Annotated in this window: 51 protein-coding genes; 17 read left to right on the top strand and 34 right to left on the bottom strand. The window is 62.9% G+C overall.

Going from position 1 to position 46,009, the window contains the following annotated elements:
• Positions 1-145 precede the first annotated feature (145 nt).
• The 3 genes from ACTJLC_RS29110 to ACTJLC_RS29100 all read right to left on the bottom strand — a co-directional run bounded on the left by ACTJLC_RS29110 (position 146) and on the right by ACTJLC_RS29100 (position 2,183).
• Entirely contained in the window at positions 146-433 is a 288-nt protein-coding gene (locus tag ACTJLC_RS29110; RefSeq protein ID WP_440846007.1) for a hypothetical protein, read from the bottom strand.
• Positions 430-924: a lysozyme gene (locus tag ACTJLC_RS29105; RefSeq protein WP_310136314.1), complete on the bottom strand. Its 495-nt coding sequence runs from the start codon at positions 922-924 to the stop codon at positions 430-432. The genes ACTJLC_RS29110 and ACTJLC_RS29105 overlap by 4 nt, the downstream gene beginning before the upstream one ends.
• 359 nt (positions 925-1,283) lie before the next feature.
• The gene (locus ACTJLC_RS29100; protein ID WP_310136313.1) at positions 1,284-2,183 is read right to left on the bottom strand and encodes an SDR family oxidoreductase; all 900 of its coding nucleotides are present in this window, start codon (positions 2,181-2,183) and stop codon (positions 1,284-1,286) included.
• Positions 2,184-2,283: 100 nt separating this feature from the next.
• On the opposite strand from ACTJLC_RS29100, the gene ACTJLC_RS29095 reads away from it, so the two are divergent.
• Entirely contained in the window at positions 2,284-3,174 is an 891-nt protein-coding gene (locus ACTJLC_RS29095) for a helix-turn-helix transcriptional regulator (protein ID WP_310136310.1), read from the top strand.
• Here the strand turns inward: ACTJLC_RS29095 and ACTJLC_RS29090 are convergent.
• On the bottom strand, positions 3,171-3,785 hold the full coding sequence (locus ACTJLC_RS29090) for a dioxygenase family protein (protein ID WP_310136307.1): 615 nt from the start codon (positions 3,783-3,785) through the stop codon (positions 3,171-3,173). The genes ACTJLC_RS29095 and ACTJLC_RS29090 overlap by 4 nt on opposite strands.
• Before the next feature lie 315 nt (positions 3,786-4,100).
• Here ACTJLC_RS29090 and ACTJLC_RS29085 point away from each other — a divergent pair, with 315 nt between their 5' ends.
• Genes ACTJLC_RS29085 through ACTJLC_RS29075 form a run of 3 tightly spaced genes read left to right on the top strand, consistent with a single transcriptional unit; the run spans position 4,101 to position 8,273 of the window.
• Positions 4,101-6,485 (top strand): ferritin-like domain-containing protein, encoded by a 2,385-nt coding sequence (locus ACTJLC_RS29085; RefSeq protein ID WP_440846004.1) that lies wholly within the window; start codon positions 4,101-4,103, stop codon positions 6,483-6,485.
• A 13-nt stretch (positions 6,486-6,498) separates the two neighbouring features.
• Positions 6,499-7,452, top strand: a complete 954-nt coding sequence (gene bufB, locus ACTJLC_RS29080) for an MNIO family bufferin maturase (protein ID WP_310136301.1) — start codon at positions 6,499-6,501, stop codon at positions 7,450-7,452.
• The gene (locus tag ACTJLC_RS29075; protein WP_310136299.1) at positions 7,449-8,273 is read left to right on the top strand and encodes a DNA-binding domain-containing protein; all 825 of its coding nucleotides are present in this window, start codon (positions 7,449-7,451) and stop codon (positions 8,271-8,273) included. Before bufB ends, ACTJLC_RS29075 begins: the two co-directional genes overlap by 4 nt.
• 173 nt (positions 8,274-8,446) lie before the next feature.
• Here ACTJLC_RS29075 and ACTJLC_RS29070 read toward each other — a convergent pair whose 3' ends face one another.
• From ACTJLC_RS29070 to ACTJLC_RS29050, 5 genes are read right to left on the bottom strand one after another with little or no spacing between them, the layout of a single operon-like run.
• Positions 8,447-9,241 (bottom strand): CTP synthase C-terminal region-related (seleno)protein, encoded by a 795-nt coding sequence (locus ACTJLC_RS29070; RefSeq protein ID WP_310136297.1) that lies wholly within the window; start codon positions 9,239-9,241, stop codon positions 8,447-8,449.
• Positions 9,216-9,668, bottom strand: a complete 453-nt coding sequence (locus ACTJLC_RS29065; protein WP_310136296.1) for a GNAT family N-acetyltransferase — start codon at positions 9,666-9,668, stop codon at positions 9,216-9,218. Before ACTJLC_RS29065 ends, ACTJLC_RS29070 begins: the two co-directional genes overlap by 26 nt.
• A complete protein-coding gene (locus ACTJLC_RS29060) occupies positions 9,665-10,093 on the bottom strand; it encodes a VOC family protein (protein ID WP_154872404.1) in 429 nt (142 codons plus the stop codon). Before ACTJLC_RS29060 ends, ACTJLC_RS29065 begins: the two co-directional genes overlap by 4 nt.
• On the bottom strand, positions 10,090-10,593 hold the full coding sequence (locus tag ACTJLC_RS29055) for a helix-turn-helix transcriptional regulator (protein WP_440846000.1): 504 nt from the start codon (positions 10,591-10,593) through the stop codon (positions 10,090-10,092). Before ACTJLC_RS29055 ends, ACTJLC_RS29060 begins: the two co-directional genes overlap by 4 nt.
• Positions 10,580-10,966, bottom strand: a complete 387-nt coding sequence (locus ACTJLC_RS29050; protein ID WP_159442572.1) for a lysozyme inhibitor LprI family protein — start codon at positions 10,964-10,966, stop codon at positions 10,580-10,582. Before ACTJLC_RS29050 ends, ACTJLC_RS29055 begins: the two co-directional genes overlap by 14 nt.
• A 162-nt stretch (positions 10,967-11,128) precedes the next feature.
• Between ACTJLC_RS29050 and ACTJLC_RS29045 the strand changes: the two genes are divergently transcribed.
• Positions 11,129-11,614, top strand: a complete 486-nt coding sequence (locus ACTJLC_RS29045; protein WP_073429720.1) for a GNAT family N-acetyltransferase — start codon at positions 11,129-11,131, stop codon at positions 11,612-11,614.
• A 58-nt stretch (positions 11,615-11,672) separates the two neighbouring features.
• Positions 11,673-12,002 carry a low molecular weight protein tyrosine phosphatase family protein gene (locus tag ACTJLC_RS29040; protein ID WP_143326530.1) on the top strand — a complete coding sequence of 110 codons (330 nt, stop codon included), beginning with the start codon at positions 11,673-11,675 and terminating at the stop codon, positions 12,000-12,002.
• 21 nt (positions 12,003-12,023) lie between these two features.
• On the opposite strand, the gene ACTJLC_RS29035 is transcribed toward ACTJLC_RS29040, so the two are convergent.
• The 3 genes from ACTJLC_RS29035 to pdxR form a co-directional block, all read right to left on the bottom strand.
• Complete coding sequence (locus ACTJLC_RS29035; RefSeq protein ID WP_310136097.1) at positions 12,024-12,602, bottom strand: flavin reductase family protein; 579 nt, start codon at positions 12,600-12,602, stop codon at positions 12,024-12,026.
• A gap of 170 nt (positions 12,603-12,772) precedes the next feature.
• Positions 12,773-13,105, bottom strand: a complete 333-nt coding sequence (locus ACTJLC_RS29030) for a hypothetical protein (protein WP_073429740.1) — start codon at positions 13,103-13,105, stop codon at positions 12,773-12,775.
• A 222-nt stretch (positions 13,106-13,327) separates the two neighbouring features.
• A complete protein-coding gene (pdxR, locus tag ACTJLC_RS29025) occupies positions 13,328-14,800 on the bottom strand; it encodes a MocR-like pyridoxine biosynthesis transcription factor PdxR (protein ID WP_310136096.1) in 1,473 nt (490 codons plus the stop codon).
• Between the two features lie 101 nt (positions 14,801-14,901).
• Between pdxR and ACTJLC_RS29020 the strand changes: the two genes are divergently transcribed.
• Positions 14,902-15,627, top strand: coding sequence for a GNAT family N-acetyltransferase (locus ACTJLC_RS29020; RefSeq protein WP_310136094.1), 726 nt, complete (start codon positions 14,902-14,904; stop codon positions 15,625-15,627).
• Positions 15,628-15,735: 108 nt separating this feature from the next.
• Here the strand turns inward: ACTJLC_RS29020 and ACTJLC_RS29015 are convergent, their stop codons facing one another.
• Positions 15,736-16,269: a GNAT family N-acetyltransferase gene (locus tag ACTJLC_RS29015; RefSeq protein ID WP_440845995.1), complete on the bottom strand. Its 534-nt coding sequence runs from the start codon at positions 16,267-16,269 to the stop codon at positions 15,736-15,738.
• Positions 16,270-16,515: 246 nt separating this feature from the next.
• On the opposite strand from ACTJLC_RS29015, the gene ACTJLC_RS29010 reads away from it, so the two are divergent.
• Together ACTJLC_RS29010 and ACTJLC_RS29005 are read left to right on the top strand one after the other, a co-directional pair.
• Entirely contained in the window at positions 16,516-17,094 is a 579-nt protein-coding gene (locus ACTJLC_RS29010) for a DUF4337 domain-containing protein (RefSeq protein ID WP_083081954.1), read from the top strand.
• A 71-nt stretch (positions 17,095-17,165) separates the two neighbouring features.
• Entirely contained in the window at positions 17,166-17,783 is a 618-nt protein-coding gene (locus tag ACTJLC_RS29005; protein WP_083081953.1) for a LysE family translocator, read from the top strand.
• 13 nt (positions 17,784-17,796) lie between these two features.
• Here the strand turns inward: ACTJLC_RS29005 and ACTJLC_RS29000 are convergent, their stop codons facing one another.
• From ACTJLC_RS29000 to ACTJLC_RS28975, 6 genes are all read right to left on the bottom strand, one after another.
• Complete coding sequence (locus ACTJLC_RS29000; protein ID WP_310136093.1) at positions 17,797-19,071, bottom strand: RNA polymerase sigma factor; 1,275 nt, start codon at positions 19,069-19,071, stop codon at positions 17,797-17,799.
• Positions 19,072-19,075: 4 nt separating this feature from the next.
• Entirely contained in the window at positions 19,076-19,483 is a 408-nt protein-coding gene (locus ACTJLC_RS28995; protein WP_310136091.1) for a VOC family protein, read from the bottom strand.
• 96 nt (positions 19,484-19,579) lie between these two features.
• Positions 19,580-19,993: a YciI family protein gene (locus tag ACTJLC_RS28990; protein ID WP_083081949.1), complete on the bottom strand. Its 414-nt coding sequence runs from the start codon at positions 19,991-19,993 to the stop codon at positions 19,580-19,582.
• Positions 19,994-20,140: 147 nt separating this feature from the next.
• Positions 20,141-20,494, bottom strand: coding sequence for a YciI family protein (locus tag ACTJLC_RS28985; protein WP_083081947.1), 354 nt, complete (start codon positions 20,492-20,494; stop codon positions 20,141-20,143).
• Positions 20,495-20,800: 306 nt separating this feature from the next.
• Positions 20,801-21,274: a hypothetical protein gene (locus ACTJLC_RS28980; RefSeq protein ID WP_073429710.1), complete on the bottom strand. Its 474-nt coding sequence runs from the start codon at positions 21,272-21,274 to the stop codon at positions 20,801-20,803.
• 819 nt (positions 21,275-22,093) lie between these two features.
• Positions 22,094-22,366: a DUF1488 domain-containing protein gene (locus ACTJLC_RS28975; protein ID WP_083083025.1), complete on the bottom strand. Its 273-nt coding sequence runs from the start codon at positions 22,364-22,366 to the stop codon at positions 22,094-22,096.
• A 442-nt stretch (positions 22,367-22,808) separates the two neighbouring features.
• Between ACTJLC_RS28975 and ACTJLC_RS28970 the strand changes: the two genes are divergently transcribed.
• Complete coding sequence (locus ACTJLC_RS28970) at positions 22,809-23,282, top strand: N-acetyltransferase family protein (protein WP_440845990.1); 474 nt, start codon at positions 22,809-22,811, stop codon at positions 23,280-23,282.
• A gap of 48 nt (positions 23,283-23,330) precedes the next feature.
• Complete coding sequence (locus ACTJLC_RS28965; RefSeq protein WP_310136087.1) at positions 23,331-23,681, top strand: DOPA 4,5-dioxygenase family protein; 351 nt, start codon at positions 23,331-23,333, stop codon at positions 23,679-23,681.
• Between the two features lie 55 nt (positions 23,682-23,736).
• On the opposite strand, the gene ACTJLC_RS28960 is transcribed toward ACTJLC_RS28965, so the two are convergent.
• The 6 genes from ACTJLC_RS28960 to ACTJLC_RS28935 form a co-directional block, all read right to left on the bottom strand.
• The gene (locus tag ACTJLC_RS28960) at positions 23,737-24,048 is read right to left on the bottom strand and encodes a high-potential iron-sulfur protein (protein WP_310136086.1); all 312 of its coding nucleotides are present in this window, start codon (positions 24,046-24,048) and stop codon (positions 23,737-23,739) included.
• A gap of 108 nt (positions 24,049-24,156) precedes the next feature.
• On the bottom strand, positions 24,157-24,957 hold the full coding sequence (locus tag ACTJLC_RS28955; RefSeq protein WP_310136085.1) for an ROK family protein: 801 nt from the start codon (positions 24,955-24,957) through the stop codon (positions 24,157-24,159).
• A 40-nt stretch (positions 24,958-24,997) separates the two neighbouring features.
• Positions 24,998-26,605 carry a glucose-6-phosphate dehydrogenase gene (gene zwf / locus ACTJLC_RS28950; protein ID WP_114164025.1) on the bottom strand — a complete coding sequence of 536 codons (1,608 nt, stop codon included), beginning with the start codon at positions 26,603-26,605 and terminating at the stop codon, positions 24,998-25,000.
• Between the two features lie 78 nt (positions 26,606-26,683).
• Entirely contained in the window at positions 26,684-29,503 is a 2,820-nt protein-coding gene (locus ACTJLC_RS28945) for an MGH1-like glycoside hydrolase domain-containing protein (protein WP_310136084.1), read from the bottom strand.
• A 71-nt stretch (positions 29,504-29,574) separates the two neighbouring features.
• Complete coding sequence (locus tag ACTJLC_RS28940; RefSeq protein ID WP_310136082.1) at positions 29,575-31,575, bottom strand: amylo-alpha-1,6-glucosidase; 2,001 nt, start codon at positions 31,573-31,575, stop codon at positions 29,575-29,577.
• Positions 31,576-31,725: 150 nt separating this feature from the next.
• A complete protein-coding gene (locus ACTJLC_RS28935) occupies positions 31,726-32,025 on the bottom strand; it encodes a hypothetical protein (RefSeq protein WP_310136081.1) in 300 nt (99 codons plus the stop codon).
• A 148-nt stretch (positions 32,026-32,173) separates the two neighbouring features.
• Here ACTJLC_RS28935 and ACTJLC_RS28930 point away from each other — a divergent pair, with 148 nt between their 5' ends.
• Complete coding sequence (locus tag ACTJLC_RS28930) at positions 32,174-34,306, top strand: phosphocholine-specific phospholipase C (protein ID WP_114164028.1); 2,133 nt, start codon at positions 32,174-32,176, stop codon at positions 34,304-34,306.
• A 33-nt stretch (positions 34,307-34,339) separates the two neighbouring features.
• Here the strand turns inward: ACTJLC_RS28930 and ACTJLC_RS28925 are convergent, their stop codons facing one another.
• Positions 34,340-35,455, bottom strand: coding sequence for a succinylglutamate desuccinylase/aspartoacylase family protein (locus tag ACTJLC_RS28925; RefSeq protein WP_114164029.1), 1,116 nt, complete (start codon positions 35,453-35,455; stop codon positions 34,340-34,342).
• 45 nt (positions 35,456-35,500) lie between these two features.
• Positions 35,501-36,268, bottom strand: a complete 768-nt coding sequence (locus tag ACTJLC_RS28920; RefSeq protein WP_310136080.1) for a transporter substrate-binding domain-containing protein — start codon at positions 36,266-36,268, stop codon at positions 35,501-35,503.
• Positions 36,269-36,387: 119 nt separating this feature from the next.
• On the opposite strand from ACTJLC_RS28920, the gene ACTJLC_RS28915 reads away from it, so the two are divergent.
• Entirely contained in the window at positions 36,388-37,308 is a 921-nt protein-coding gene (locus tag ACTJLC_RS28915; RefSeq protein WP_073429698.1) for a LysR substrate-binding domain-containing protein, read from the top strand.
• A gap of 32 nt (positions 37,309-37,340) precedes the next feature.
• Here the strand turns inward: ACTJLC_RS28915 and ACTJLC_RS28910 are convergent, their stop codons facing one another.
• The 3 genes from ACTJLC_RS28910 to ACTJLC_RS28900 all read right to left on the bottom strand — a co-directional run bounded on the left by ACTJLC_RS28910 (position 37,341) and on the right by ACTJLC_RS28900 (position 39,430).
• Entirely contained in the window at positions 37,341-37,757 is a 417-nt protein-coding gene (locus ACTJLC_RS28910) for a rubredoxin (protein WP_310136077.1), read from the bottom strand.
• Positions 37,758-37,815: 58 nt separating this feature from the next.
• Positions 37,816-38,016, bottom strand: a complete 201-nt coding sequence (locus ACTJLC_RS28905) for a hypothetical protein (protein WP_310136074.1) — start codon at positions 38,014-38,016, stop codon at positions 37,816-37,818.
• Between the two features lie 175 nt (positions 38,017-38,191).
• Complete coding sequence (locus ACTJLC_RS28900; RefSeq protein WP_310136072.1) at positions 38,192-39,430, bottom strand: aromatic ring-hydroxylating dioxygenase subunit alpha; 1,239 nt, start codon at positions 39,428-39,430, stop codon at positions 38,192-38,194.
• Between the two features lie 290 nt (positions 39,431-39,720).
• Here ACTJLC_RS28900 and ACTJLC_RS28895 point away from each other — a divergent pair, with 290 nt between their 5' ends.
• From ACTJLC_RS28895 to ACTJLC_RS28880, 4 genes are all read left to right on the top strand, one after another.
• On the top strand, positions 39,721-40,785 hold the full coding sequence (locus ACTJLC_RS28895; protein ID WP_310136069.1) for a DMT family transporter: 1,065 nt from the start codon (positions 39,721-39,723) through the stop codon (positions 40,783-40,785).
• Positions 40,786-40,961: 176 nt separating this feature from the next.
• Positions 40,962-41,165, top strand: coding sequence for a DUF3562 domain-containing protein (locus ACTJLC_RS28890; RefSeq protein WP_073429693.1), 204 nt, complete (start codon positions 40,962-40,964; stop codon positions 41,163-41,165).
• A gap of 147 nt (positions 41,166-41,312) precedes the next feature.
• On the top strand, positions 41,313-42,416 hold the full coding sequence (locus ACTJLC_RS28885) for an NAD(P)/FAD-dependent oxidoreductase (RefSeq protein ID WP_310136067.1): 1,104 nt from the start codon (positions 41,313-41,315) through the stop codon (positions 42,414-42,416).
• Between the two features lie 324 nt (positions 42,417-42,740).
• Complete coding sequence (locus ACTJLC_RS28880; protein WP_310136065.1) at positions 42,741-43,202, top strand: GNAT family N-acetyltransferase; 462 nt, start codon at positions 42,741-42,743, stop codon at positions 43,200-43,202.
• A gap of 95 nt (positions 43,203-43,297) precedes the next feature.
• On the opposite strand, the gene ACTJLC_RS28875 is transcribed toward ACTJLC_RS28880, so the two are convergent.
• The 4 genes from ACTJLC_RS28875 to ACTJLC_RS28860 form a co-directional block, all read right to left on the bottom strand.
• A complete protein-coding gene (locus ACTJLC_RS28875) occupies positions 43,298-43,816 on the bottom strand; it encodes an Imm50 family immunity protein (RefSeq protein WP_310136064.1) in 519 nt (172 codons plus the stop codon).
• A 223-nt stretch (positions 43,817-44,039) separates the two neighbouring features.
• Positions 44,040-44,321, bottom strand: a complete 282-nt coding sequence (locus ACTJLC_RS28870) for a hypothetical protein (RefSeq protein ID WP_310311839.1) — start codon at positions 44,319-44,321, stop codon at positions 44,040-44,042.
• 485 nt (positions 44,322-44,806) lie between these two features.
• Positions 44,807-44,929, bottom strand: coding sequence for a polymorphic toxin type 37 domain-containing protein (locus ACTJLC_RS28865; protein WP_440846009.1), 123 nt, complete (start codon positions 44,927-44,929; stop codon positions 44,807-44,809).
• An 856-nt stretch (positions 44,930-45,785) separates the two neighbouring features.
• A partial coding sequence (locus ACTJLC_RS28860; protein WP_440845982.1) for a hypothetical protein occupies positions 45,786-46,009 on the bottom strand: 224 nt, incomplete at its 5' end.

Here is a 46,009-nt window from a genome sequence, read left to right as displayed (position 1 = left end):
GGCGTTTGGTATGCCGATCGAATCGACGCTTACCGTCTATGCCAACGCTGACGACCTTCAGGCCCGACGTTTCTGAGTGTTGTTCTGTCATAAGGTGTCCACTGAAAATCAGTGGACATAGCCTGCACGCTCAGATCGCTGAGTGCTAGACGCCCATTTCTGCGCGCTTACTCTTCTTCTCCAGACGCGCTTTGCAGCTTGGCGATTTCGCGGATTTCTCGTCAACAACGTCTTGCAGTTTCTGTTCAGCGATCACCTTGTCGCGCCATGCACAAAAGTTCAGGCTCGTCTGGTTTGCGTCACAGTTCGCCAACATACCTTGCACCTCGCTCGCCGGCAGTCCGCTCTGCCGCGAGATAACGTCAGCGGGATCAGGCGTGCCAGCAAATGCGGAAGAGCACGCGAATGCCAGAGCCACGAAAGCAACTCTCATCGCGCCCCCTGAGCGAATGGCGCAGCCTCTTCACGGCGGCGGTTGACAAGCCCGTTTACGCGGCGCGGCGGCAGACGGCGTCCTCGTGTATCGCGCGGGTGCACATAGACGCAGAGCGCCATGTTGCTTGCAACCAGCCTATCGTTGCCACTATTGGCAGCAACACACGTATCACGCGATCCGGTTTCCCCTGAGTTATAGGCAAAGCTCACCAATGCATCGAACTGCGCCTGCGTGAGTTCGCGGTCTCGCACATTGCGGCGAACGATCTGCTCCGTGAGCCGAACCTTTGTGGCAAGTTGCGCATTGACCTGCGCGACTGACACCGGACGTTGGAGTTCTTCCGGGGTGCAGAACCCAAGGTGAGCAAGTGTGCCAACTCCATAGGTGCAGTTGTTCGCCACATCGTTGTAATAGCTCGTCACGGCACCTTCCCGACGGCGCAAGTCCGCCCAGCCGGTAGAGCTGAGACGCAATGATTCATTCGGCATCGTTTCCTCGCGGAGACCAAGTCGACGAGACTCTATCATTCGTCAGCGGAGAAAGGGTTGCTGACTATGACTTGTCAGTACTAACAGGCAATCGGCTACTGCGGGAGTCGGCCATTACTGCAGTCAGGATGCACCGCGGGAGGTTGCCGAGCTGATCGTGACGTTCCTGAAGACCGACTGACGCGTGGCGTCCCGAGCCGAAATGGTTGCCATGCGCGCCAAGTCATCGCGTCATGAGAGTGAAGTCGTTGCCCCGCCCTAGACTGATCGGAATTGGCTGTGAGAGATAGACGTCGATAGCGTCATGTGCGCGGCGAGTGGGTATGAGCGAGCGCACGCTGGCGCGTGTGCCACGGAGGTTACGTCAACACCTCGACGTAACGCGCTTCGTTGAGATCGGAGATGAGCGTCGGGCCTGTCGGTTGCCAGCCCAAACGCGCTTGTGTCTGCGCACTCGACGCCGGCATATCGAGCGCCGCGAACATCGCCATCCATCCGAAGTGCGCCTGCACTTGCTCGCGCGCGATCGACACGACCGGCATCTTGAGGCCGCGCCCTAACGCCTCGGCAATCTCGCGGGCGCTCACGCCTTCTTCGCCGACCGCGTGATAGCGCGCACCGCGTTCTCCCTTCTCGATCGCGAGCCGGTACAGCCGCACGACGTCCGACAGATGTCCCGCGGGCCAGCGGTTACGGCCCTCCTCCACGTAGGCGCACAAGCCTTTCTCGCGCACGATCTGGATGAGCGGCGTGATGAGGCCCTGGCGGAACGGGTTATGCACTTGCGGCAGGCGCATCACCGAGACGTTGACGCCTGCCTCCAGCAGCGCATTGCTGGCCAGCTCGCTGGCGAGGCGCGGATTCGGGTGCGCGGTGTTGAACACGTCCTCGGTCGCGGGTTGACCGTCGCCGCGGCTGCCAGCGCCCGTGCCCGAGGTGACGAGCAGCGGACGATCGGAGCCGGCCAGCGCCGAGCCGAGAGCCTCGATCGCGCGCTTGTCCTTCGCGCAGTTGTCCACGAAGCGCGAGAAGTCGTGGTCGAACGCGAGGTGGATGACGGCGTCCGCCTTCGCGGCGCCGCTGCGCAGGCTGTCGGTGTCTTCAAGCGTGCCGCGATGAACTTCGGCGCCCGCCGCGCTCAGCGCTTGCGCGCCTGCATCGGATCGTGTCATGCCGATCACCTGATGACCGGCTTCGATGAGTTCGGGCACCAGAGCCGAGCCGATGAAGCCCGTTGCGCCCGTCAGAAAGATACGCATCGTGAAGTCTCCTTGGGTTAATCACCCAGGCACTATGCGATCATCCGCTTTCCTGTTGAAGTAGTGACTTTATCCCGGTAAAACGACTAACAGGCTCAGCATGTCAGTGAACGCCGCCCAAACGCTCGGGGACTTTCTGCGCAGCCGTCGCACGCGGCTCGATCCGGCCAGCTTCGGCTTCTCGGGCCGCAGGCGCACGCCCGGACTGCGCCGCGAAGAAGTGGCTCAGCGCGCCAACATCAGTTCCACCTGGTACACCTGGCTCGAACAGGGCCGCGGCGGCGCGCCTTCGGCGGTGGTGCTGGAGCGCATCTGCGCAGCGCTGATGCTGACGGATGCCGAGCGCGAACACCTCTTCATGCTGGGCCTCGGGCGGCCGCCGGAAGTGCGCTACCGGTCCGTCGATGGCGTGAACCCGCGGTTGCAGCGCGTGCTCGATTCGCTCGACGCCAGCCCGTCGATCGTCAAGACCGCGACCTGGGACGTGGTGGCGTGGAATCAAGCCGCGGCCGTCGTGCTCACCGACTACAGCACCCTGCCGGCCGGCCAGCGCAACATCTTGCGCTTTCTGTTCGGCGACCCGGCCGTTCGCGCGAAACAGCACGACTGGGAGAGCGTCGCGCGCTTCGTCGTGGGGACATTCCGCGCGGACGTGGCGCGCGCGGGGCTCGCTTCCGAAGTGGGCGATCTCGTGGACGATCTGCGCCGCGCCAACCCCGACTTCGACCGCATGTGGCGCGAAAACCAGGTGCTGAGCCATGGGGACGGCGAGAACGTGAAGCGCCTGCTGCATCCCACGCTAGGGTCCATCGAGATGGAGTATTCGCTGTTCGCTGTCGATGGTCGGCCGGACCTCAGCATGCTCGTGTACACGCCGCTGGACGCGCTCACCGCGGAGCGCATCCGCGCCGCCGCTGCGCAACGTCGATCGATGGCAGCGCAGAAAGCCTCGACTCTCAACGCGCCGCGGCTTCACGACGGCTTGCGCTAAGTGAAGGCGAGCACGAAATCGAACCGGGCCGACTTTCGCTCGCCGTCGTCGTCGATCGTCATCAGCAGCCGGCCATCGAACAAGGAATCGCGAGCATTGCGCCGCTCGCCGGGAAAGTACAGTTGGGTGGTGAGCATCGGCCCGTTGGGTGGCTGCACCGTCACATGGAAGTGTCGTGTGCGTCCCGGATAGAGCCCCGGCACGATGGTCTCGAGGCGGTAGCGTCCCTCGTTGTCGGCGAATTGATGGCCGCGCAGCCGGAACCCGTCGACGTCGTACTCCCCGGCGTCGTTCGCGTGCCAGAAATCGAGCAACGCCCCGGGCACCGCCCTGCATCGTGTCGACCACACCCGTCCGGTCAGGACGATCTTTGTTCCATTGATGCCGGGTTCGAGCAGCGATACACGTTGCGGCGAGTGCGGCAGGAAGAACGGACCTGCCGTCTGCCGCCGGGTCGGTTCCTGTCCGTCGGTGCAGGCGGGTGTCGCTGACACTTCCTCGGCCCGGCCACGGTTTGCCTTTCCGAGGGCCAACAGCAGCAACGTGGACGGCACCGTAGCCGACCTGCGAAGAAAATCGCGCCGTCCGTGGCTCACGCTTCGTGCCCGCATCGTGATCGCTCCTTGCTTCCCGCTCGATCGGCATGCTGCGCTGCGCACGCTGCCGAACCGACGAACTTCCGCGCTGGCTGCGTTGCATCCAACGAGGCACAGCATCCTGTGCCAACCATGGTAGGCCGAAACTTCAGGTCGGCGTGCAAATACATTCTTGCCAACAGAATCCGCGATAGACGGGCACAAACACGTCAGGCGCATTCAACCGATTGATGCAATGCACTAGCGTCTGCGCGAGGCCGTGATAATCGCCTCCCGGTACAGCCACCTATCAATATTGATAGCTACATTTTTATCCCTGTAACGAGTGGAATGGAAATGGCCGTGAGTGTGCGGCTTGGCTCCAAGATCATTCAATCCAACACCGGTAACCAGCCTTTATGGTGGGCAAATGCACGGGGATTTCCATCGCCAACGGGATCGGTGCGCTCAGCACTATCGGCTTCGAACGACAGTCAGCGATGTCACCCGCTACGACTTCACCTGGCGGGCGCAAACCAGTCAGACCATCGCGCAGCTGCTACGAGTACGTGGCGGCCCCGTGTCCCTCCCCCATGTGACGGTCAACACGTCGACGAAGAAATCTTCGTGACCGCCCGATCAGGAAAAACGAACATGTCCGAGCACGATTCCAGGAACGCAGGTCTTCCCGTCCGCCCCCTCACCGAGGCAGAGCAACGCCTGGTGCGCCATATCGACGAGCATTGGGATCGCGCCCGCGCATTGACGGAATTGCGCGACGGGTTGCAGACCGCCGTCGAGATCGAACTGGCAACGGTGCCGCTCTATCTCTTCGCCTATTACTCGATCAACCGTACCCCTCAAGGATTTCCGGCAACCGATCTGTCCCGCTTCGCCGATCAGGCGGGGGGCATCATGATGAGCGTGGCTGTCGAGGAAATGCTTCACTTGTCCTTGTCGTCCAACATGCTGTTTTCGCTCGGCGTGCAGCCCCAGCTCTATTTGCGCTCGCCCTCGCCGTATCCGACCGACCTGCCCGGTCATGCGAGGCTCGGGCCGGACAGCAAGCCGATGGCCCTTCCGCTGGCCAAGTTCTCGTCCGAGCAGTTATGGCAGTTCCTCGAAATCGAATACCCCGCAGCGGCGGACGCCCCGCCTGAGCTCAATAATTGGCAGACGATCGGCCAGATATATTCGTTTCTGCGCTGCATCATCAGCTCGCGCCACATCACCGACGACGACTTCAAGGCGGGCCGCGCGCCCGCCCAGATCCAGCCGTCCAACTATTCGCCCAACAACATCGACTCGGTGTATCCGACTGCCGGCTTCAATTACGGCTGCCCGGTACCGGCGCCGGTCAACGGCTCGGCGGCCGCCACGGCCGCCTATGCGAGCCGCGGCGATAGCCATGCGAGCCGCAGCGCGCTGATGACGATTGCCTCGCGCGAAAACGCCATGCAGGCGATCCAGACGATCGACGCGGAAGGCGAGGGCTTCGGCCCTCACAAGTTCGACGATCTGTCACACCACGAACTCTCGCATTACTACAAATTCCTGACGCTGCAATCGCAACTGGCCGGCTACGATCCCAAGGACGAGAAGTTGCGGAACATGCCGCCCCCGCCGCCCGCGGCGGCACGTCAGTTCAGCCGGGATGAATTGGCGAGAATCATGTTCGATTTTCCCGACAACCCGGTTGCCGCCGCCTACCCGCCCGGACGCCGCGAACTCGCCGACATCGTCAGCGGCCTGTACCAGTACATGCTGATCATGACCGAGAGCATCTTCCTCATCGAACCGAGTCAGCAAAAGCTGTATTTCAACCAGACGCTGCACCGATCGATGATCTGGATCCTCGACAAGATGATCCAGGCCATGCGGAAAGTCTCGTTGTACGGCACCGATGGCTACCCGAGTACCCTCCAATTGGCGCCCACTTTCGAAAACATCAATCTGGGCCCGCGTCACCAGGCCTTCGCTACCCTGGTCGCCATGTGCAACGGCATGAACGCCAAATACGGCAGCGAGTCCTGGTACAGCAGCGACGCGCAATATTTCGTCGAGATGATCCCTTCCTTGCCGGAGGTGAGCGGCCTATGGCAGACGCCGCCCGATCAACCGACATTGGGCAAGCCTGGCTGCGACGTCAGTCAATATCAGGGCATTCCGATGTTCACGGAGCTGCCGCCCGCGCCCGGCGTACTACTGGCTGGCGAGGTGCGGCACGCATGCATGGGACTGAACCAATGCAAGGGACAAGGCCGCAGCCGCGATAACGAATGCGCCGGCCAAGGCTATTGCTCTACCGCGCTGGAATTCAACTTCGCTGACCCGGCCTCGCCGCTGATATCGGATCACACCTGCCGCGTGCAGAACGCTTGCGCCGGTCAAGGTGGTTGCGGCCTGTATGGCACGGGACACGAGCAGGAAGCGCCGGGCGCGAATGCCTGCGCCACGCAAGGCTGCTGCGCCACGCCGATCAACGCCGAGCGCTTCAGCACCGACGGCCGCAACCGCGGCAAAAGCGTTTGGCTGCGTGCGCGCGAAGTGTTCGCCGAGCAAACCTGGCCGGAACTGCGCAAAAAGAACCCGTCGCTGCCGGCCCAGCCGCCTGAGCCGCCGCATGCGGAATTGTTCCAGTACGGTCCGACCATCGAGTGGATCCAGGAATATAGCGGTCATGGCATGACGGCTTGCGGGGCTAGCGGCATGAGCGGCGCGGGTAGCTGCAGCTAAGGAATGCCAGGACATGACTGAACTTCGAGGGGACGCAGCCGGACATCGGCTGGGGTTTGGCGTCGGGCTGCGCAATCAGCATTTCGATCATATTTTGGCAACGCGGCCGCCGGTGGATTGGTTCGAAGCCGTCTCGGAGAATTTCATGGATTCGGGAGGACGGCCGCGCGCCGTCCTGCGCCGGATCGCCGAACATTATCCGGTCGCGCTGCACGGCGTTTCGCTATCGATCGGCAGCACCGACCCGCTCGATCGTGACTATCTGACCCGCTTGCGGCGGCTAGCCGACGAGGTATCGGCCCGCTGGGTCAGCGACCATTTGTGCTGGACCGGCGCGCTGGGGGTCAACAGCCACGACCTCCTGCCGCTGCCGCTGAACGAAAGGACGCTGGAGCATGTGAGCGCCCGGGTCGCCCAGGCGCAGGAGTTACTGGGACGGCCGTTGGTGTTGGAAAATCCCAGCACCTATGTCCGCTTCCGCCAGTCGACGCTGAACGAGCCGGCCTTTTTGCGCGAGCTAAGCCGCGTGACGGGTTGCTGGCTGCTGCTGGATGTCAACAATGTTTATGTCAGTTGCTTCAATGCCGGCACCGATCCATTGGATTACCTGAATCAGTTCCCATTCGATCGCGTCGTGCAATTGCATCTGGCCGGACATCAGCATTGCGGCACCCATATCGTCGACACTCACGACCGTCCGGTTTCCGCGGCGGTGTGGCAACTGTTCCGCCTGGCTTGGCAGCGCAGCGAACAAGCCGCGACCTTGCTCGAATGGGATGGCGATGTGCCTGCCTTCGAGCGCGTGCACGCCGAGTTGATGCGGGCGCGACAGATCATCGATGGCGACGCGCCCGCCGAAGTCGAAGCCGCCCCGCGGCCGCGGCTGGACAGCGCCGAGGCGGTGTCCACGCCAGTCGCGTTCCTGGTGCCCGAGATCATGAGCAACAGCGTCGTGTGCCCGTCATGAGCGTCGACCAAGATCGGCTGGACTCGCTGCAACGCTGGATGATCGAGGCACTGATCGCGCCGGATGGCGTCGACGCCGACACCATCGCCGCCACCTTGTTGCCGGGGCCGAAGCTGTCCGCCTCGGCTTGCCTGGCCATCTATCAGCGCAGCTATATCCTGCGGTTGCGAAAATGCCTGGAAGAGCAGTTCCCCGCCAGCTACCACGCGTTGGGGGCGGCTCTTTTCGCCGATTTCGCCGACGAATATCTGCGGGCCTGCCCGTCCGACAGCTACACGCTGCACGAACTCGGCCGGCGTTTTCCGGAATGGCTCGAGGACAATCGCCCGGATCGGGACCAGCCGCCGGAACAACGCGAGTCCTGGATCGATTTCATGGTGGACCTGGCCAGTTACGAGCGCGATCTGTATCGCCTGTTCGACGCACAGGGCCACGAGGGACGGCCCTGGCCCGATGTGTCAGCCGACGACGGCGCACTGGTCCTCCAGCCTTGCCTGGCGCTGGTCGCGTACCGCTATCCTGCGGCCTGGTATTACCACGAGGTTCGCGCCGGGCGTTCGCCACAGTTACCGGTTGCCATGCGCTCCTACGCGGTGATCCTGCGCCGCGATTTTCTGACGCACACTTATCCGGTCACTCGCCTGCACTATGAATTCCTGTCGCTCGTGAGACGGACTCGGGATCTGCCGGCGTCGGTGGAAGCGATTGCCGCCGAGGCTGGGTATTCCGTTGACGTGGTGTGGCGATCCTGGCGCCATGAGGTGCGCCGGCCTTGGATCGAAGCGGGGTTCTTTGTCGAGAGAGCGGTGATCGGGGGCTAGCCAGGGTGTTGAGGTTGACCTCGTGGCGGGGTCGTTCTGGACGAAGACCGAGATTCTGATCGATCCACGCGACCGGCATATGCAACGCAGAGCGATCGAATGGCACTGTCAGAAAGGCACCGTACATTCAACCATCGAACCATACCAACACAAAGACACAAGAACCGCCGAAACTACCGACCTGCCTCACCCGCACACGCTCCCACAAACGCATCGACGAGTGGCACGGACTCCCCTCTCAAAGCCGCCCGCTCCGGTTGAAAAAGCGTTGCAACGAAGAACGGATGTCCGTCCATCTCGACGGCACGCACATCTCCCCGTTCATCATCCGCGGCGACGCGCAGCGGCCCCGAAACAAGCGACGCTCTGAACTCGGGATTGAGTCCATAGCGGCACCGATAGCCCTCCGAGGTTTCGCTGACTCCATAGGCCGTCGCAACGCGAGTCCCCGGACGCAGCCGGACAAGATCCACAGCTTCAACCAGGGCACACTCAAGTGGCGAAATGACTGCGCGGGTCGCATCTGGCGCTGTCTCAGCATGCTCCGCATCGGTCCAACCGAGAACGTTGCGGGCATACTCAATGACGGCATGTTGAAACCCTCCGCATGTCCCAAGGAACGGAATTGCCGCTTCGCGCGCATGACGAATAGCGAGCAACGCGCCGTCCATGCTCCGGTACGGACTCGCCGGGACGCACCAAATTCCGCCGAACTGGGAAATTCGCGAAACAGAATTGATTTCCCCAGTGGGAACCCATTCAAATTCGATCTCGACTTGCTTCACATCTGCCGCTCGCTTCAATGCAAGCGGAATAGCCTGGTGCGCCGGCACCGAGTGGTCAAAGTCACCAACCAGACCCACGCTTTTCGCATTACCGTTATCCTCCTTGCCTCGTTCGACACCGCCTGGCGGAAGGCCGAGGCAAATATCCGGTGGAAATTCATGCCCGGTGCGGTTCCCGAACATAGTAGATATCCCACTCCGACTCAGTCGTTTTTAAAAACCCGTGTCGTTGATAGAAACGGTTCGAGTCACTATCGCGAAGCGCTCCCAGTCTGATCGAAACCGACTGGGAGTCCGCGTCCGCGAGAATCGCCGAGAGTACTGTCGAACCAATACCTTTGCCCTGGTGCTCCGGTAGAACATAGAAATGCTCGAGCAACAGGTGATCGGCCGCGGGCTTTATTTGCACGAAGCCAACGGATACGCCGTCAACCACAATGAACTTGCACAACGCCGAATCGAACGACGACATGAAACGATCGCGTGCACGCCGCGGCTCGAAGCGGCCGATACGCTCCAGGCTCTCTCGCATCGCGTCGATGCGCATCTGAACCAGCGTTTCGATGTCGTCGTGCGTTGTGCTCGCGAGCGTCGGGTTCACCAGTCTCATGCCTCGTTAATATTTCCCGCAGCCGCAGCCTGGATCATCTTCCAGCCATTGCCGGCGGGATCGCGGAAACCGGCATCGACGCTGCCGTAGCGGTCCACCGGCTCCTGGGTGAATTCCACGCCGTTGGCCTTCAGCCTGGCGTAGCTGGCGCGGCAGTCGGCCACAGTAAGCACCAGCGGCGGCATGGCGCCCTTCGCGACCATCGCCCGCAGCGTTTGCGCGGTGGCTTCGTCGTGGATCGGCGGGCCCGGCGTGAAAAGACCGAGCTGGAACGAGGGCTGATCGGGATGCTGGACCGTGAGCCAGCGGTAAGCACCGTTGCGCACGTCCGTGTGGACGCGAAAGCCGAGCTTCTCGACGTAGAACACGAGCGCTTCGTCCTGGTTGTCCACGTACAAGCCCACTACATTGATACCTTGATTCATGACGCCTCCCTGGTTGATGGGCGGAATGTACCTTTGCCCACGCGGCGGCGCTTCTCCAAAACTGCGGTGGTGAGGTCGGGGCGCTGCGCGGCCCTCAGGACGCAGGCGGGCACGCGGTCGAATTCAGGCATATCGGCCCGGGCCTCGACGCGCATGGCGCTGGGGCTTCGCCCGGTGATGTCGTGGAAAGTGCGGCCGAAGGTCCCCAGGCTTTCCCACCCGGTGGCGAAGGCAATTTCCGTGACGCTGAGTTCGGTGTCGCGCAGTAAGGTGGTGGCCTGCTCGATGCGCCGCGTCAGCAAATAGCGATGCGGCGGGATGCCGAAGGCCTGCTTGAAGGACCGCGCGAAATGGGCTTCGGACACACCACTGACCGCGGCCAGCCGCTTGACGGGCCAGGCTTCGTGCGAGGCGGCGTCCATGCGGTCCCTGGCGCGTAAGAGGCGGCGCAGCAACGCCGGAGCTTGCAATGCGTCGGCGCCGGCCTCACTGCTGCCCACAACCCACGTCCCCTTCTTCACAATGCAACTGTTCGTCGAGCAGTCTCGTTTGCGCTTGCGTGAGCCGGCTCAAACAGGACGAATGAATCATGGGCTGCGCGCTATACGGCCCAGCCGATGAGCTTAAAAAATCGCATTGGGCATCGCGATAAGCAACCCACGCGCGCTCGGCCTTCTGCAAGCGCGGCTTGCCCTGCGGGCTCACTTTTGCCAGCAGCTTGCCGTAGGTCTCGTTGAGCTTTTTGTCGGCGGCCTGGTAGCTAAGGTCGGCGCAACGATTCAGCGAATTCTGGTCCGACGCCTTCTTGCAATCGATCTTTTCCGCGTAGGCATTGCCGCACAACCACAGAGACGTCACCGCCAGAATCGACACTCGCTTCATAGAAAACCCTCGGGCGTTGTTTCGTCAAATGGAGTGGTGAGCGGCAGTCCGCTCGCCAGTACAGCAGGATAAACGATACGATGCATCTCTGATCCGAAGCCGTCGCGTTTCCGCCAAACTTCGATTCACCGTTTAACCGATTGAGCATCTACCTTGACTATTCACATCCGCCCCGCTCACGCATCCGACGCCGCGCTGATTCTGCGCTTCATCACCGAACTCGCGGTGTACGAGAAAGCCGAGCATGAAGTCGTCGCAACCGTTCGAGACATCGAGGCCAGTCTGTTCTCCGCAAGTTCAAGCGCCAAGGCTTTGATCTGCGAGATGAACGGCGAGCCGATCGGCTTTTGCGTCTACTTCTTCTCCTATTCGACGTGGCTCGGCAAGCAAGGGCTTTATCTGGAAGACCTGTACGTGTCGCCGACATCGCGCGGCAGCGGCGCGGGCAAACAGATGTTGCGCCACCTCGCCCGCATTGCCTGCGACACCGGCTGCGGCCGCTTCGAATGGAGCGTGCTGGACTGGAACGAGCCGGCAATCGGCTTCTATGAATCGATCGGCGCGAGCGCGCAAAGCGAATGGGTGCGCTACCGCTTGGCGGGGGACGCGCTCAAGGCGTTTGCAGCGGGTGACGCATGAGCGAGGCTCGCGTTCGAACGGATGCATGGCCGCATGGCCGCTCGATCGGTAATCGCCCGTGATACACGCCCTTTTTATCTGCGGCAAGAACCGTCTGCGCAGCCCGACGGCCGAGCAGGTCTTCGCCAGTTGGCCCAACGTCGAGACCGATTCGGCCGGTCTCGGCGCGGACGCCGACGTCGCGCTTTCCTCCGAGCAGGTTCGCTGGGCCGACATTGTCTTCGTGATGGAAAAAGCGCATCGCGCGAGGCTGTCCGCGAAATTCCGCGCATGCCTGAACGGCAAGAAAGTCGTTTGCCTCGACATTCCCGACGACTACGCCTTCATGCAGCCCGAACTTGTCGCCCTGCTGGAACAAAAAGCCGGCAAATTTCTCCGGCGGAAATAGTCCGGACGCGCCGGTCGTCCATCATCGCCCCGCTCCCACCGGCTCCGCCTCGAACGCGTCGCCGGTGGCAAAAAACGTCCCGCCGGCCACGTAATGGCACGTGCGCAGATCGGGATCGTCACCGAAATGCCAGCGGTTGTTCGAATACACGCGGCTGTCCGCATACGCGGCCACCACTTCGCCGATGATCAGGTCGTGCCGCTGGCTATCGTCCGGAATCACCTTGCATTCCATCCACGTGATGCAGCCGGCCAGCATCGGCACGTCGATGTTTTGCGCGGGGAACGTTTCGAGGTCGAAGGCCGAGAACTTGTCGAGTTCCGCGCCGGCGTTCGTGCCCACCGCCAGCGTTTGCGCGGCGAATCCGCGGCTCGGCAATTGCAGCCCGAACACGCCGCTCGCCTCGATCAGTTGCCGCGTGAGCGTGCGGCTGTCCACCACGACGACTACCTTCGGCGGATTGAAATCGAGCGGCATCGCCCACGATGCCGCCATCACGTTCGCGCGGCCGCCGTGTGCGCTGGTAATGATCGTGACCGGTCCATGATTCAGCAACTGCGTCGCCCGCGACAACGCCACGGGTTCTCGTGTGATTTTCATACGTCGTTTCCGCTTCAAAGGGATGAAGGCGATTGTAGCGAGGCTGCGCGAAGCGGATGCGGGCAAGCGAGGGCGCCCAGGCGCTCGAGCGGAAAGTCGGGCAATCAAGGCAGGGATTCAAAACGAGGATGCGGGGCGGCAGCCGGGGAGAGCCGCCGCCCAGGCGCGCATCAATGTGGCGCTTTACCGTTGGGTACGGCGTCCAGCGGTTTGTGCTGTTCCTCGCCCAGGCCGGGGAAGAAAGCGTTCCAGGCAGCGCGTACGCCTTGAGCCGCGGTGGCCTCGGCCTGGACCGACTGCGATTCGCCGTCGGCTGCCTCCGAGGGATCGGCGGTCAGGCCGCGCCAGTGCGTGAACGTCAGCAATGGCTTCTCGGTCCATGCGCCGTCGCCAAACTTCGCAAATGCCGTGTCCCCGCTCGTCAGTTGCACCTCGTACCAGCCTTCGCGGACGGGCGTGTGGTCGGCAAGCTCAAACCAGGGGGTCGGTTCGATTTCCTTCATGTCGTCTCCGGTCGGATAAATCGTCATAGATAACCACAACAAAGGCATTCTTCATACTCACGCGACCACGGCCCGAACGGCGCGCGGCATGTCCGCGCGAGGTTGTGCAGTGCGGTGCGTCGAGTATGACCTGCGGGCGATCCGTCCACGTCGCGCATTTCAGGATAGCCGCGCATAAACGACACGATAGCGCGACATGGGCCACCCGGACAAACGCAAAACTTATCGGCCGCGCCGAGCGATCAATGACAACGTGCGGATGGCCGGCGCCAGTTGTTCGGCGGGCGTATTGCCGTAGCCGATCACCAGCCCGTTGGTCTGCGCGCGCGGCCGCAACGCGAAACCGGACAGCGCGCGCGGGTTGAGCCCCTGGGCGAGCGCGCGTTCAGCCAGCGACCGATCGGCGATCCGCGGCGGCAAACACAGCGTCAGATGCATGCCGCACTCGCCGCCCAGAATGGAAGCCGGCGCGAAATGCGCGGTGAGGGCGTCGCGCAACGCCTGCTGGCGCTCCCGATACAGCCGCCGCATGCGCCCGAGGTGCCGCCCGAACTCGCCGCTTTCGATGAAATGCGCGAGCGCCAGTTGCTCCAGACGATGCCCGCCGCGCAGCATTTCGTGCAGCGCGACGGCCGCGCGCTCCGCGATCGCGCGCGGCAGCACCACGAAGCCGACGCGCAGCGCCGGAAACATCGTCTTGCTGAACGAGCCGACGTAGAGAACCGGCGCGTCGTCGACCAGTCCTTGCATGCTGGCGATCGGTTCGCCGGTGTGCCGGAACTCGCCGTCGTAGTCGTCCTCGATCAGCCAGGCGCCGCTGCGGCGCGCCTGCGCGATCAAGTCCAGCCGCCGCGCCACCGACAGCACCGCGCCCGTCGGATACTGGTGCGCCGGCGACGTGTAGATCAGCTTCGGCGGATGCGCGGCCCATGCTTTGGGCGGCACGACGATGCCTTCCGCGTCGACCGGCATCGGCAGCGTCGTGAGATCGCCCAGGTTGAAGGCGGCCTTCGCGCCGCGATAACCGGGATCCTCGACCCAGGCGACGTCGCCGGGATTGGTGAAAAGCCGCACGCACAGGCTCAACGCCTCCTGCGCGCCCTCGGTGATCACCACCTGCGAGCCCTCGCAGCGCACGCCGCGCGCCATCCGCAGATGCGCGGCGATCGCGTCGCGCAACGCCGGTTCGCCCGCCGGCGTGCCGTAGCCGAGCGCCTGGGGCAACGCGCGCTCCATCGAACGTTCCTGCGCGCGCCGCCACGCGGGCAGCGGAAAGCGGTCCAGCGCGGGCGTGCCGGGCGTGAGAGGAAGGCTGTTGTCGGCCGGGGCGTGCGCCGCCGCGAACTGCCCGACTCGCGCCGCGTAAGTCGCCTCGGAGGCGGCGAGGTTGGCGGACGGTTCGCCACGCGCAGCGGGGCTCGACAGCGGACTGACGCGGGTGCCTTTCTTGTCGGCCACGACATAGCCGACCGCGGCCAGATGCTCGTAAGCGATCACTACCGTGTTGCGCGAGACGCCCATTTCGGTCGCCAGCAAGCGCGACGAAGGCAGCAGCGAACCAGCCGGCAAACGCCCGGCGAGAATCGCCTGCTGCAAACGCTCGATCAACTGCTTTTGCAGCGGTGCGGTTTTTTCGGCGCTGCGAGCACGATTCGCGGCGGCTGGATTGGCGAGCGGGCCAATGATCTCGATCATCGCGGCTGGACCCATCAAATGTGTTTGTCTTGGATCTTTTTAACATACCACGTTTGCCGTATCGTTCTTCGTAAGCTAACGACCCGCTTTGGAGAGTAGAGATGGAACCCAGACGTAACGCGTTCGAACAACCCATCGGCACACCCGTGCCGGACTGGAACGGCGCCGGGGCGCCCGGCCGCGAGCCGCTCGCGGGCCGCTATTGCCGGATCGAACCGGTGAACGTCGAGCGCCACGCCGCGGACCTGCACGACGCCTACCGCTCGGCGGCCGATGGCCGGGACTGGACGTATCTGACGATCGGCCCGTTCGACAGCCTCGACGCGTATCGCGAGTATCTGACGCGCGCCGCCGCTTCGGCCGATCCGCTGCACTATGCGGTGATCGATCTGGCGACCGGCAAGGCGGTCGGCACGCTGGCGCTGATGCGCATCGATCGCGCGAACGGCGTGATCGAAGTCGGCCACGTGATTTATTCGCCGCGTCTGAAGCGCACGCGCATCGCCACCGAAGCGATGTTTCTGCTGATGAAGCACGTGTTCGACGAACTCGGCTATCGGCGCTTCGAATGGAAGTGCGATTCGCTGAACGGTCCGTCGCGGGCCGCCGCGTTGCGCTACGGCTTCACGTTCGAAGGCATCTTTCGCCAGGCGATCGTGTATCGCGAACGCAATCGCGACACCGCGTGGTTTTCGATCATCGATAGCGAATGGCCGGCGCTGCGTTCGAGCTACACGCGCTGGCTGGATGCGGGCAACTTCGATGCGCAGGGCCAGCAGGTCGAGCGGCTGGTGGATCTGATCGCGCGGCAGTGGGCGGCAAGTTAGCGAAGGCGATCGATAAGCGCTCGCGAGTTGGATGCATCGAGCCGTCGACCGGATTGCAACGAAGCGCTCAACCGCCGACGCGCCCACCGCCCACCGCGCGCCACCGGCTCAAGCCGCGCCTGCCGCGCGACGCAGCACGATGGTCGGCTTGCCTTTGTAGGTGGTGCGAAGGTGCTCGCGATAGCCGCACTTGTCGGCGACGCGCAGCGAAGGCTGATTGTCCGGCGCGACGATACAGGCCGTTTCAGCGCCGGGCCAGTGCGTGTCGGCCCAACGCAAGGCGGCGCGCACGGCTTCAGTCGCGTAGCCGCGGCCATGCGCCGCCGGGTCCAGGGCCCAGCCGGTTTCAGGCGTGCCCAACGAAGGTTCGATCTCGCGGTGATAGTCGGCGAAGCCGACCTCGCCGAGAAACCGGCCGCTCTGCGTCTCGCGCACCACCCAGTAGCCGTAACCCAGCATCGCCCAATGTCCGGCGTAACGCAGCAGACGCGCCCAGACTTCCTCGCGCGTGAACGGTTTGCCGCCGATATAGCGGATCACCTCGGGATCGGACCACATCGCATAGCTATCGAGGAAATCGTCACGGGTGTGCGGACGCAGGGTCAGGCGGTCGGTGGTGAGGTGGGTGGAGTGAGTGGACATTTGAAGGGCGAAGGTGCGGGAACGCCTGAAAGTTAAGGAGCGTTGAGAGTGCGAGCGATGATCGCAGATTTTGTGCGCGTATGCCCAGCGGCCCCAACCCAACGCCTTCCCCCTCACCCCTCACCACACGCTAAGATTGAGGCCCGCCGGCCCCGCAACCCGCGCATCGCAGCGCGGCTTGCACGCATGTCGCCAGCACGCGCGCCGCCCGCACATCAAAAGAAAAGCCCTGCCTCGGAGAATCGGATGTCTGAAGAATATGAAGTCCACGGTCCGCACGACCATGCCGTCCAACACGCCGGCCATCATGACGCGGACCCCTTTGCGGGCCGCATGGCCGTGATAACGGCGGTCCTCGCGACGATCGGCGCGCTATGCGCCTATCAGAGCGGCAACAGCGAAAACCTGGCGCTGTACTACAAGAACGAAGCCGCCATCAAGAAGACCGAAGCGTCGAACCAATGGAATTACTACCAGGCCAAGGGCGAAAAGCAGAACCTCGCCGAACTCGGCGAGGCGCTCTCGCCCGGCAACACCGATGCTCACGCGAAGTTCGCCGCGGATGTCGACAAGTACAAGCAGCAGAAAGAACCGATCCGCGCGAAGGCCGAGTCGATCGAAAAGGAAGTGCTGGACAACGACGCCAAGAGTGAAGCCCTTCTGCACGGCCACCATCGCTGGGCGCAGGCCACGACGTTGATCCAGGTCGCGATCGCCCTTTGCGCGATCACCTTGCTGACTCGCAAGAGATGGCTGCGCAATCTGTCGTTCGTGGTGGCGACGGCCGGCGTGGTGATGGGCGCGGTGGCGTTTTTCTCGGCTTGATTCGATGCAACGGCTAGCGGACGCATCCTCGAATTGCGCCGCGCCGTACTGTCCGCGATAAGGAGTGGTGTGTGATCGATGGCTCTGCCGTTCTAGGCGTTTTCTCCGTGTATGTGGCCGGTGTCGTGATCCCCGGGCCGAACTTCGTCGCCGTTGCGCACAAGGCCGCGTCGGCCACGCGCGTCGAGGCGCTCGCGATGGTCGCCGGCATCGTGCTGGTCAACCTGCTCTGGGCAAGCTGCGCGATTCTCGGTGTCGGCATCGTATTCACCGCGTTTCCGTGGCTCGCGTTGGTCGTGAAAGTGGCAGGCGCGGCGTATCTGATCTGGTTCGGCGGCCGGCTGATCGTCAACGCGTCGGCGGGCAAGCCGGCGCAAAGCGTGAAGGCGTCGGCGGGCGGCTTCCGGCAGGCCTTCGCGCAAGGTTTCGCGACCAACATCGCGAATCCGAAGTCGATGGCGTTCTTCGCCGCCGTGTTCTCTTCGGCCGCGCCGGCGCATGTGAGCGTGGGAACCTTTGCCGCGATGCTCGGCATGGTGGGCGTCGTCGCGAGCAGCTGGTATGGATTCGTCGCGCTGACGTTGTCGCACGCACGCATCGCAACGGCGTACCGGCGCTGCAAGGCGTGGATCGACCGAGTGTGCGGCGGCCTGATCGTCGCGCTGGGCGTGCGTCAGTTGATTCGCTAGCGGCTCATACGATTCAATGCGCACCGCCGCGTGCGCGTTCGAGCAGCAACTCGCGCTCGCGCGCATTGCGCGTCATCGTGGCCGCGCGTTCGAATTCGGCGCGCGCCTCTTCCGTGCGCCCCAGTTTCGCCAGCAGATCACCGCGCACGCTCGGCAGCCAGTGATAGTTGGCGAGCGCGGGATCGGCGGCGAGCGCGTCGACGATCTCCAGACCGGCAACCGGCCCGAACGCCATGCCCACCGCCACCGCCCGATTCAGTTCGACCACCGGCGAAGGCGCCACCTGGGCCAGCGCGTCGTAGAGCGCGACGATCTGCGCCCAATCGGTGTCGTCGGCGCGGCGCGCGCGCGCGTGACACGCGGCCAGCGCCGCCTGCAACGCATAGGGACCGCTCGCGCCGCCGAGCGCATGCGCGGCGTCGAGCGCGGCCAGTCCGCGGCGGATCAGAAGCGGATCCCAGCGGCTGCGATCCTGATCGAGCAGCAGCACCGGACGGCCCTCGGCATCGGTGCGTGCATGCGCGCGCGACGCCTGAATCTCCATCAACGCGACGAGGCCATGCACTTCGCTTTCGTCGGGCACGAGACCGCTCAACACCCGCCCAAGCCGCAGCGCTTCCTCGCATAGCGCGGGACGCATCCAGTCGTCGCCGGCGGTGGCCGAATAACCTTCGTTGAAAATCAGGTAGATCACCTGCAGCACCGACGCGAGCCGCGGCGCGCGCGCGTCGGCCTGCGGCACCTCGAACGGCACCTTGGCCGCCGACAGCGTGCGCTTGGCCCGCACGATGCGCTGCGCGATGGTCGGCTCGGGCACGAGAAACGCCCGCGCGATCTCGTCGGTGGTGAGGCCGCCGAGCAGCCGCAGCGTGAGCGCGACGCGCGCATCGGTGGACAACACCGGGTGACACGCGGTGAACACCAGCCGCAGCAGATCGTCGCCGATATCGTCGGCACGCGCGGCATCGAGGGCATCGACGAAATCGGGCACAAGGTGAGCCTCCAGCGCGTCGAGATCGTGGCCCAGTTCCTCGCGCTTGCGGGCATGCAGCGCTTCCTGCCGCCAGCGGTCGAGCGCACGGTTTTTCGCGGTGGCCATCAGCCATGCTCCCGGATTGTCGGGCACGCCGGCCTCCGGCCAATGCTCGAGCGCGGCCACCAGCGCGTCTTGCGCCAGCTCCTCGGCGAGCCCGACGTCGCGCACGATGCGCGCGACGTGGGCAATGACCTTGGCGGATTCGATCCGCCAGACGGCCTCGATGGCACGATGGGTGGCCGGTATCGTCACGAGTTCAGCCCGCCGCCTGGGCGTTCGGGTCCATGTAGATCAGTTCCCAGACGTGCCCGTCGATGTCCTCGAAACCGTGGCCGTACATGAAGCCGTAGTCCTGCGGCGCGCGCGGCGCCGTGCCGCCCGCGGCGAGCGCCCTCGCGACCAGCGCATCCACCTCGCCCCGGCTTTCGCATGACAGGCCCACCAGCACCTCGGTACTTTCCTTCGGGTGGCAAAGCGCCTTATGCGTAAACGACTCGAACAGCGCCTTGACGAGCAGCATCGCGTAGAGGTTCTCGCCGAGGATCAGGCACGCCGCCTGGTCGTTGGTGAATCGCGGCTCGAAGCTGAAACCGATCGCGCTGAAGAAGGCCTTCGACCGTTCGAGATTGTCGACGGCGAGATTGACGTAAATCTGCTTGTGCATGATGAGCATCCGTTGGTCAGGTGGTGCTGCGCGGCGACCGCGCGTTGGGGCAGGTGCCGCCGCGCATGCGGCGCGGCGTTCGGATCGACGCGCGGCTCAGCGCCTGGCCGCTTCCAGTTCGCGGAATCGCTCGACTTGCGGGCCGGGTTCGAAGTCGTCGAGTTGAAATAGCTGGCGCACTTCGATTTCGCCCTCGGCCTGCTCACCGAAGGGCGCCGGAAAGCGCCGTGCCCATTCCATCGCTTCCTCGCGCGAGCGGACCTGAATCAATGTGTAGCCGGCGATCAGTTCCTTCGTTTCCGCGAACGGACCTTCCACCACGGTCTGCTTGCCGCCGCTGTAGTGAACCCGCCAGCCCTTCGAACTCGGTTGCAAGCCGGTGGCGTCGAGCAGCACGCCGGCCCTGGCCAGTTCTTCGTGGTAGGTCGCCATCGCGGCCAGCAGCGCTTCGTCGGGCATGTCGCCGGCTTCGCTGGCGGCCGTCGCCTTGACCAGGATCATGAATCGCATCGCCGTTACTCCTTTTCGTGGTGAGAGGGAGAGCCGTGCAGCCTTGCTGGCTCCTTACTCACACGACGAGCGATGCACGACCGGATCGACACCCTAGCGACGCGCCAGGGAAAACCCCCGGTCAATGCCAACGGATGCGCCTATCGCTTACGCGAAACAAGGTCCGAGCTTGCGAACCTCGACGGTGCACCACGACGCCGCCGGACAGGCTTGCGCGATCGCCACGGCTTCGTCACGGCTTTCGCAATCGAGCAGGAAGAAACCGCCGATCATTTCCTTGGCTTCGGCAAACGGGCCGTCGAGCAGTTTCGGCTGGCCGTTGCGCACCTGCACGCGCACGGCGTCTTTCGTCGAGGTGAGCGATTCGACGGCGAGCAGTTTGCCGCGTTCTTTCAGGTCGGCGGCGAAACGCACCATCTGGTCGTAGACTTCGCGCCCCGCGGCTTCGCCGCGCTCGATGCGTTGATGCGGGGGTTCGACGATGAGCAGCATGTAAGACATGGCGTCTCCGATTGATCGCGCCGCGGACGTGAACGCCCGGTACGCGTATGAACGCAAACAACGCGCTTGCGGTAGGTAGGGTGAGGCAGTCTAGCAAGCGCGGATCACTCCGGCAAACGCTGCCCGACGCCGGCGTGGCGGTCGATTGGGATCTTTACGGAGACTCGTCGTCTCCGCGCGGCACGGAGAGGCTTTTTTGCGTCGATCGCCGGTTTTCGCTGCACGGCGCGAAGCCGCTGCAATGCAAAAACGCCCCATGCGGGGCGTTTTCGTTGGCGCAGTATCGGAGCGAGACTGCCGTACCGATCAGACCGCCGCTTCGGCGATCGCCCGCATCTGCGCGGAGCGCATCAAGCCTTCGATCATTCGCGCTTCGGCGCTCGCAATCTCACTCAACGATGCGACGGACAATTGCCCGTCCAGAATCGCCAGCGCCGCGCACAGGCGGGCGTATTCGTCGTCCTCGACGGTCCACGCGCCGTCGCGATGCTCGCGGGCGTCGACCTGAACCATCGCGGCATGCGCGCTTTCGATGTCGGCCAGCAAGTCCTCACCAAGCCCAAGCCGCGCAAGCTCTTGCGAGACCAGCAAATGCCGGCTCAACGTCGTGTGGAGCGTCCGCGAGCCGTGGCTGTGCCGGAACGCGTCGAGCGCGCTATAGGCCTGCAGGACCATCGCCGTGGTGACTGGCTCGTGTGCGGTGCGGCTAAAGGTCAGCGCGCGCAACAGCGGGGACATGGCCGACTGGCTGTGCTTGCGGACTCGCGACTTACTGGACATATCGTTCAACCTCCTTCGCTGACTTTCAGCTCGACCACCGAATTCTGCACGACTTCGGCGATAAGCGCCGCCGAAACGCCGGCGGCTTGACAGGGCTCGACTGCGAGACCGTGTCGCCATCATGGCAAGCAACTATTAAGGCCGGCTTAAACGTCGGAGGAGTGGTTCAAACGAAAAAGAGACCCTGTTCCCGCGAGAGAACAGGGCCGGACAGGATGGAAGGGTCGTGCATGCGCGTGGATGCCTGCCGACCTGTCACCACCGCAAACCAATCAAGCTGTTGCTACCTCAACTGCTGCTGCAAAAAGCGATTACCGACTGAACTGCTATTGCTGCTGTTGCTGCCGTGCTTGTTGTTCCTACTGCTACTGCAAAAGCGGGTGCTGCCTTGTACTGCGACTGCATCGCAGCCGGGTCCTTCGCCTTCAACTACGCCTGGCTGCAACCCCCTACTGATTCGCGCGCTTCTTGCGTGGATCGCGCGCCGTTTGCATTGCTTCTACTTCCTACTGCTTTACTGCCCTGCCGCATTCGACAACGCGGCACACTGCCATCAACGGTACGGTTCAAAACAACGCGGGGGGAGACCGCGTCGATGGGGCTCGGTGTTTTGTCGCTCCATGGAAAACAGTGTAGGCGAGGGCATGCGACGGCAATTGGTCGAAGCGAGGGGAATTGGCAGGCTAATTTGACGAATCGGCGTAACGCGGCGCTTTCATCCGATGTCAGAGGCGTGCGGGCCGGTTACGCCGTGGTGAGTGTGGTGAGTTAACTGGCGGACGGGCCGGTGCCGAGCGACGCTCGACCCGGCGAAAAACATCAACCTCGCGCGGCGAAGTCGCTGATCGTCAACAGGACTTTTTCGCCGGGCCGCGCCAGCATCTTTCGTTCGGCGACGGCGATGATGCGCTTGCGTCCGTCCGCGAAGGTCTTCAGTACGCGTTCCTCGCCGGCGTCGCGTTGCAGCCAGAAGTGCTGTTCCAGCGCCTCGCGCGTCACAGCGCATTCGAGCTCCCGCCCTCGCGCCGAAAGCTGGAAAATCACCGCGCGTCCGTCTGCCGAGACGCTAGGTTCAAGCTCGATAATCTCCATAGCCCACCTCGCAAAGTTCATTAAGCCATTCGCCGTGTTGAACGAACGACGCCGGAAGAAACTGAACGAAACGCCGGCCGCGCGGCGGTTCGCCGCCTGGCGCGAGCAGGCATCGAAATTGCGCACTCCCCGGTTCGCGGGTGAGACAAAAGCAAAGCGCATGCCAATTTGCATACCAAGGCGCGGCGGGTCGCTGCGCCTGATGACGCCCACTGAGGCCGTACCTCGTCTCACAAGCTGCAAAGTCCGGCAGTGCCTGAGACGGCGCGCGCGGCGATATGCTGATCCGCATCGATAAGAGCATCGGTCGATGACATCGGCGTGTGCTTCGAGCAATGAAGTCGAGAGGCGACAACCTGACCGCGTGGTAAAAAAGCGCTGCTGGCTCGACAATTCACGCCAATTTTTACTGACCGTCGCCCTCGCCGGAAACGTTACCGACATGTCCGATCACGAACCCGCCCTCACCCTGCGCCCGGCGCTGAGCGCCGACGAGGCCTTTCTGTTCGACCTGCGCAAGGCGACCATGACCGAACACCTCGCACGCGCCGGCGACGCTTCGGACGACGCCGAACATCGCGCGCGCGTGCTGCATCGTTACGACACAGCGCGCGTGATCTGCATCGACGGCGCGCCGGTTGGTTTGCTCAAAGCACACCGCACCGACGCCGAGTGGATCGTCGTGCAATTGCAAATCTCGCCTGAACACCAAGGGCGCGGCATCGGCGAACGCGTGCTGCATACCGTCCTGCAAGCCGCGCAGATGGAAGCGCTGCCGGTCACGCTGAAGGTGCTCAAAGGCAATCCCGCGAAGCGCCTGTACGAGCGCCTGGGCTTCGAAACCATCGGCGAAGATGACAGACAGTTTCACATGAGGCGTGCGCCGCGCGCGTCGGCGGAAACCGAAGCAGAATAAATGGCGGATAAAGACTGCCCCGACGCGTCGAACCCAACGGACTTTGTTATGACCTTTCGCGACACCTCAGTAATTGCCAACTGGCACGCTCATGTTTATTTCGATTCGAGCAGCCGCGACACCGCGTGGGCCTTTCGCGAGCAAATCGAAGCGCGCTGGGACGGCAAGCTGCAAATGGGCCGTTTCCACGAACGGCCTGTCGGACCGCATCCCATGTGGTCGTATCAGCTCGCGTTCGCGCACGAGCAGTTCGCCGAACTGGTCGGCTGGCTCACGTTGAATCACGGCGCGCTGGATGTTTTCCTGCATCCGAATACCGGCGACGCCCTGCGCGATCATCGTGACGCCGCGGTATGGATCGGCCATTCGCACGAACTGGCGCTGGGCGCGTTGCGCTGAAGCGCGCCGAATCCGCGCGCGCACGCAGCGCGTGTTCAACGACCGAACGCGCCGCTCACATATTCGTATACGAACTGCACCAGCCGCGCGCGGCCACCTGCTTGTCGCCGAACAGCGTGCAGCCGCCGTAGGCGTCAGTGGCTTTGCCCTGGAACAGCGAGCAGTTGCCGCAGGTTTGCCCGGCGGCATAGCCGGGGAATTTCGCCTTGTCGACCTTCGACGCGTCCTCTTTATAGCCGACGGCTTGCGCCTTCGGATCGGCTTCGCTTAGCGCGTTGGCGGTGTCGGCGAACGCGGCGCGCGACAGCACGAGCGATGAGCCCACGCCCACGCTCAACAGCAGGAAATGACGGCGCGATGTTTTCATTTGTTGATCCGTTGGAAAGTGGGGTGCCCGTCGACGGCAAACGTTTAGACCAGGCGCTTTATTCCGTCGACATGTTCTTATTCCGCCAGGTGCCGCTTGTGGAACCGGTCATTTGAAACGCCCGGTCCGTTCATTCGCCTCCGGCAACTGCCGCGTTTCGCGCACGGACTTCGGATGCCATAGCCGCGCGCCGCCCTGAATACCCGCATCGTTCGAAACGGTTGCGACGTTCGCCGGCAACTCGATCGTGAGACGCGCCGCGTTGCCGCCGCCGATCCACAACCTGTCGTAATTCACCAGCGAGTTCAGAATGCCGATCACCTTCTGCACGCGCCGGTTCCAGCGCTTATTCCCCACCTGTTCACGCGCGGCCTCGCCGATGTACTCGTCGTACGCGACGCCTTTCCTGCTCACCGGATGATGCGCAAGCTCCAGGTGCGGCATCAGCTCGCCGTCGCGAAAGAGCGCGGTGCCCGCGCCCGTGCCGAGCGTCAGCACGAATTCGATGCCGTGGCCTTCGATCACGGCAAAGCCCTGCATCTCGGCGTCGTTGATCATGCGAACCGGCAAACCGCCCAGGCGTTGCGCCAACGCATCCGCGAGCGGAATGTCGTGCCAGCCCTCGATGCCGAAGTGCGGCGCCGTGAGAATGCGGTTGTTACGCACCACGCCGGGAAAACCGATCGACATCAGCGAAGGCGGCGCCTGTTTGATGAGCGGCTCGACCAGTTTCGCCAGCGCATCCACCAACTGATCCGGCGTGCACGGATGCGGCGTCGCCACGCGCACGCGCTCGGTTTGCATCTGACCGTCCGCACCGATGATCGCGGCTTTCAGGCCGCTGCCGCCAACGTCGATCGCGAGAATCCGCTCGGTGCTGTCTTTTACTTTCGCCTTACGTGTCGCCACGGTGTCCCCCGGTTGTGTCGTATTGAAGCGTTGGATCGCGTCACTTCTTCTCGATTGCGTTCTTTTTCAATGGCCGCCATGCATGGCCGTTGCGCGCCAGCAGCGCATCCGCCTGCGCGGGTCCGTCGCTACCGGCCGCATAACCGTGCACCGCAAGCGCGCCGCCGGTTTTCGGATGCAGCACGTCGTCCACCGCGCACCAGGTCGTTTCGATGCTGTCCGCACGCTGGAACAACGTCTCGTCGCCGAGCATGCAGTCGTACAGCAAGGTTTCATAACCGACGTTGGCACGTTCCGCGAAGAAGTCGCCGTAATCGAACGACGACTGCACCGCGCCGATCCGCATCACCGGCCCCGGCGTTTTCACGTTGAAGTCGAAGCTCGTGCCGTGCGCCGGATCGATGCGCAAGGTCAGCACGTTCGGCGTCAATGCGTCGACGGGTGTGTCGCGGAACAGGCGGAACGGCACGGGTTTCAATTGCACTGCAATCTCCGTGCGGCGCGCGGCGAGCCGCTTGCCGGTGCGCAGATAGAACGGCACGCCGGCCCAGCGCCAGTTCTCGATGAACACGCGGGCCGCCGCGTAGGTTTCGGTCGTGCTGTTCGGCGCGACGTCCGGCTCCTCGCGGTAACCGATGCCCGCCGGGCCGTTTTCGTATTGACCGAACACGACGTCGTCCGGCTTCAGCGGCTGGATCGCGTCGAAGATCTCGGCCTTCTTGTCGCGTACGGCTTCGGCGTCGAACGAATTGGGCGGTTCCATCGCGACCATGCCGAGCAACTGGAACAGATGGTTCGGCACCATGTCGCGAAACGCGCCGGTCTGCTCGTAGAACTTGCCGCGCCCTTCCACGCCGAGGGTCTCGGCCGCGCTGATCTGCACGTTGTCGATGTACTCGCGCCGCCACATCGGCTCGAACAGCGCATTCGCGAAGCGCACGGCGAGAATGCTCTGCACGGTGTCCTTGCCGAGAAAGTGATCGATGCGATACACCTGCGATTCCCTCGCATACGACAGAATGTGCGCGTTCAGATCGCGCGCCGAGGCGAGATCGGTGCCGAACGGTTTCTCGATCACGATGCGGCGAAAGCCGCCGCTCGCGCCCTCGCCTTCTTTCAGCAAGCCCGCCTGGCCGAGATGCTCGACGATCGGTTCGAAGAAGCGCGAGCCGACCGCGAGATAGAAGATCACGTTGCCGCCCGGCGTTTGATCGAGCTTCTGCTTGAGCTTCGCAAACGTCTCGTCCGATTCGAATTCGCCGGCCATGTAGTCGAGGCGTTGCGCGACCCAGTCCCACGCTGTGTCGTCGAGCTTGCCGGCGTGGAAGGTGCTCGCTTTGTCCGCCGCGAACTGCCGCAGCGACGCGTGCAAATCGTCGCGCCACTTGCTCGTCTCACGCGCGCCATGATTCACGCCGACGATTTTCATGCCGCCGTCGAGCAGGCCGTCCACCGCGAGGTTGTACAGCGCGGGCATCAGGAGCCGTTTCGTCAGATCGCCGGCCGCGCCGAAGATCACCAGCGTGCAAGGCGGCGCGGGCCGCTTGCCGGCCGGCGAGGCGGGCGCATCGTGCGCCCGCGCGCTGATCTTGCAACTGAGTTCGCGGCCGGGGCTATCGGATGGCGGGGTATTCGGTGTAGTCGACATGGGATTCACGTTCGAAAAGCAATGAAAAGAACCTGGCGATACAGGAAAGACCGCGCCTAACCCGGCCGCAGCCGGCGTTCAGGTGCGCAGCCGGGCACGCCATACCGGCGCCGATGCGGAAGCCAGAACCGGCTCACGCTCGGGCTCCGGTTCCGGCATGGCCGGCGTGGGCGCGGTCGGAATCGGCGCGCGCTCCGGTTCGCCCGCCAGCGGCACATTGCCCGACGCGGCCATGGCGCGCGGTTGCAGCAACAATGCAACGAGCCCGCTCCACCCGGTTTGATGCGAAGCGCCCACGCCGCGCCCGTTGTCGCCGTGGAAATACTCGTGGAACAGAATCAGATCGCGCGACCGGGGGTCGGCTTGCAACAGCGGATACGCGCCCATCACCGGACGCTCGCCGTCCCTGTTCTTGAGGAACAGCGTGGTGGCACGGCGCGCCAGTTCGTCGGCGATCTCGCTGAGCGAGAACTTTTGCCCCGAGCCGGTTGGATACTCGACGCGAAACTCGTCGCCGTAATAGCGGTGAAATTCGTATAGCGATTCGATCAGCAGATAGTTCACCGGCATCCACACCGGACCGCGCCAGTTCGAGTTGCCGCCGAACACGCGCGTATCCGATTCGGCCGGCAGATACTTGACGCAAAAGCTGTTGCCGTTGTGGTTGAACACGAACGGATGGTCGCGATGGAATCGCGAGAGCGCGCGCACGCCGTGGTCGGAGAGGAATTCGCTTTCGTCGAGCGCCCGGCGCAGCAAAGCTTTCATGCGATGCCCGCGCAATACCGAGAGCAGCAGCGCATTGCCCTTGCCCGGCTCGTTCCAGCGCGAGACCAGCTTCGCCAGATCGGGGCGATGTTCGAGGAACCAGACGAGCCGCTCGCGCAGACACGGCAAGTGGCCATGCAAGCGTTCTTCAAGCACGTGCACGGCGAAGAGCGGAATCAGACCGACGATCGAGCGCACGCGCATCGGCACGCTGCTGCCGTCGGGCAGGCGCAGCTTGTCGTAGAAGAATTCGTCCTCGCTGTCCCACAGGCCCGTATCGCAGCCGTCGTCGCAACTCACGGCTTCGGCGATATACAGGAAGTGCTCGAAGAACTTCACGCCGATATCGACGAACACGTGGTTGGCATACGCGAGTTCGAGCGCGATGCGCATCAGGTCGAGCGCGTAGGCGGCCATCCACGCGGTGCCGTCGGCCTGATCGATGTGGCCGCCGGTCGGCAACGGCGAAGAGCGGTCGAAGATGCCGACGTTGTCCAGCCCGAGAAAGCCGCCCTGAAAAATATTGCGGCCGTCGGCGTCCTTGCGGTTCACCCACCACGAGAAATTCAGCAGCAGCTTGTGAAAGACCAGCTCCAGAAAATCGCGATCCGCCTTGCCCGTGAGCGCGCGGTCGATCTCGTAGACACGCCACGCGGCCCACGCATGCACGGGCGGATTGGCGTCGCTGAGCGCCCATTCGTAGGCGGGCAACTGGCCGTTGGGGTGCTGATAGCGGTCTTTCACCAGCAGCAGCAACTGACGCTTCGCAAACGCCGGATCGATCAGCGCGAAAGCGGCCGCATGAAACGCCAGGTCCCAGGACGCGTACCACGGGTATTCCCACTTGTCCGGCATCGACACGATGTCCGCATTGCACAGGTGCCGCCAGTCCGCATTGCGGCCGTGTTTGCGCGAGGCGCCCGGCTTGGGTTGCAGCGGATCGCCGTCCAGCCAGCGCTGCACGTCGTACTGGTAGTACTGCTTGGACCACAGCATGCCGGCGAGCGCCTGACGCTGCACGAGACGCGCGTCGGGGTCGTGGATCTCGTGTTGCAACGCGCCGTAGAATTCGTCGGCCTCGGCGATGCGGTGCGCGAACACCGCATCGGCGTCGAGTTGCACGTCGCCCAGGTTGCCCTGCGGACACCAGCGCATGTACACCACGGCGCGCCCATGCGGCCCGAGTTCGATCGGCGCATGCGCCGCGGCCCGGGTGCCCGCGTCGCGGCGTATCGCCTGTTCGTCGCCGTGCACGAGGTAATCGTTGAAGCCGTCCTTGAACGGGCCCGTGCCTTCCATGTTGAAAAGGCGCTTGACGTTGGTATCGTTCTCGCAGAACAGCCACGTGATGCGCGGCGCGTCTTTCGACCATGCCGTCACCACGATCGGGTCGTGTACGCGATGATGCCCGAGCACATGCGCTTCGCCGTTGTGATCCGTGCGGATGGCGAGCGACGGCTTCTCCTTGTTTTCCTTCCATGACCACGAATTGCGCGCCCAGATTTGCGGCAGCACGTCGAGCGAGGCCGCCTCGTCCGCGCGATTCTCGATCGTCACGCGCATCAGAATATCGTCGGGCGCATGTTTCGCGTATTCGACCTGCACGTCGAAATAACGCAAGTCGTCGAATACGCCGGTGTCGAGGATTTCATACTCCGGCATGTCGCCGCCGCGGCGCGCGTTTTCCTCGATCAGGTCCTGGTACGGAAACGCGGCGTGCGGGTACTTGTAGAGCATTCGCATGTACGAATGCGTGGGCGTGCCGTCGAGGTAGAAGTACAGCTCCTTCACGTCCTCGCCATGATTACCCTGCGCGTTGGTGAGGCCGAAAAGACGCTCTTTCAGGATCGGATCGCGGCGATTCCACAGCGCGAGCGACACGCACCAGCTCAGCGTGTCGTCACCGAAACCGGCGATGCCGTCCTCGCCCCAACGGTAGGCGCGGCTGCGCGCATGGTCGTGCGGAAAGTAATCCCAGGCGGTGCCGTCCGCGCTGTAATCCTCGCGCACGGTGCCCCACTGACGCTCGCTGAGATACGGTCCCCAGCGTTGCCAATGTGCACAGTCGGCCGAATGCAGGCGTGAACCCTCAACGGTGGCGAGCAGATTGGCGGCGCGAAGCGGTGGCATGACGACGTCCTTGCATCAGGCTTGCGGTGGGACTCACATCCTAGCGCGGTTTGCGTAACCTTGGGCTTCAACTAGGCAAGCAGCTTCTCCATGCGCAGCAACTCGCCGAGCGACCACGCCTGGAACGGCGTGCCGCCAGGCGCATGCGGAGCGTCACCGCCGGCGATCTCCGAGAGATGATCGAGGCCGGCGTGGTCGAGATGCGCATGAAGCGGATCGAGAAAACGCGCCTTGGCTTCGGCGCGAGCGTCCGCCGCATTGCCGCGCACCCGCAACCATGCCTCGACGAACGGGCCAAGCAGCCACGGCCACACGGTTCCTTGATGATAGGCGCCATCGCGCTCCAGCGGCGGACCGCCGTAATACGCGCGATAGGCGGGATCGGACGGCGCCAGCGTTCTCAGGCCAAGCGGCGTGAGCAGATGCGCCTCGACCTGGTCGAGCACCGCGCGCGCCTCCGCGCCTTCGAGCAACGGAAACGGCAGACCGCCCACGGCAAAAATCTGATTCGGGCGGATCGAGCGAGCGACGCGGCCCTGAATGAAATCCACGTCGACGTTATCGAACAGCGCCTGCGTGGACGAATCGACGAAGCGCTCGCGAAACGCTTGCAACGCACGCTCGGCGGGCGGCAGCCACTGCGGATTCCACGTTGCTGCAATGCGCAATGCGTTGATCCACAGCGCCTGCACTTCGACCGGTTTGCCGATGCGCGGCGTGACGACCCAGTCGCCGACCTTGGCATCCATCCACGTGAGTTGCATGCCGGGGACGCCGGCGTTCAACAGGCCGTCGGCGGCGGAAGCCTGGATGTTAAAGCGCGTGCCGTTCGTATAGCCCACGAGGATGGCTTCGGCGGCTCGCTGCAGACGCGTTCGCGTAGCGGCGCGCGCGTGTCCCGTCGCCAGATAGTCGTGCAGGGCGACGATGAACCACAACGACGCATCCACCGAGTTGTATTCGGGCGCGTCGCCGTAGTCGGGAAAACGGTTCGGCAGCATGCCTTCCGATAGCGTGCCCGACCATTCGAGCAGGATCGCTTCGGCCTCGTCGAGTCGGCCCGATGCGATCAGCAAGCCGCGCATCGCGATGAACGTGTCGCGGCCCCAGTCGGTGAACCACGGAAAGCCCGCGAGGATCGTGCGGCCTTCGTTGCGCGTGACCACGTAGGCATCGGCGGAACGTTGCAGCCGCGAGCCGAGTGCGCCGCGGCGTTGCTCCTCGATGCGCGCCAACTCCGCGGCATGCGCGGTTGGTGGTCGCGCGCCTGGCTGCGCTGTCGGCTCGCTGCCGGATGCGGCCGTGCAGGCTGCCGTGACGCTCGGCGCGCTGAGGATCATCACCGCCTCGCTCGCCGCCAGATCGAAGCTGAATACGCCGGGCGTCGCAAGATCCTCGCTGAAGTCGAGGCCACGCTCGCGCTCGCGAACGTAGCAGAAGTTCCGATACCAATCGGGCGCGTGCGTGTAGACGCCGTTCGTGACTGCGCTGATCAGCGGCACGTCGCCGTAGGGTTGCCAACTCACGCATGCGTCGCCGTTGCTGAGCCGCGCGTTGAAATTGAACGCGGGATTTTCGTGGTGCAACGCGTGATAGTCGCGGCCCGACAGCAACGGTCTCACTTTCAAGGTGAATGCGCGCATCGCGGGTGACGACTGAACGCCGTTGATCGCGCCGTCGAGCCGCCAACGCAACACCGTTTCGCGCGTCGCCTTGGTCACGAATACCTCGGCGGTGAGCACCCTCTGCGTATCGAGCTGAAACCGCCAGGTCGGCCACGGCACGGTGTCGAATTGAAGAAGGCTCGGCGCCAGGTCGGGATAGACCACGTCCGGCACATAGCGCTGCATGCTCAACGGATAACGCGCGCCATCGGTTTCGAGCCACGCCTCCACGCCGTTGACGAGCGCCATGCGCCCTCCCGGCGCTCGCGTCGCGGTGAGCAGCAACGCATGATAGCGGCGCGTGCGCAGCGTGCCGACCGTGCCCGATGCGAATCCGCCGAAGCCATCCGCTTCGAGCCATTCGTCTTCGAGACGGGTGATGTCGAAAGGTCTTTCGATGCGTGTCATGAATTTACCGGAATAGGCCAAGCCGTGATCTTTCGATACGCCAAAACTACCGGACATATGGCGCTGCGGTGAACATTGTCCTGCTGATCGCTTTCCATCGCCTTTCGAAGAACCGACGCATCGAACAAGTTTCACTGACTCTCAAACGTTTCACAAATATTTCTCGGAAGGATTAGAGACTGCATCCGCTTTCACGAAACCGGATGCGGACATGAGAAGAGACAAACGCCTCGCGAGTGCGCTGTTTATCGCGTTTGCAATGTATGCGTTGAGCGGCTGCGGCGCGGATGATTCGCCACCGGCTGCAAGTGCTTCAACAACCTCGGCATCTTCGTCGCCCACGATTGCGAACAACAGCGATGTTGCGCAAAACGCGGGGACGTCATCCGCGGCGTCCACACCGCTCGCGGAGAACCCGTTCGCCGCTTCCGACGCAATCACGCAAAACATGCAAGCCAGTCTCGCCGCCGACAACCGGCAAGTCGCGCCCGTGATGCGTTACGCACCAGGCGACAGCGCCGGCAGCAACTAACTCCCCAAGCCCATTCCCCCGGCGCGCGAGGCGCGCTATTCTTTCCCCCGCAGAAGGTGATATTCGATGACATCAAATAGCCGTCGCCGTTTCCTGCAGACCGTGGCATCGTCCGCCGGCGCTGCCGCCGCGCTAACCGCGCTGCCCGAGTCGATTCGCAATGCGCTTGCCGTGCCCGCGTTTTCGCGCACGGGCACGATTCGCGACGTCGAGCACATCGTCGTGTTCATGCAGGAGAACCGTTCGTTCGACCACTACTTCGGCCACCTGCGCGGCGTGCGTGGCTACAACGACCGCTTCCCGATTCCGCTGCCGAACGGCAAGCCGGTGTGGTATCAGCCGTCGAAGGCCGACCCCACGAAGCCGGTGCTGCCGTTCCATCTGGATACGTCCACGACCAGCGCGCAATGCGTCGGCGATCTCGATCACTCCTGGTACAAGACCCATGCCGCGATCGGCGGCGGCCGCTACGACCAGTGGCCGGCCACCAAGACCGACATGACGATGGGCTATCACCTGCGCAGCGACATTCCGTTCCACTACGCGCTGGCCGATGCCTTCACCGTCTGCGACGCTTACTTCTGCTCGCTGCCGGGACCGACGCACCCGAACCGTTCATATCTGATGACCGGCATGGTCGATCCGACCGGCACGCTGGGCGGTCCGCTGCTCGACAACAACGATTTCGTCGACGGCGACGGTCCGCCGAATTATCAGTTGCTCTCGTGGACCACCTACCCGGAACGCCTGCAAGCCGCAGGCATTTCGTGGCAGGTGTATCAGCAGGGGCTGACGGGCGCCGATCCGCTGAACGGCAACTACGGCACCAACGTCTTGCAGAACTTCACGAACTTCATCAACGCGCAGCCGGGCTCGCCTTTGTATGAGCGTGCGCAAACCGTTCGCACGATCGCCGATCTGAAGGCCGACGTGCTGGCGAACAAGCTGCCGCAAGTCTCGTGGCTGTGCCCGCCCGCCGCGTACTCGGAACACCCGAGCTATACGCCCGCGTATGGCGCGGAGTACACGTCGCAGGTGCTCGATGCGCTGACGTCGAATCCCGAGGTGTGGAGCAAGACCGTGCTGTTCATCATGTACGACGAGAACGACGGCTTCTTCGATCACCTCGTGCCGCCGCAACCGGCGACGACGCCCGCGCAAGGCAAATCGACGGTGAGCACCGAGGGCGAAATCCATAACGTGGTGAATCCCGCGCGCGGCGGCAGCTATACCGCCGACGGTTTGCCGTATGGCCTCGGACCACGTGTGCCGATGACCATCGTGTCGCCGTGGAGCAAGGGCGGTTTTGTATGCTCGCAGGTGTTCGATCATACGTCGGTGATTCGCTTCATCGAAACGCGGTTCGGTGTGGTTGAGCCGAACATCACGGCATGGCGCCGCGCGGTCTGCGGCGATCTGACGGCTGCATTCGATTTCCGCACGCCGGACTCCAAGGTGCCGCCGCTGCCGGACACGAGCAACTACAAGAGCATCGCCGACAATCAGTGCGCGACCCAGCCGAAGCCGACTGTACCCGCGGCGCCTGGCGCGATCGATCCGCAGGAAAGCGGGATTCGTTTCGCGCGCGCGTTGCCGTATGAGTTGCATGTGAACGGTCACGCGGATGTGAAGAAGAACACGTTCGAGATTTCGTTCGGCAATTCCGGCGACCAGGGCGCGCATTTCTACGTGTATGCGACGAATCGCACGGATGGTCCGTGGCGTTACACGGTCGAGGCGGGCAAGTCGCTCAAGGAAACGTTCGACCTGACTACGACGAATGGCGCCTATACCTTCGAAGTGTTCGGGCCGAATGGTTTCGTTCGGAAGTTCGCGGGCGACACGCAGAAGGCTGCGAGTTCTCGCGGCAACGACAAGCCGGCGCAGCCTGAGGTGAAGGTGCAATACGACGTGGCGAACGGCAACGTGTTTCTGAGTTTCAGCAACAAGGGCGGTGGCGTGGCTCGCTTGACGGTGACCGACAATGCTTACGGTGCGCGCGTGCGTCCGGTGCTGGTGCCGGCCGGCGCACATATCGAAGAGGCGTGGGTGCTGGCGTCGAGCCATCACTGGTACGACTTGACGGTGACGAATAACGACGACGCGAGTTTCTCGCGTCGCTTGGCGGGTCACGTCGAAAATGGGCGGCCGAGCATCAGCGATCCGGCTGCGGTCGCGCCGGTTCTGGTTACCGGTTAAGTCGCGTTGGGAGCGCTGGGGGACGCAAAACCTTCACGCTCCCAGCAAAACCCCCGTCCTGAACGGCCGCGTGCCCGTCACACGCCCCAGCGGCGCGCCGGCCGTCACGAACCGGATCGCCCGCCGCATATAAAACACGCCTTCGGTATTGCTCGACACCGTGGTTGTCTCATCGGTCAACGGATCGACGATATCGAACAAAGCCTGGCCGACGCGAATCCTGTCACCAATCTTCGCGCGATGAATCAGGATTCCGCTCACCGGCGCATAAAACTGCTCACTGCCGGCGAGCGGCGTCGCAGGCGTCGGCAGTTCGGGCAGCGGCTTCGCGTCGATCAGAATCGCCTTGCGCCACGCGAGATAATCGACAAGCGCGTCGGCATCTTCTTGCGCCGCTTCATAACAAACATCGCGCTGCCCGCGGCATTCAACCGTCACCGCAATCGTTCCAGTCGGCACCGGTTTATCCGCCGGCATGTCCTGCTGCAACTTCCACCACAACAAGCCATGCGTCTCATCGAACGACTCGCCGCCTGAGTTAGTGGCAAGCAGCGACGCTTGCGCGCCGAGATACCGGGCCAATGGTTCGAACTCAGGCCACGCTGCTTCGCTCGTATAGAGATGCATTGCCGCTTCCAGGGAACAATGCAAATCGATCACGACATCCGCGTCGAAAGAGAGCTTCAGCAAAGCCAATTGCAAGGACTCGAATTCAGTCAACGGCTTCTGTTCCGTCAACTCAGCCGCAATCAGTTCACGCACGATCCGCCGATTTTCTTCCGCGTCGGAACCGAGCACCTCCTTCGCCCGCGTCGCCAGTTTCGGGAACTGCATGAAGTGCCGATTGAAGTTCTTGCCGCTGCCTAAATCGAATCGTCCAAGAAATTGACCCAGCAGGTACTGGCCGAGTCCAACCGGATTCGCCACCGGCACCAGCACGATTTCCGCATTCAGCGCGCCCCGCTTTTCGAGTTCTAGCAATCGACGCTTGAGCAGAACAGTCGTCAGCATCGCGGGCGTTTCGTCGGCATGCAGCGACGACTGGATATAGATCTTCTGTCCGCTCCCAGCCGGACCGAAGTGAAACGACACCAGTTCGCGGTGCGTGCCGATAGCCGGCGACAAGAGCGGAATCGATTGCCTGTTCATGAGCGGATGATCTGAAGAAGATTGAGGGAATAAGAAGCTAAACGATCAATTGCCGTATGGATCGAAGTCGAAGTACTTCCTCGCGATCCGCGCATACGTGCCGTCCTTGAGCATCGAAGCGGTCGCCGCGTTCATGGACGCCTGCACCGCGGTCTCATCCTTGCGCAAACCGATGCCCACGCCGCGGTCGCCCATCGAAAGCGGTTCGCCGACAAACGCAAAACCCTTGCCCGCCGGCGTGCGCAAAAAGCCGATGTCCGCTTCCACCGAACCGAGCAGCGCGCCGTCGAGCCGGCCATTGCGCAGGTCGGCGAATACTTCGTCCTGACTCTTATAGGCGACCACATGCGCCCCAATCGGCGCCCAGTTTTTCAGCGCGTAGCCTTCGAACTGCGTGCCGGACTGCACGCCGATCTGCTTGCCGGCCAACGCATTCAAGCCGCCCGCGAGCGCGGAACCCCGCCGTGCGATCAAGCGCGACTTGAATTGAAAGAGCTTCGAGGAAAAGAGAATCTGTTGCTCGCGCTTCTCGGTGATCGCCATCGACGACAGAATCGCATCGATCTTGCGCGCCTGCAGCGCCGGAATCATTCCCGCGAATTCGAGTTCCACCCACTCGCAACGCGCGTGGATGCGCCGGCAGATTTCGTTGCCGAGATCGACGTCGAAGCCTTTGAAGGTGCCGTCAGGCGCCTTGACGTCCATCGGCGGATAGCTCGGATCGATACCGAGACGCAGCGTGTCGGGCTCGGCGGCAAACGCGCCGCCGCTAAAAATCAGCGCGGCGCTCAGGATCATCAGCGGAATTTTCATGGACGGGAAAAGTGGATTGGGTGGAGGACGACAAACCGATCCTATGCCGCACCCGCGCTTTGAAACAGTCCCATCCGGACTATCATGATCACCTTTCCCGATCACCAACAGAAGCTTTCATGGCGCTGACGATTTCCCAACTGCGCGCGTTCACCGCCATTGCCGAGCACGGCAGCATCCGCGCGGCGTCGCGAGCGCTCGGCATCGCGCAGAGCGGCATCACGCAGCAATTGCAGAACCTGGAATCGATGCTGGGCGCGACCTTGTTCACGCGCACGAATCGCGGCATCGCGTTGACCGCGCTCGGCCAGCGCCTGTTGCAGCGGGCCGGCGCCATCATCGGCGAATGCGAGCGTGCGGAGCAGGAAGTGCGGCAATTGCGTGGCGACTACATCGGCGAGGTCACGTTCGGCATGACCACCGAGCCGCTGGTCGACGCGTTCGCGCCGGTGCTGATGGAATTTCGCTCACGCTTCGAGCGGGTCGCGGTGCATCTGCGTACCGGCACCTCGCGGATGATGATCTCGTGGATTCGCGAAGGCTCGCTCGACTTCGCGGTCGCGCTGGTGTCGAAGCACACCGATACGGCCGATCTGTCGGTGACGCCGCTTTATGCGTCGGATCCGGTGATCGTTTGCCGCCAGGGTCATCCGAAAGCCGGTGCGACGTCGCTGGCCGAACTGGTCGATTGCACGTGGGCGGCGACGCGCTCGCCGAATCTCACGGACGATCCGCAAATCAACCGGCTCAGTCATCTGTTTGAAAGCCACGGCCTGCCGCCGCCGAAAATCGTCGCGACCGTGGAAGGTTTGTACGAGACGCTGCATCTGGTCGGCGCGACGGATTGCCTGTCGCTGGAAGCGTCGGTCGTCGCGAAACGCGGGCCGTTCGCAAGCACGCTCACGTCGATCGATGTGCGCGAGCGCGCGGTCGAACAGAACGTGTGCCTGCTGCAACGCGCGGCGATTCCGCTCACGCCCGCCGCGCAGGAACTGGCGACGATGATTGCGTCGTACACGCGCACCGTGCGGGCGCGGTGAGTGCCGGCTTTAATGCCTTATGTTGGTCGAGTTCAAAACTCGACCAGCGCGAAATCTTCCTTGCCCACGTCGCAGAGCGGGCAGCGCCAGTCGGCCGGAACATCCGCCCAGCGCGTGCCGGGCGCGATGCCTTCATCGGGCAGGCCTGCGGCTTCGTCGTAGACCCAGCCGCAGATCACACAGACCCATTGCTTGAAGTCATCCGCCGAGGCTGCGGTTTCGCCCGCTGCATCCGGCGCATCGGCTGCCTGCGATGCGGACGTCTCATCGAGGCTCACCACAAGCGGCGCGGCAGTGCCCGCGCCACTTTCCGCAAGGCGCGCTTGCAGACTTTCCAACAACCGCTGCGCTTCGGCCCACGTCAGATCGATCCAGTAGGGATCGCCGGCGCCGTCGTTGAGCCGCTCGGGGGAAAACTGGATCTCGACGGCTACGCCCTTCTTGTACATGGCAGTCGGAATAGCAATGAAGCCGGCAGCGCGTGCCGGCGTGTGTCTTAAGCGTGGACTAGAGCAGTTGATTCAGCAGGATGGAAGCAATCAGGCCGGCGGCGCCGATGATGCCGAGCACTTGCAGCAGAGTGAGGGATTTGCGGGAGGGGGTGGGGATGTGTTGCGTCGTCACGAGGTGTTCTTGAAAATGAGGAAAAGCGAAATGGTACACGGGCGCGCGGCTTGCGGATGTCGAATGGCGCAAACCTTCACGCATGAGATGCCATTATCGCTGCCCGAAGGTGGCCGAAGACGGCCGATTGCCTACCGAACGGAGATGGATTAATTCGTCGCGGAGTGCAAAGTTCGCTGACGTTCGCTTATGCGCGATTGCAGCTATTCATTGCATTGGCGTGGCGTGGCGCCGCGGCCCGCGGCGCCGAAACCGCCTATCAGCTTTTCGCCAGCGGACTGCCCTGACGCGAATCCCAGAAGCGAATCACGGCGGTATCGCCGGTGCCGGCGCCCACCCGTTGATCCGGCGCGCCGCGCTCGCGCAGCAAGGCCCGCAGTTCGTTGATAACCGGAAACACCTCGTGATTCCAGTCGGCGCCCTGTAAATCGTGCGCGCGCTGTTCGGCTTCGACGATCTCGCGGTCTTCCTTGAAGATGCGCTCGGTGAACCACACGAGCAACGGCCACGCGAGATTCAGCACACCGGGAATCCCCGGCTTGCGGATCGACAGCAGCCCGAACGTGCGATTGGTGCGCTGCTCGCGATCGAGCGGCACGTAGACGATCCACAAATCCATCACCAGCGTCTGCTCCGACGTGCGGATTTGCAGCGTCTGATACGGATACTCGGTGCGGATCGTCATGACGTCCTTGTCGTTGTCGCCGCCGGTCTTGCGGCTCTGGCCGAATACGATCGCCTCGCCGATCGGCTGCTGGCCGGCCATGCGCGCGAACGTGTAATCGACCTCGACCCAGCCGTCGCCGTGACGCCGCCCCAACGAACGCGCGCGCATCTGCCCCATTTGCCGGCGATGCAGGAACTGATGGTTCATGTCCATCAGGTTCTCGTGCATGAACGAGTAGTGGCAATTCACCGGACGGCCGAAACGGCGCGTCTTGTACTTCTTGTCCGACACCGAGCCGAGCGCGGGCAGCGGCCTTTCATCGGCCAGTTCGGCATTGCCGGGGAACACGAAAATCAGTCCCTCGACTTCGCGGCATGGATAGGAACGCACGCCGTTCGGCAGACGCTCGCGGCCCAGATACGGCACGTCGATGCACTTGCCCGAGCAGTCGTAAGTCCAGCCGTGATAGCCGCAGCGAATCGACTCGCCATCCACCACGCCCTGATGCAACGGCACCTGACGATGCGCGCAGCGGTCTTCCAGCGCGAACACCTTGCCGCCCTCGGTGCGCGCCAGCACGATCGGATCGCCGGCGAACGTGACGCCATGCGTCTTGCCTCGCTTCACCTCATGCGACCACGCGAGCGGATACCAATAGTCAGGGTGAATACCGACGCGGCGCAGATCGCGCACCGGCGCCTGATTGGCCGCCTGACCCGGCGCGTGGGCGTTCGCGGGTGCGTGGGTGGAATTCGGCGCGCCCGCATGAGCGAGCGTCGCGTCAGCCGGTGCATCGACCGCATCTTGTTCGAGCGGGGGAACAGCATGCATAAACGGAGCCTCCGTGCACGAGCGGATAGAAGGTTGCCGCCCTGCTAGTCGCGGGCGGCATCGTCGCACAGTCTACTCGAACCGGAAGCGGCATGGGGTCGATGCGGACCGCGCGGGCCAGCCTTGGCCGCGCCTGCTGCTGGCGGGGGCGCGTCGGCCGGCCGCTTTGCGCGCCGCCACGAACGCGCGCCGCGGCGCGCTCTGGTCGCCCGGCGCGGGAGCGCCAGGCATCGCGCTCCGGGTAGCGGTATCGTGTCGGCATCGCCCGTTTCCACTCGAATCGTCCGCTTATGCCTAGCCGTTTCAACGCCGCCTTCACCGCCTTGCTCGCCGCCGCCCTGTTCGGCGCGACTACCCCGCTCGCCAAGGCGCTGCTCGGCTCGCTGTCGCCGTTTCTGCTCGCCGGCCTCTTCTATCTGGGCAGCGGCATCGGTCTCGCCGCGGTGATCCTGGCGCGCCGGCTCAAGGCAAGCGCCGCCGCGCGGCAGACCGATGGTGGGCATTTTCCATTGCGCGAAGTGCCGTGGCTCGCCGGCGCGATCGTGGCGGGCGGCGTCGCGGGGCCGGCCCTGCTGATGCTGGGTCTGCAAACCACGCCGGCGGCCACGGGCTCGCTGCTGCTGAACCTCGAAGGCGTCTTTACCGCGCTGATCGCGTGGATCGTGTTCCGCGAGAACGTCGACGTGCAGGTGTTCCTCGGCATGGCCGCGATCGTCGCGGGCGGCGTGGCGCTGTCGTGGCAGCCGGGCGCGGCCGGACTGCCGCCCGGCACGCTGCTGCTGGCCGGCGCATGCGCGTGCTGGGCCGTCGACAACAATCTCACCCGCAAGGTATCGACCCACGATGCGATGTTCATTGCCTGCGTGAAAGGACTCGTGGCCGGTTCGGTCAACGTCGCGCTTGCGCTCTCGCTCGGCGCCGCCTGGCCGAATGTCCCGACCCTCGCGCTCGCGATGCTGACCGGTTTTGCGGGCTATGGCGTGAGCCTCGTGCTGTTCGTCGTCGCGCTGCGCAATCTCGGCACCGCGCGTACCGGCGCCTATTTCTCGGTCGCGCCGCTGTTCGGCGTGACCTTGTCGTGGCTGCTGTGGCCGGACATGCCGCCGCCGCTGTTCTGGGTCGCCGCCGCGCTCATGACGCTGGGCGTCTGGTTGCATATCCGCGAACGGCACGAGCATCCGCACACGCATCACGCGCTGGATCACACGCATCGGCATCGGCACGACGCGCATCATCAGCATGAGCACGACTTCGCTTGGGACGGCAAAGAGCCGCACAGCCATCCGCATCGGCATGCACCGATTACGCACACGCATGCGCATTTTCCTGACATACATCATCGTCACACCCATTGATTTTCCGCGTCACCGCGTGGCTCGCGCGTTTGCCGCACTGCAAGACAAAAATCTCTGTGGAATGAGTCCTGCGATAGACCGATTCAATTTGCATCGCCGCCGATCGCATCCTCTAATGACTGCTGGTGTCCGAGCGTCCTGGTGTCCAACCCGCCTCCCTTGCGTGGAGAAGTCCTATGTCACAACCCGAGCCTAACGTTGACGAAGTGGTGAAAAGCATCGCCGAGGAAACCGACACGCCCCCGGAAACCGTCTCGAAGATGTACGCGGACACGCTCGCCGACTATCGGCACGACGCCCGCGTGTTCGATTACGTGCCGCTCTTCGCGGCGAAGAAAGTGCGCGATCAATTGCGCCACGGTTCGAATCGCAAGCACTGACACGGCGGCGCGCGGAGACCACCGCCTGCCCGATTGGTGTTTGCACCAGGCTGGTTCATTCGAGTGCCGATTCGCACGAACGCGCACCGATTCTTTATTTTCCGCTGCTAGACTCTGACCCGGAACCATCGACTCGGGGGAGCTGGTATGCGAGTGACAATCGTAGGCGCGGGCATCGCCGGCTTGAGCACGGCGTGGTCGCTCGCAAAACTCGGACACGACGTCACGCTGATCGAGCAAGGCTCGATTCCCAATCCGCTCGCCGCGTCCGGCGACCGGCATCGCATGATCCGCCGTGCATATGGCGATGCCGATGGTTATGCGCGCAACCTCGCCGAGGCATTCGATAGTTGGGATCTGGTGTGGAACGACCTGGGCGTTTCCCACTATGCGAATTGCGGCGTGCTCGGCATTTCGCAATACGCGGGCGATGGCGCCGAACGATGCCGCGCCGGCCTCGACCGGATGGAATTCGAATACGAACGGCTCGAACCGCGTGAAGCAGCCGAGCGTTATCCTTTTCTCGACCCCGAGACGTTTCGCTACGGCTACCTCGATCGCGAAGGCGGCGTGCTCTTTAGCGAACGCATCGCGCGCGACATGAAAGCGTGGCTGAAGATGCGCGGCGCCGATATTCGCATGCGCGTCAAGGCGCTTTCCGTCGATCCGCATGGCGCTTGCGTGCGGCTCGACGATGAGACCGTGGTGCGCGCCGACCGGCTCGTGGTCGCCGCGGGTGCCTGGACGCTGCAACTGTTCCCGGAGCTTGCGGAAGAACTCGTGACCTATCGCAATGCCGTTGCTTATCTGGAACCGCCCGCGGATCTGGAGGACGCGTGGTCGAATGCGCCGGCGATCGTCGATATTGGCGGCGATAGCGACGGCTATGTGCTGCCGCCCGTCGATGGCGTCGGTTTGAAAATCGGCGCCGGCGTGCATAAGGTGCGCGCGCCGGACCCTGACGTCGATCGTGTGGCGGGGCCCGGCGAGGGCGACAGCTTGCTTAGGCTGTTTGCGCCGCCGTTCAGTCGGATCGACGAATATACCGTTGCCGAAGTGAAAACCTGCGCGTACACCTTCACGGCGGACAAACGCTTCTTTTCGAAACGCATCGGCAATACGCTGGTGGTGTCGGCATGCTCGGGCCACGGTTTTAAATTCGGCGCGGCGGTGGGGCGGCGCGTCGCGCAGGCCTTGGAGACGGGTGATGATGCGATGCTCGCGCGGTGGTTGAGAGCGGAGAGGGTTTAGGTCATGGTGGCGGGGCGTGTTGGCGGATCAGTCGGCGTACCGCGAAACGCATGCGCTTCGTGCGGCTCGATGCCCGCGTAGTTGAGCGTGAACCCCGGCGATAGTGGCTCCAAGTTTGCAGCACATGCTGGAGCTAACAATAGCGCCGCAAATTTCTTATGCTGTCGGAGCTAAAGCCGTCGCCTGGATACCGCCAGGCGGGAAGGCGCTGAAGGGCGCAAGGAGGCGTTGAGCGCGACCGTCTACGTCTGCGCCCGCTCAATTCGCCCTTGGCAGAAGCATGCGGCTGCTGCCCGCCACCATCACCCACAAGGAACCGCGCTGATGTCCGACTCGATTCAAATCCGCCCCGCCACGCCCGACGACTTCGACGCTTGGCTCCCGCTCTGGGACGCTTACAACGCGTTCTATGGACGCTCCGGCGAAACTGCGTTGCCGCGCGAGATCACGCTGATTACCTGGGGCCGTTTCTTCGACGGTTATGAGCCGATGCACGCGATGGTCGCCGAACGCAACGGCCAATTGCTCGGCCTCGTGCATTTTCTGTATCACCGTCACACGACGATGGCGGGACCGACCTGTTATCTGCAAGATCTCTATACGCTGGAAGCCGAGCGCGGCAAAGGTATCGGCCGCGCGCTGATCGAAGCGGTGTATGCGCGGGCGAAGGCCGACGGTGCGCAACGCGTGTACTGGCAGACGCATGAGACCAATCAGACGGCGATGAAGCTTTATGACAAGGTTGCTGAACGGTCGGGGTTTGTGATTTATCGGAAGGGGTTGTGACACGATGATGTGAAGCGTATTGCTTGTGTCAGTCTCGGTGTCCAATTTTTGGGGTGCAGTTCAAGCGGTCCTCCTTCATTTAACAACCACATCAGCTATGGAAACACCACAATATTGGGCTCAAGCAGCACAGCGCCGCGATAAGGCCGGATGGAACGGATTTCCGCTGTCGCACAAACAAGTCGAACGTCCAGCCCAATGTTAGGTTCAAGATCAAACGCAAGTAACCCGTCAGGCTGATGCCGCAAGCTGATTTCCGAAACAAAGCTGTCATCAAGCATGGCATTGACATCAATGTTGGCGCTGCGCACATCCAGGAGGGCGATCGTGACCGCGTAATCCGACCGCCCAATCCGCTCGACCGCCGGTCGATGCTCCCGGTGTAGCACTTCGAGTATCACGTCGACAAACTCCAGCCGCCGTGGATCTACCGGCCCATCTGCCGGATCATGTCTTCTCATCCGCTTGGCTCGCTCCATGCTGATGGAAAGCACGCTCGCATCATGGAAGGAAGGGTATCTCCCGAAGACCTTCAGGAGAAGCTCATTGTCTTTTACAACAGGCCACGCCGAACCACTTACCTCGTCCATTTTCTTCCCACCCGTAATCGGCATGAGTTTCGACTCATCAAACGGATCAGTCCATTGCACCGGATTCCCACCCACATAACACCCCCAAGGCCGCGAACGCGGCCCTTCCGTCACAACTTGATCCCCAAACACATCTACCTTTTTATGGCTATGCTCTTCGCAAGAAGAACAATCCATCCGCCATACACAGGCTCGATCTCAACGAACACTTTTTCCCCTCGTTCGATCGCAACCACTTCGCGCTCAATCACCGGTAACCAGACTGTCTCATTCCTCTGCTCACTCCGGACAGCAGAAGCGCTAGCGAATCCCGATAGTCATTCGGCTCACTCGCCGAATCCCACAGATGAATTCTGTCAACAATGTTCTGCTCGCGGAATTTGTCAGCAACAAAGCGATCCACCCCTTCCGCAACCAGAGTGAAGCACTGCCCGGCTTGTCCGCGGAAAAAAATGCTGACGCCTTTATCGTCCTCAGTAAAGGTGATGCCAGTGACATGCGCCTCCACGAAAGCAGAAAAATCAATCATCGATGCGCTCCCGTCTGTCATGGTTTTCGGGGCCACGGCGAGTAAGGACGCCCCGGTTCCTCGCGTGCTCCCCCCGGCCATTCACACACATGGTCCGCCTCGTTGCCTTGGTGCGGTTTGTCATAGTCGCGCTGCGGCAAACCGCAACGCCTCATAAGACATGTTCAATCCGCGCGCGATGGATCAAACATGCTTTTGTGCCAATAGAACCGCTCATCCCGCAACCACGCAAATCTCTTCCTGGTCGCCAACTCCTGTAACGGCGTAAGCGGGATTTCATATCGCCAAAGTAGTGCGATCAAATCCCATAGGGCATCCTTATTTAGGTAACGTATGTCAATATCGATCAACAGCCCCCTTCCAACCCCCTGAATGTGCCTAATCGCCGCGATTTCCTTAAGTCCCTGGAAGAATCGCCGCTCGTCACCCAATGAATAGAAACTGCTCAGATGGATCTCAATCTGCAGTTTCTTGTTTCTCGAAAGTTATCGACGACGCCCGCCTAGGTAGAGATTGACGTACCCGCGACCGGGCGTCTGGACGTCCCAGTGCGAGCCGCCATGTGAAGCGCCCCGGCTTTTGTCCTCCGGACCCGAAAGCACCCACACTACCCCTTTATTCGCTTGATTAGGATTCGTCGTCGGAACACGGATATCCAATCGTCTCAAGCGACATTCCACAATCCGCCAACAGCTTGATTGTTGAGGAAGAGGCAAAAAACGAAAATACGATTGTTTCACTCAATTTATAGAATATGCCAATGCGCAAGACGTTACCTCCTTTCTCGTCAAACCCGCACATTCGCAGATTTTTTAAGAAGCTCTGAATCTCTGAGTCCACATCGTCAACAGTCTTCACATCGGAAGACAGCCAAACATGAAACTTATGTCGTCCATCCTGACCTTCCCTTTTCTGAACACGAAAACTTTTTCATGTTCTCAATTTCCAATTCTTTCGACTCATGGAATTGAGCATCGACTCTGATAGAGAGTTTCATTATTTCATCCTCGATGATGGTCCGAACCGCAACACGATTACTTGCAATCAGGACCAGGCCGACGTAAGCGTTTCCCTTCCAAGCAACACTTCTCGCTACCGGGCACGACCCTACGAACAAGGCCAGTTTAATGACGGGTTCGCTCAGTTCAGAGAGCGCTGTTGCTGACGGCACCAATGCTCAGCAACAACTGAAACGCTATCGCCTTATCGCCCAGACGCAATGCCTGGATAGACCGAGGTCAAGCCGTAAAAGACTTCCCAAACATGCTCTTGTGACAATAGACCTGCTCATCGCTTAATCAAGCAGATCTCTTCCGGATCGCCAGCGATTGCGCTCGGGCAAGTGCGGTTCCATAACGGCAGGCAGAGTTATCACGTCTAGCAAGGCAAATTATCGCGGCTCAAAACCGCTGAATCAGTAGTCTCCTCGTCCTTTCTTGTCGGGTAATGGATCTTCGCGCCTCATCAGCGCGTGCGTATCACCATCGCGCACCAGAAACTGCACCATGCAGCGTCAAGAACCAGAAGCACCGCAAAGCGGCGCTTCTGTTGCCTGCGCGACAGCTTCAAGGTAAGCGACTCGGCCCGACCGTTTCCCGATGCTGATTTTTCCAAAGCATGATGGGCGCGTTTAGATTGACGGAGCCAGTCAGCCATGTCGAACGCAGGGGCGCGAGCCCATCCCCATC

The organism is Paraburkholderia sp. 22099, from assembly GCF_052045835.1.
Taxonomy (GTDB): domain Bacteria; phylum Pseudomonadota; class Gammaproteobacteria; order Burkholderiales; family Burkholderiaceae; genus Paraburkholderia; species Paraburkholderia terricola.
This window is presented reverse-complemented; position numbering and strand designations above follow the sequence as displayed.

Excerpts from the sequence above, each read along its gene's own strand:
- ACTJLC_RS28935 (WP_310136081.1), bottom strand. The coding sequence starts at position 32,025 with ATGTTTTGCGTGATTGCGTCGGAAGCGGCGAACGGGTTCTCCGCGAGC.
- ACTJLC_RS28975 (WP_083083025.1), bottom strand. The coding sequence starts at position 22,366 with ATGGAGATTATCGAGCTTGAACCTAGCGTCTCGGCAGACGGACGCGCG.
- ACTJLC_RS29070 (WP_310136297.1), bottom strand. The coding sequence starts at position 9,241 with ATGTTCGGGAACCGCACCGGGCATGAATTTCCACCGGATATTTGCCTC.
- ACTJLC_RS28915 (WP_073429698.1), top strand. The coding sequence starts at position 36,388 with ATGGCGCTGACGATTTCCCAACTGCGCGCGTTCACCGCCATTGCCGAG.
- ACTJLC_RS28960 (WP_310136086.1), bottom strand. The coding sequence starts at position 24,048 with ATGAAAACATCGCGCCGTCATTTCCTGCTGTTGAGCGTGGGCGTGGGC.
- ACTJLC_RS28965 (WP_310136087.1), top strand. The coding sequence starts at position 23,331 with ATGACCTTTCGCGACACCTCAGTAATTGCCAACTGGCACGCTCATGTT.
- ACTJLC_RS28970 (WP_440845990.1), top strand. The coding sequence starts at position 22,809 with ATGTCCGATCACGAACCCGCCCTCACCCTGCGCCCGGCGCTGAGCGCC.
- zwf (WP_114164025.1), bottom strand. The coding sequence starts at position 26,605 with ATGTCGACTACACCGAATACCCCGCCATCCGATAGCCCCGGCCGCGAA.
- ACTJLC_RS29100 (WP_310136313.1), bottom strand. The coding sequence starts at position 2,183 with ATGCGTATCTTTCTGACGGGCGCAACGGGCTTCATCGGCTCGGCTCTG.
- ACTJLC_RS28945 (WP_310136084.1), bottom strand. The coding sequence starts at position 29,503 with ATGCCACCGCTTCGCGCCGCCAATCTGCTCGCCACCGTTGAGGGTTCA.
- ACTJLC_RS29020 (WP_310136094.1), top strand. The coding sequence starts at position 14,902 with ATGGAACCCAGACGTAACGCGTTCGAACAACCCATCGGCACACCCGTG.
- ACTJLC_RS29065 (WP_310136296.1), bottom strand. The coding sequence starts at position 9,668 with ATGAGACTGGTGAACCCGACGCTCGCGAGCACAACGCACGACGACATC.
- ACTJLC_RS28905 (WP_310136074.1), bottom strand. The coding sequence starts at position 38,016 with ATGCGTGAAGGTTTGCGCCATTCGACATCCGCAAGCCGCGCGCCCGTG.
- ACTJLC_RS29075 (WP_310136299.1), top strand. The coding sequence starts at position 7,449 with ATGAGCGTCGACCAAGATCGGCTGGACTCGCTGCAACGCTGGATGATC.
- ACTJLC_RS29105 (WP_310136314.1), bottom strand. The coding sequence starts at position 924 with ATGCCGAATGAATCATTGCGTCTCAGCTCTACCGGCTGGGCGGACTTG.
- ACTJLC_RS28995 (WP_310136091.1), bottom strand. The coding sequence starts at position 19,483 with ATGCACAAGCAGATTTACGTCAATCTCGCCGTCGACAATCTCGAACGG.
- ACTJLC_RS29035 (WP_310136097.1), bottom strand. The coding sequence starts at position 12,602 with ATGAAAATCACACGAGAACCCGTGGCGTTGTCGCGGGCGACGCAGTTG.
- ACTJLC_RS28895 (WP_310136069.1), top strand. The coding sequence starts at position 39,721 with ATGCCTAGCCGTTTCAACGCCGCCTTCACCGCCTTGCTCGCCGCCGCC.
- ACTJLC_RS28925 (WP_114164029.1), bottom strand. The coding sequence starts at position 35,455 with ATGAACAGGCAATCGATTCCGCTCTTGTCGCCGGCTATCGGCACGCAC.
- ACTJLC_RS29110 (WP_440846007.1), bottom strand. The coding sequence starts at position 433 with ATGAGAGTTGCTTTCGTGGCTCTGGCATTCGCGTGCTCTTCCGCATTT.
- pdxR (WP_310136096.1), bottom strand. The coding sequence starts at position 14,800 with ATGATCGAGATCATTGGCCCGCTCGCCAATCCAGCCGCCGCGAATCGT.
- ACTJLC_RS28900 (WP_310136072.1), bottom strand. The coding sequence starts at position 39,430 with ATGCATGCTGTTCCCCCGCTCGAACAAGATGCGGTCGATGCACCGGCT.
- ACTJLC_RS29090 (WP_310136307.1), bottom strand. The coding sequence starts at position 3,785 with ATGCGGGCACGAAGCGTGAGCCACGGACGGCGCGATTTTCTTCGCAGG.
- ACTJLC_RS28920 (WP_310136080.1), bottom strand. The coding sequence starts at position 36,268 with ATGAAAATTCCGCTGATGATCCTGAGCGCCGCGCTGATTTTTAGCGGC.
- ACTJLC_RS29060 (WP_154872404.1), bottom strand. The coding sequence starts at position 10,093 with ATGAATCAAGGTATCAATGTAGTGGGCTTGTACGTGGACAACCAGGAC.
- ACTJLC_RS28940 (WP_310136082.1), bottom strand. The coding sequence starts at position 31,575 with ATGACACGCATCGAAAGACCTTTCGACATCACCCGTCTCGAAGACGAA.
- ACTJLC_RS28885 (WP_310136067.1), top strand. The coding sequence starts at position 41,313 with ATGCGAGTGACAATCGTAGGCGCGGGCATCGCCGGCTTGAGCACGGCG.
- ACTJLC_RS28990 (WP_083081949.1), bottom strand. The coding sequence starts at position 19,993 with ATGCGATTCATGATCCTGGTCAAGGCGACGGCCGCCAGCGAAGCCGGC.
- ACTJLC_RS29030 (WP_073429740.1), bottom strand. The coding sequence starts at position 13,105 with ATGAAGGAAATCGAACCGACCCCCTGGTTTGAGCTTGCCGACCACACG.
- ACTJLC_RS28880 (WP_310136065.1), top strand. The coding sequence starts at position 42,741 with ATGTCCGACTCGATTCAAATCCGCCCCGCCACGCCCGACGACTTCGAC.
- bufB (WP_310136301.1), top strand. The coding sequence starts at position 6,499 with ATGACTGAACTTCGAGGGGACGCAGCCGGACATCGGCTGGGGTTTGGC.
- ACTJLC_RS29015 (WP_440845995.1), bottom strand. The coding sequence starts at position 16,269 with ATGTCCACTCACTCCACCCACCTCACCACCGACCGCCTGACCCTGCGT.
- ACTJLC_RS29085 (WP_440846004.1), top strand. The coding sequence starts at position 4,101 with ATGGAAATGGCCGTGAGTGTGCGGCTTGGCTCCAAGATCATTCAATCC.
- ACTJLC_RS28875 (WP_310136064.1), bottom strand. The coding sequence starts at position 43,816 with ATGCCGATTACGGGTGGGAAGAAAATGGACGAGGTAAGTGGTTCGGCG.
- ACTJLC_RS28910 (WP_310136077.1), bottom strand. The coding sequence starts at position 37,757 with ATGTACAAGAAGGGCGTAGCCGTCGAGATCCAGTTTTCCCCCGAGCGG.
- ACTJLC_RS28870 (WP_310311839.1), bottom strand. The coding sequence starts at position 44,321 with ATGATTGATTTTTCTGCTTTCGTGGAGGCGCATGTCACTGGCATCACC.
- ACTJLC_RS28890 (WP_073429693.1), top strand. The coding sequence starts at position 40,962 with ATGTCACAACCCGAGCCTAACGTTGACGAAGTGGTGAAAAGCATCGCC.
- ACTJLC_RS28985 (WP_083081947.1), bottom strand. The coding sequence starts at position 20,494 with ATGTCTTACATGCTGCTCATCGTCGAACCCCCGCATCAACGCATCGAG.
- ACTJLC_RS29095 (WP_310136310.1), top strand. The coding sequence starts at position 2,284 with ATGTCAGTGAACGCCGCCCAAACGCTCGGGGACTTTCTGCGCAGCCGT.
- ACTJLC_RS28930 (WP_114164028.1), top strand. The coding sequence starts at position 32,174 with ATGACATCAAATAGCCGTCGCCGTTTCCTGCAGACCGTGGCATCGTCC.
- ACTJLC_RS29010 (WP_083081954.1), top strand. The coding sequence starts at position 16,516 with ATGTCTGAAGAATATGAAGTCCACGGTCCGCACGACCATGCCGTCCAA.
- ACTJLC_RS28980 (WP_073429710.1), bottom strand. The coding sequence starts at position 21,274 with ATGTCCAGTAAGTCGCGAGTCCGCAAGCACAGCCAGTCGGCCATGTCC.